Source organism: Ruegeria sp. YKSD163, from assembly GCF_059612905.1.
This window is the reverse complement of record NZ_JBXWRM010000009.1, coordinates 55,433-111,817: the sequence shown is the minus strand read 5'-3', so window position 1 is coordinate 111,817 and position 56,385 is coordinate 55,433. Positions and strand designations below refer to the sequence as shown.

The 56,385-nt window shown below is 62.6% G+C and carries 56 protein-coding genes and 1 riboswitch (2 of these 57 only partly in view); of the genes, 24 read left to right on the top strand and 32 right to left on the bottom strand.

The window, feature by feature from the left end:
* Positions 1–90 carry the 5' portion of a ferrochelatase gene (gene hemH / locus AC2FNA_RS13515; protein WP_496827333.1) on the bottom strand. 960 nt of this gene lie to the left of the window's left edge, so 90 of the gene's 1,050 nt are visible here — the first part of the coding sequence; its start codon is at positions 88–90; its stop codon lies off the left edge, out of view.
* A 58-nt stretch (positions 91–148) separates the two neighbouring features.
* Entirely contained in the window at positions 149–982 is an 834-nt protein-coding gene (locus AC2FNA_RS13510) for a class I SAM-dependent methyltransferase (RefSeq protein WP_496827331.1), read from the bottom strand.
* 16 nt (positions 983–998) lie between these two features.
* Between AC2FNA_RS13510 and AC2FNA_RS13505 the strand changes: the two genes are divergently transcribed.
* From AC2FNA_RS13505 to AC2FNA_RS13490, 4 genes are all read left to right on the top strand, one after another.
* Positions 999–1,727, top strand: a complete 729-nt coding sequence (locus AC2FNA_RS13505; protein ID WP_496827329.1) for a double zinc ribbon domain-containing protein — start codon at positions 999–1,001, stop codon at positions 1,725–1,727.
* Between the two features lie 91 nt (positions 1,728–1,818).
* Positions 1,819–2,079, top strand: a complete 261-nt coding sequence (gene grxC / locus AC2FNA_RS13500) for a glutaredoxin 3 (RefSeq protein ID WP_496827327.1) — start codon at positions 1,819–1,821, stop codon at positions 2,077–2,079.
* The gene (locus tag AC2FNA_RS13495; protein ID WP_496827325.1) at positions 2,076–2,906 is read left to right on the top strand and encodes a carbon-nitrogen hydrolase family protein; all 831 of its coding nucleotides are present in this window, start codon (positions 2,076–2,078) and stop codon (positions 2,904–2,906) included. The genes grxC and AC2FNA_RS13495 overlap by 4 nt, the downstream gene beginning before the upstream one ends.
* Before the next feature lie 12 nt (positions 2,907–2,918).
* Positions 2,919–3,359, top strand: a complete 441-nt coding sequence (locus AC2FNA_RS13490; protein ID WP_234145293.1) for a MarR family winged helix-turn-helix transcriptional regulator — start codon at positions 2,919–2,921, stop codon at positions 3,357–3,359.
* Positions 3,360–3,434: 75 nt separating this feature from the next.
* On the opposite strand, the gene ubiG is transcribed toward AC2FNA_RS13490, so the two are convergent.
* Positions 3,435–4,181, bottom strand: a complete 747-nt coding sequence (ubiG, locus tag AC2FNA_RS13485; RefSeq protein ID WP_496827323.1) for a bifunctional 2-polyprenyl-6-hydroxyphenol methylase/3-demethylubiquinol 3-O-methyltransferase UbiG — start codon at positions 4,179–4,181, stop codon at positions 3,435–3,437.
* Between the two features lie 49 nt (positions 4,182–4,230).
* Between ubiG and pip the strand changes: the two genes are divergently transcribed.
* The 6 genes from pip (at position 4,231) to infB (ending at position 11,598) form a co-directional block, all read left to right on the top strand.
* On the top strand, positions 4,231–5,211 hold the full coding sequence (gene pip / locus AC2FNA_RS13480; RefSeq protein ID WP_496827321.1) for a prolyl aminopeptidase: 981 nt from the start codon (positions 4,231–4,233) through the stop codon (positions 5,209–5,211).
* Positions 5,208–6,029, top strand: a complete 822-nt coding sequence (locus AC2FNA_RS13475) for an ABC transporter substrate-binding protein (protein ID WP_496827319.1) — start codon at positions 5,208–5,210, stop codon at positions 6,027–6,029. Before pip ends, AC2FNA_RS13475 begins: the two co-directional genes overlap by 4 nt.
* Positions 6,030–6,186: 157 nt before the next feature.
* Positions 6,187–6,813 (top strand): ribosome maturation factor RimP, encoded by a 627-nt coding sequence (rimP, locus tag AC2FNA_RS13470; RefSeq protein ID WP_496827317.1) that lies wholly within the window; start codon positions 6,187–6,189, stop codon positions 6,811–6,813.
* Complete coding sequence (nusA, locus tag AC2FNA_RS13465) at positions 6,813–8,438, top strand: transcription termination factor NusA (protein ID WP_496827315.1); 1,626 nt, start codon at positions 6,813–6,815, stop codon at positions 8,436–8,438. The genes rimP and nusA overlap by 1 nt, the downstream gene beginning before the upstream one ends.
* A gap of 23 nt (positions 8,439–8,461) precedes the next feature.
* Positions 8,462–9,085: an RNA-binding protein gene (locus AC2FNA_RS13460; protein WP_496827313.1), complete on the top strand. Its 624-nt coding sequence runs from the start codon at positions 8,462–8,464 to the stop codon at positions 9,083–9,085.
* Positions 9,086–9,093: 8 nt separating this feature from the next.
* A complete protein-coding gene (gene infB / locus AC2FNA_RS13455) occupies positions 9,094–11,598 on the top strand; it encodes a translation initiation factor IF-2 (protein ID WP_496827311.1) in 2,505 nt (834 codons plus the stop codon).
* Between the two features lie 478 nt (positions 11,599–12,076).
* On the opposite strand, the gene AC2FNA_RS13450 is transcribed toward infB, so the two are convergent.
* Genes AC2FNA_RS13450 through AC2FNA_RS13440 form a run of 3 tightly spaced genes read right to left on the bottom strand, consistent with a single transcriptional unit; the run spans position 12,077 to position 14,557 of the window.
* A complete protein-coding gene (locus AC2FNA_RS13450) occupies positions 12,077–12,475 on the bottom strand; it encodes a (deoxy)nucleoside triphosphate pyrophosphohydrolase (protein WP_234139209.1) in 399 nt (132 codons plus the stop codon).
* Positions 12,472–13,698, bottom strand: a complete 1,227-nt coding sequence (gene argJ, locus AC2FNA_RS13445; protein WP_496827309.1) for a bifunctional glutamate N-acetyltransferase/amino-acid acetyltransferase ArgJ — start codon at positions 13,696–13,698, stop codon at positions 12,472–12,474. The genes AC2FNA_RS13450 and argJ overlap by 4 nt, the downstream gene beginning before the upstream one ends.
* 7 nt (positions 13,699–13,705) lie before the next feature.
* The gene (locus tag AC2FNA_RS13440) at positions 13,706–14,557 is read right to left on the bottom strand and encodes a peptidylprolyl isomerase (protein ID WP_496827307.1); all 852 of its coding nucleotides are present in this window, start codon (positions 14,555–14,557) and stop codon (positions 13,706–13,708) included.
* Between the two features lie 173 nt (positions 14,558–14,730).
* On the opposite strand from AC2FNA_RS13440, the gene secA reads away from it, so the two are divergent.
* From secA to AC2FNA_RS13425, 3 genes are all read left to right on the top strand, one after another.
* Positions 14,731–17,436 carry a preprotein translocase subunit SecA gene (gene secA, locus AC2FNA_RS13435; protein ID WP_496827305.1) on the top strand — a complete coding sequence of 902 codons (2,706 nt, stop codon included), beginning with the start codon at positions 14,731–14,733 and terminating at the stop codon, positions 17,434–17,436.
* Positions 17,437–17,529: 93 nt separating this feature from the next.
* Positions 17,530–18,522 (top strand): hypothetical protein, encoded by a 993-nt coding sequence (locus AC2FNA_RS13430; RefSeq protein WP_496827303.1) that lies wholly within the window; start codon positions 17,530–17,532, stop codon positions 18,520–18,522.
* Between the two features lie 25 nt (positions 18,523–18,547).
* Positions 18,548–20,104, top strand: a complete 1,557-nt coding sequence (locus AC2FNA_RS13425) for a phosphate ABC transporter substrate-binding/OmpA family protein (protein WP_496827301.1) — start codon at positions 18,548–18,550, stop codon at positions 20,102–20,104.
* 65 nt (positions 20,105–20,169) lie between these two features.
* On the opposite strand, the gene radC is transcribed toward AC2FNA_RS13425, so the two are convergent.
* The 13 genes from radC to dnaK form a co-directional block, all read right to left on the bottom strand.
* Entirely contained in the window at positions 20,170–20,925 is a 756-nt protein-coding gene (gene radC / locus AC2FNA_RS13420; protein ID WP_496827299.1) for a RadC family protein, read from the bottom strand.
* 36 nt (positions 20,926–20,961) lie between these two features.
* Positions 20,962–21,696: an ABC transporter permease gene (locus AC2FNA_RS13415; RefSeq protein ID WP_496827297.1), complete on the bottom strand. Its 735-nt coding sequence runs from the start codon at positions 21,694–21,696 to the stop codon at positions 20,962–20,964.
* On the bottom strand, positions 21,693–22,421 hold the full coding sequence (locus AC2FNA_RS13410; RefSeq protein WP_496827295.1) for an ABC transporter ATP-binding protein: 729 nt from the start codon (positions 22,419–22,421) through the stop codon (positions 21,693–21,695). The genes AC2FNA_RS13415 and AC2FNA_RS13410 overlap by 4 nt, the downstream gene beginning before the upstream one ends.
* Positions 22,418–23,098, bottom strand: a complete 681-nt coding sequence (gene tenA, locus AC2FNA_RS13405; protein ID WP_496827293.1) for a thiaminase II — start codon at positions 23,096–23,098, stop codon at positions 22,418–22,420. The genes AC2FNA_RS13410 and tenA overlap by 4 nt, the downstream gene beginning before the upstream one ends.
* The gene (locus AC2FNA_RS13400) at positions 23,095–24,030 is read right to left on the bottom strand and encodes an ABC transporter substrate-binding protein (protein ID WP_496827291.1); all 936 of its coding nucleotides are present in this window, start codon (positions 24,028–24,030) and stop codon (positions 23,095–23,097) included. The genes tenA and AC2FNA_RS13400 overlap by 4 nt, the downstream gene beginning before the upstream one ends.
* 13 nt (positions 24,031–24,043) lie before the next feature.
* Entirely contained in the window at positions 24,044–25,009 is a 966-nt protein-coding gene (locus AC2FNA_RS13395) for a ThiF family adenylyltransferase (protein ID WP_496827289.1), read from the bottom strand.
* On the bottom strand, positions 25,006–25,602 hold the full coding sequence (locus tag AC2FNA_RS13390; RefSeq protein ID WP_496827287.1) for a thiamine phosphate synthase: 597 nt from the start codon (positions 25,600–25,602) through the stop codon (positions 25,006–25,008). The genes AC2FNA_RS13395 and AC2FNA_RS13390 overlap by 4 nt, the downstream gene beginning before the upstream one ends.
* Positions 25,599–26,363, bottom strand: a complete 765-nt coding sequence (locus AC2FNA_RS13385; RefSeq protein WP_496827285.1) for a thiazole synthase — start codon at positions 26,361–26,363, stop codon at positions 25,599–25,601. The genes AC2FNA_RS13390 and AC2FNA_RS13385 overlap by 4 nt, the downstream gene beginning before the upstream one ends.
* Positions 26,364–26,366: 3 nt before the next feature.
* Positions 26,367–26,561 carry a sulfur carrier protein ThiS gene (thiS, locus tag AC2FNA_RS13380; RefSeq protein WP_496827283.1) on the bottom strand — a complete coding sequence of 65 codons (195 nt, stop codon included), beginning with the start codon at positions 26,559–26,561 and terminating at the stop codon, positions 26,367–26,369.
* Positions 26,545–27,522, bottom strand: coding sequence for an FAD-dependent oxidoreductase (locus AC2FNA_RS13375; RefSeq protein ID WP_496827281.1), 978 nt, complete (start codon positions 27,520–27,522; stop codon positions 26,545–26,547). Before AC2FNA_RS13375 ends, thiS begins: the two co-directional genes overlap by 17 nt.
* A complete protein-coding gene (gene thiD, locus AC2FNA_RS13370; protein WP_496827279.1) occupies positions 27,519–28,322 on the bottom strand; it encodes a bifunctional hydroxymethylpyrimidine kinase/phosphomethylpyrimidine kinase in 804 nt (267 codons plus the stop codon). Before thiD ends, AC2FNA_RS13375 begins: the two co-directional genes overlap by 4 nt.
* 44 nt (positions 28,323–28,366) lie before the next feature.
* A riboswitch (TPP riboswitch) is annotated at positions 28,367–28,471 on the bottom strand.
* A 142-nt stretch (positions 28,472–28,613) separates the two neighbouring features.
* Positions 28,614–29,759, bottom strand: a complete 1,146-nt coding sequence (dnaJ, locus tag AC2FNA_RS13365) for a molecular chaperone DnaJ (protein ID WP_496827277.1) — start codon at positions 29,757–29,759, stop codon at positions 28,614–28,616.
* Between the two features lie 75 nt (positions 29,760–29,834).
* Positions 29,835–31,748, bottom strand: a complete 1,914-nt coding sequence (gene dnaK, locus AC2FNA_RS13360) for a molecular chaperone DnaK (RefSeq protein ID WP_496827275.1) — start codon at positions 31,746–31,748, stop codon at positions 29,835–29,837.
* 213 nt (positions 31,749–31,961) lie between these two features.
* On the opposite strand from dnaK, the gene AC2FNA_RS13355 reads away from it, so the two are divergent.
* Positions 31,962–32,564, top strand: coding sequence for an alpha-ketoglutarate-dependent dioxygenase AlkB family protein (locus AC2FNA_RS13355; RefSeq protein WP_496827273.1), 603 nt, complete (start codon positions 31,962–31,964; stop codon positions 32,562–32,564).
* Here AC2FNA_RS13355 and AC2FNA_RS13350 read toward each other — a convergent pair.
* Together AC2FNA_RS13350 and AC2FNA_RS13345 are read right to left on the bottom strand one after the other, a co-directional pair.
* On the bottom strand, positions 32,561–33,145 hold the full coding sequence (locus tag AC2FNA_RS13350; protein WP_496827271.1) for a COG3650 family protein: 585 nt from the start codon (positions 33,143–33,145) through the stop codon (positions 32,561–32,563). The genes AC2FNA_RS13355 and AC2FNA_RS13350 overlap by 4 nt on opposite strands.
* The gene (locus tag AC2FNA_RS13345) at positions 33,142–33,915 is read right to left on the bottom strand and encodes an ABC transporter permease (RefSeq protein ID WP_496827269.1); all 774 of its coding nucleotides are present in this window, start codon (positions 33,913–33,915) and stop codon (positions 33,142–33,144) included. Before AC2FNA_RS13345 ends, AC2FNA_RS13350 begins: the two co-directional genes overlap by 4 nt.
* A gap of 166 nt (positions 33,916–34,081) precedes the next feature.
* Between AC2FNA_RS13345 and cysQ the strand changes: the two genes are divergently transcribed.
* The 6 genes from cysQ (at position 34,082) to AC2FNA_RS13315 (ending at position 41,068) form a co-directional block, all read left to right on the top strand.
* Entirely contained in the window at positions 34,082–34,879 is a 798-nt protein-coding gene (gene cysQ / locus AC2FNA_RS13340) for a 3'(2'),5'-bisphosphate nucleotidase CysQ (RefSeq protein WP_496827267.1), read from the top strand.
* Positions 34,880–35,680, top strand: coding sequence for a 3-deoxy-manno-octulosonate cytidylyltransferase family protein (locus tag AC2FNA_RS13335; RefSeq protein WP_496827265.1), 801 nt, complete (start codon positions 34,880–34,882; stop codon positions 35,678–35,680).
* 13 nt (positions 35,681–35,693) lie between these two features.
* On the top strand, positions 35,694–36,737 hold the full coding sequence (locus AC2FNA_RS13330) for a glycosyltransferase family 2 protein (protein WP_496827264.1): 1,044 nt from the start codon (positions 35,694–35,696) through the stop codon (positions 36,735–36,737).
* Between the two features lie 201 nt (positions 36,738–36,938).
* On the top strand, positions 36,939–37,925 hold the full coding sequence (locus AC2FNA_RS13325; protein ID WP_496827485.1) for a glycosyltransferase family 2 protein: 987 nt from the start codon (positions 36,939–36,941) through the stop codon (positions 37,923–37,925).
* On the top strand, positions 37,922–39,622 hold the full coding sequence (locus AC2FNA_RS13320; RefSeq protein ID WP_496827262.1) for a DUF5927 domain-containing protein: 1,701 nt from the start codon (positions 37,922–37,924) through the stop codon (positions 39,620–39,622). Before AC2FNA_RS13325 ends, AC2FNA_RS13320 begins: the two co-directional genes overlap by 4 nt.
* A gap of 6 nt (positions 39,623–39,628) precedes the next feature.
* Complete coding sequence (locus tag AC2FNA_RS13315; RefSeq protein ID WP_496827260.1) at positions 39,629–41,068, top strand: nodulation protein NodH; 1,440 nt, start codon at positions 39,629–39,631, stop codon at positions 41,066–41,068.
* Between the two features lie 10 nt (positions 41,069–41,078).
* Here AC2FNA_RS13315 and AC2FNA_RS13310 read toward each other — a convergent pair whose 3' ends face one another.
* Positions 41,079–41,987, bottom strand: coding sequence for a LysR substrate-binding domain-containing protein (locus tag AC2FNA_RS13310; RefSeq protein WP_496827258.1), 909 nt, complete (start codon positions 41,985–41,987; stop codon positions 41,079–41,081).
* A 114-nt stretch (positions 41,988–42,101) separates the two neighbouring features.
* On the opposite strand from AC2FNA_RS13310, the gene AC2FNA_RS13305 reads away from it, so the two are divergent.
* Positions 42,102–42,389, top strand: coding sequence for a hypothetical protein (locus AC2FNA_RS13305; RefSeq protein ID WP_496827256.1), 288 nt, complete (start codon positions 42,102–42,104; stop codon positions 42,387–42,389).
* Here the strand turns inward: AC2FNA_RS13305 and AC2FNA_RS13300 are convergent.
* The 8 genes from AC2FNA_RS13300 to hslO form a co-directional block, all read right to left on the bottom strand.
* Entirely contained in the window at positions 42,373–42,891 is a 519-nt protein-coding gene (locus tag AC2FNA_RS13300) for a L,D-transpeptidase family protein (protein WP_496827254.1), read from the bottom strand. The genes AC2FNA_RS13305 and AC2FNA_RS13300 overlap by 17 nt on opposite strands.
* A 64-nt stretch (positions 42,892–42,955) precedes the next feature.
* A complete protein-coding gene (locus tag AC2FNA_RS13295) occupies positions 42,956–43,732 on the bottom strand; it encodes an ion transporter (protein ID WP_496827252.1) in 777 nt (258 codons plus the stop codon).
* 17 nt (positions 43,733–43,749) lie between these two features.
* Entirely contained in the window at positions 43,750–44,982 is a 1,233-nt protein-coding gene (locus AC2FNA_RS13290) for a class I SAM-dependent RNA methyltransferase (RefSeq protein ID WP_496827483.1), read from the bottom strand.
* 39 nt (positions 44,983–45,021) lie between these two features.
* Positions 45,022–46,854 (bottom strand): ABC transporter ATP-binding protein, encoded by a 1,833-nt coding sequence (locus tag AC2FNA_RS13285; RefSeq protein ID WP_496827250.1) that lies wholly within the window; start codon positions 46,852–46,854, stop codon positions 45,022–45,024.
* Positions 46,851–48,689: an ABC transporter ATP-binding protein gene (locus tag AC2FNA_RS13280; protein ID WP_496827248.1), complete on the bottom strand. Its 1,839-nt coding sequence runs from the start codon at positions 48,687–48,689 to the stop codon at positions 46,851–46,853. The genes AC2FNA_RS13285 and AC2FNA_RS13280 overlap by 4 nt, the downstream gene beginning before the upstream one ends.
* 191 nt (positions 48,690–48,880) lie before the next feature.
* On the bottom strand, positions 48,881–50,035 hold the full coding sequence (locus tag AC2FNA_RS13275) for a CCA tRNA nucleotidyltransferase (RefSeq protein WP_496827246.1): 1,155 nt from the start codon (positions 50,033–50,035) through the stop codon (positions 48,881–48,883).
* Positions 50,032–50,628 carry a CoA pyrophosphatase gene (locus AC2FNA_RS13270; protein WP_496827244.1) on the bottom strand — a complete coding sequence of 199 codons (597 nt, stop codon included), beginning with the start codon at positions 50,626–50,628 and terminating at the stop codon, positions 50,032–50,034. Before AC2FNA_RS13270 ends, AC2FNA_RS13275 begins: the two co-directional genes overlap by 4 nt.
* Positions 50,621–51,601, bottom strand: coding sequence for an Hsp33 family molecular chaperone HslO (hslO, locus tag AC2FNA_RS13265; protein ID WP_496827242.1), 981 nt, complete (start codon positions 51,599–51,601; stop codon positions 50,621–50,623). The genes AC2FNA_RS13270 and hslO overlap by 8 nt, the downstream gene beginning before the upstream one ends.
* 76 nt (positions 51,602–51,677) lie before the next feature.
* On the opposite strand from hslO, the gene AC2FNA_RS13260 reads away from it, so the two are divergent.
* Positions 51,678–52,130 carry an NUDIX hydrolase gene (locus AC2FNA_RS13260; RefSeq protein WP_496827240.1) on the top strand — a complete coding sequence of 151 codons (453 nt, stop codon included), beginning with the start codon at positions 51,678–51,680 and terminating at the stop codon, positions 52,128–52,130.
* Here the strand turns inward: AC2FNA_RS13260 and AC2FNA_RS13255 are convergent.
* The gene (locus tag AC2FNA_RS13255; RefSeq protein ID WP_496827238.1) at positions 52,117–53,370 is read right to left on the bottom strand and encodes a PP2C family protein-serine/threonine phosphatase; all 1,254 of its coding nucleotides are present in this window, start codon (positions 53,368–53,370) and stop codon (positions 52,117–52,119) included. The genes AC2FNA_RS13260 and AC2FNA_RS13255 overlap by 14 nt on opposite strands.
* A 190-nt stretch (positions 53,371–53,560) precedes the next feature.
* On the opposite strand from AC2FNA_RS13255, the gene AC2FNA_RS13250 reads away from it, so the two are divergent.
* Entirely contained in the window at positions 53,561–53,887 is a 327-nt protein-coding gene (locus AC2FNA_RS13250; protein WP_496827236.1) for an Hpt domain-containing protein, read from the top strand.
* Positions 53,888–53,893: 6 nt separating this feature from the next.
* On the opposite strand, the gene ilvA is transcribed toward AC2FNA_RS13250, so the two are convergent.
* Positions 53,894–55,120: a threonine ammonia-lyase IlvA gene (ilvA, locus tag AC2FNA_RS13245; protein WP_496827234.1), complete on the bottom strand. Its 1,227-nt coding sequence runs from the start codon at positions 55,118–55,120 to the stop codon at positions 53,894–53,896.
* Between the two features lie 154 nt (positions 55,121–55,274).
* Here ilvA and AC2FNA_RS13240 point away from each other — a divergent pair, with 154 nt between their 5' ends.
* On the top strand, positions 55,275–56,385 hold the 5' portion of the coding sequence (locus AC2FNA_RS13240; RefSeq protein WP_496827232.1) for an argininosuccinate synthase. 119 nt of this gene lie beyond the right edge of the window; only the first 1,111 of its 1,230 coding nucleotides appear in the window; it begins with the start codon at positions 55,275–55,277; its stop codon lies off the right edge, out of view.

The following is a 56,385-nucleotide window of genomic DNA, read 5'->3' as shown; positions in this document are numbered from 1 at the left end:
ACCAAGATTGGCCAGCAACACACCGATGCGACCCATTTTCACCTTGGGGTGGTCAGCGGGCGCGTGGGCGGGGCGGGTGGCGTCGAACATATCTGGCTTCCTGAATTTCTGCGGGCTTCGGTCTGAGATAACGGTAAATCTCCTGCCGTCAATCGGACAAAGGCGTTTCCGATGTACCCAGCGCCGCCGCCAACCGGGCGCTGGCCGACCCCGGACGCAGCGGTTTGGGCTGGCTTTCATCCGGCGCCCAACCAGTCAGGCAGATCAGTTCAAACGTGGCGGGCAGGCGGTTTTCGGTCGTGGCGAAATGGGCGGAATATATGTCCTCTGCCCGCGTGAACACCGCACGCCGCGTCGGGCGACGCAGACGCGCGGACAGGGCATTGGCCTCTCCCATATGGCGCAGGTCCCGCATCAGGTGCGGCAGGTCGCGGTATTCGGCGGTGAGCGTCAGGCTGTCGGCCACCGGCAGCGCCAGCCCGGCCCGCTGGAGCAGCGCGCCCAGATCGCGAATCTCGGCCATCGGCGCCACCCGCGGACTGATACCACCGGTGACCAGGGATTCAGCCTCGGCAAGCGATGCGCGCAGTTGATGTAGGGTCTGGCCGCCAAAGCAGATCGCCAGAAACAGCCCGTCGGGCCGCAGCGCGCGCCGACACTGGATCAATTGCCCCACCGGGTCGTTCGCCCAGTGCAAGGCCATGGCATGCACCAACAGATCGCAGCTTTGCGGGGTCAGATCGAGCGTCTCGTCCTCGGCCACAAGCCGGGCCGTCGGAAAGTGCCCGGCCCAGAGCGACGGTGCCGGGGTCACCACCGCCATATCCGTAAAGGTTCTGTTAACCAAAGACAGGCGATCCTGAACCTCGTCCAGCGCGGCGTGGTGCAGGAAAAGCGCCGTGTCCCGCATTCTGGCACGGCGCGCGGCCAATGCGGCGCTATCGACCAGCGCGGGGGGCAGAGAGGAACCGGGTGTCGTCATGAGGCGCAGTTAACCCATGTGGCAACAGATTCAAACCGCGATCGAAACGGTCTATCCCCCGCGCTGCCTGGGCTGCGGCGATCTGGTAACATCCGATTTCGGGCTGTGTGGCAAATGCTGGCGCGACACGCCCTTTATCGACGGCACCGTCTGCGACAGTTGCGGCGCCCCCCTGCCCGGCGCCCGCGACGGGCACCGGATTGAATGCGACGACTGCATGACCCACCCGCGCCCATGGTCCGACGGGCGCGCCGCGCTTCTCTATACCGGGCGGGCCCGGCGCATGGTGCTGGCCCTGAAACACGGCGACCGGCCCGAACTGGCCCGACCCGGCGGGCTGTGGATGGCCCGCGCGGCAGCACCCCTGTTGCGGCCAAACATGCTGATCGCGCCCGTACCGCTACATTGGTCACGCCTGCTGCGCCGTCGCTATAACCAGTCCGCCCTCTTGGCTCAGAGCATCAGGCGCCAGACCGGTCTGCAGGTCTGCCCCGACCTTTTGGTTCGCGATCGCGCCACGCCGATGCTTGAAGGGCTGAGCTCCACCCAGAGGGCCGAAACCCTTGCAAACGCGATCTCGGTCCATCCTCGACGGCGCCGCAGGCTGGCGGCGCGCAAGCTGTTGCTGATCGACGATGTGATGACCTCGGGCGCGACCCTGGCGGCATCTACGCAGGCCTGTCTGAACGCGGGCGCTGATCAAGTTTTCGTTTTGGTACTGGCGCGGGTTACGCGCGAGGCATAGCTGCGCAAGCACCAAACCCGCGCCTGTCGAAAAACCGGTCTCCACTTTCGCCGGAAATGATCTAGATTGGCGCGAAACGAAGGATACCCGGATGAAACCCGTCGAAATCTATACCTCGCCGCTTTGCGGTTTCTGCCATGCGGCCAAACGGCTGCTGGATCAGAAAGGCATCGCCTTTACCGAAATCAACGTGCTGACCAACCCCAAGCGCAAGCCCGAGATGATCCAGCGCGCGGGCGGGCGCCGTACGGTGCCGCAAATCTTTATCGGCGGTCAGCACGTGGGTGGCTGCGACGATCTCTATGCGCTGGAACAGGACGGCAAGCTCGATCCGCTGCTGGCCTCCGGATGAAAACCGCGCTGCTGCAACTCACCTCGTCGGACGACCCGGCGGCCAATCTGGACATGGTTCGGGGCATGGTCGCCGAGGCCGCGGCGGGGGGCGCCCGCTGGGTGCTGACACCCGAGGTGACCAATTGCGTCTCGAACAGCACCACACGCCAGCGCGAGGTGTTGCAGCACGAAGGGGACGACATCACCCTGGCCGGGCTCAGGGAACAGGCGGCCGAGCTGGGAATCTGGCTGCTGATCGGCTCGCTCGGGCTCAAGACACACGATGCCGACGGGCGATTTGCCAACCGGTCATTCATGATCGGGCCGGATGGGGGGATCGTGGCCCGCTATGACAAGATCCACATGTTCGACGTGCAGGTGACCGAAACCGAAACCTTTCGCGAATCGGCCAATTACCGGCCGGGTGGCCGGGCCGTGCTGGCCCCGACCGAATTCGGCACCGTGGGGATGACAATCTGTTATGACCTGCGTTTTCCGCATCTGCATGCGGCGCTCGCACAGGCAGGAGCGACCATCCTGACCGTTCCGGCAGCCTTTTCGCCAGTGACCGGCGCCGCGCATTGGGAATCGCTGCTCAGGGCACGGGCGATCGAAACCGGTTGCTGGGTTCTTGCCCCGGCCCAGACCGGCACCCATCCGCACAACCGCGGCAAACCACGCCACACCCATGGTCACAGCCTTGTCGTTGCCCCCTGGGGCGAGGTGCGGATCGACGCAGGCACCGAACCGGGCATTCACATCTTCGATCTGGATGATACATCTGTTACAGAGGCGCGACGCAGAGTCCCAAGTTTGACTCACATACGCGCTTTCGAAGGACCCTGACCCAGTGACGAGATGGCTGACGATATCCACACCCTGGCGGTCTCGCTGTTCAGCGAGATCCTGACTGCAGACCAACTGTTGCGCAACCGGCTCAGCCGGGTGCTTCCCAAAGGTATGGAAATCTCGCATTTTTCGGTCCTGAACCATCTGGTCTTTGTCGGAGATGAGCGCACCCCGGCACAGCTGGCCAGCACGTTTCACGTGACCAGGGGGGCGATGACCAATACGCTCGCCAAGCTGGAATGGGCTGGATATATCCATATCCGCCCGGACTGGGACGATGCCCGGCGCAAGATGGTGGCGATCAGCCCGGCGGGACGTCAGGCACGCGATCAGGCAATCTCGATGATTGCGCCGCTGATCGATCATGTGGTGGGCGAACTGGGTACCGAGCGCGTTCGGCTGGCCCTGCCGGTACTGCGGGATCTGCGGATCAAACTGGAAAACAACTGAACCGGAAATCAAAGATTTCCGGCCAGGAAAATTGCGAATTTTCCTGGCCGTTTTCCGTATCGGAAAACGGCGCGCCTAGCGCGGCCGCAGGCTGGCGGTTACGTAGTTGACGCTCAGATCGCGATCCGAGATAGACCACTGCCACGAAATCGGGTTGAACACGAATCCCTTGCGATCCACCGGATCCAGCCCTGCCTGCCGCAGCAGGTCGAACAATTCATCCGGGGTGATGAACTTCGACCACTCATGCGTTCCGCGCGGCAGCCAACGCATCACCACCTCGGCCCCAAGGATCGCCATCGCATAGGATTTGGGATTGCGGTTGATGGTCGAGCAGATCTGCAACCCACCCGGTTTCAACAGATCATGGGTCGCCCGCAGATAGGACAGCGGATCAGCCACATGCTCGACCACCTCCATATTCAGCACCACGTCGAACAGCTCACCCGCCTCGGCCAGCGCCTCGGCGGTAGTGTGGCGATAGTCGATTTCCAGGTCCGACTGTTCCGCATGAATGCGCGCCACCGGCAGATTTCCCTCGGCGGCATCTGCTCCAACCACCTCGGCCCCCAGCCTTGCCATCGGCTCGCTCAGCAATCCGCCGCCACAGCCGATATCGAGCAGCCGCAATCCGGCAAAGGGCCGATGCACGGTCAGGTCCCGGTCGAATTCGCCCGCGATCTGCCGGGTGATATAGTCCAGGCGGCAGGGGTTGAGCATATGCAGCGGTTTGAACTTGCCATGGGGATCCCACCATTCGGCGGCCATCGCCTCGAATTTCGCGATCTCTGACGGGTCGACCGTGTTCGGATGCGCTTGCATTCCTGTCTCCGTGTGCTCTTTTACCCATTGCGGACTATATAGGCCTGTAATGGACAAAAACCCGGACCAAAAGCGCGCAATGCAATATCTCTATCCGCCGATCGACCCGTTCGACCAGCGGATGCTGGATGTTGGTCAGGGTCACCACGTCTATGTAGAGCAAAGCGGCAATCCCAACGGCATCCCTGTCGTGGTTCTGCATGGCGGTCCGGGCGGTGGATGCAGCCCGGCGATGCGGCGCTATTTCGATCCTGCGGTGTACCGGGTGATTCTCTTCGATCAGCGCGGTTGTGGCCGGTCGCGACCTCATGCCTCGGTCACCGACAACACCACCTGGCATCTGGTTTCCGATATCGAACGTATCCGCAAAGCGCTGGAGATCGACAGCTGGATCGCCTTTGGCGGCAGTTGGGGCGCCACCCTGGCACTGGTTTATGCCCAGACCTATCCCGACCGCGTTACCCGGCTGGTGCTGCGCGGCGTATTCCTGATGACCCGGGCCGAGTTGGACTGGTTCTATGGCGGCGGCGCCGGGCGGTTCTGGCCAGAACCCTGGTCGCGCTTTGCTGCATTGATCCCCGAGAATGAACGCGGCGACATGATCACCGCCTATCACAAACGCCTGTTCTCGGGCGATATGGCGCAAGAGATCCGCTATGCCCGCGCCTGGTCGGCCTGGGAGAACGCGCTCGCCTCGATCCATTCAAACGGCACAACGGGCGAAAGCCCCGGCGATTATGCCCGTGCGTTTGCCCGGCTCGAGAATCACTATTTCATCAACGACGGCTTCCTGGAATTCGACGGCCAGATCCTCGCCAATATGGGACGTATCTCGCATATTCCCGGCCATATCGTGCAGGGGCGCTATGACATGATCTGCCCACCCAGCTCAGCCTGGAAGCTCAGCGAGCTATGGCCCAGTTGCGAACTACGGATGATCCGCAATGCCGGCCACGCCCTGTCCGAACCGGGCATCAGCGCCGAACTGGTGCGCATCATGGACGGCATCGCACAGGAGGTCGCGACATGACCCGGATCGACCGCCGCGCGCTGTTCGCCTCGGGTGCTGCCGCAGCCCTTTTGGCCTCGACGGGCATGTCGCTGGCCGACCGGCCCCGGGCGGGGGGCACCCTGCGTCTGGCGGTTCCGCGAGACGACAGCCTGGAACGGATCGCGCGCGGTGCCGTTTTCGACACCCTGACCGAGATCGCGCCCGACGGCACCCTCAGGGGTGAACTGGCCACCGGCTGGCAACCCGATGACAGCGCCCGGGTCTGGAGCTTTGATCTGCGCGAGGATGTTACCTTTCACGATGGCACGCGGTTCTCTGCCAGCGATGCCGCCGCGTCGCTGGCCGAAATCGGCCTGACCGAGACGCTTGGCCCCGCGCGGCTGCGGCTGGAACTGGCCGAAGCCGATCCCGGCCTGCCCTTCCGGCTGGCCGATATCCGCTTTGCCATCACCCGCGCGGGCGCGGCGGTCACGCCGCTGGAACAGGCCAACGGCACTGGTTGTTACCGGGTCGAACGGGCGCAGGACGGGCGGCATTTCCTGGGCCGCAAGGTTGACGATCACTACAATCAGGGTCAGGCCGGATGGGCCGACACGGTCGAGGTGATCGTGATCCCCGACCCCGCCGTCCGGGCCGAGGCACTGCGCGACGGATATGTCGATGTCGCCGCCCTGCCCCTTCCCGACGGGCTGCGCGACCGCGCCCGGTTCCGCTATCACCCCTCCGAGGACGACATGGCGCTCGCCGCCGCCGTCTCGGTCGGCCTGCCGCGCCAGATCGGCAGCCGTAGTCCGCTGGACGATGGCCGCATCGCGGAACGCTGGTGGGTTGGGTAAACCAGCTTTCGAATCCCACCCCCTTGCAGACTCACCCCATCCCGCGTATATGCCTTGACAACAGCGGCGCGTCGGGCACTGGCCTGGGGTTCCACCGGAATAGATCGACGGGCCGCGCGCCCGTTTTTTTGTGCCCGGAGCTTGGGTAAGACACGAGATGACCAACAACCTGATAGCAAAGGCCGCCATCGACCGGCGCCTGGCCGAGATCGTCAGCCCCGTGATCGCGGATCTGGGATACGAGCTGGTGCGCATTCGCCTGATGAGCGGCAAGAGCACCACGCTTCAGATCATGGCCGACAAGCCCGATGGCGGTATCGAGGTGGACGATTGCGCCGCGATCTCGAACGCGGTCAGCGCCACGCTGGATGTCGAGGATCCGATCCTGGATGCCTATACGCTCGAAGTGTCAAGCCCGGGCATTGACCGGCCGCTGACCCGGCTCAAGGATTTCGAGATGTTCGAAGGCTACGAGGCCAAGATCGAAACCACCGAGATGATCGACGGCCGCCGCCGGTTCAAGGGTGAACTGGCTGGTGTCGAGGGCAACGAGGTGCTGATCAACATCGACCAGAATGGCGAAACGGTGACCATCGGCCTAGAATTCGACTGGCTGAGCGATGCCAAGCTGGTTCTGACCGACGACCTGATCAAAGAAATGCTGCGCCAGCGCAAGGCCGCCGGCGTTCTGAACGAAGACCAATTCGACGAAATCGTAGAGGAAGCGCCCGAAACGGGCGCCACGACCATGGCCCGCGACGGGTCCGAAGAGGAGACGAAGTAATGGCAATCACCTCTGCAAACCAGCTTGAGCTGCTGCAAACCGCCGAGGCCGTGGCCCGTGAAAAGATGATCGACCCCGGTCTGGTGGTCGAGGCGATGGAGGAATCCCTCGCCCGCGCGGCCAAGAGCCGCTACGGCGCCGAGATGGACATCCGCGTCCACATCGACCGCAAGACCGGCAAGGCGACCTTTACCCGTGTCCGCACCGTTGTCGCCGATGACGAGCTTGAGAATTATCAGGCCGAGTTCACTGTCGAACAGGCCAAGCAGTACATGGAAAATCCGCAGATCGGCGATACTTTCGTCGAAGAGGTGCCGCCGGTCGAGATGGGCCGTATCGCCGCGCAATCCGCCAAGCAGGTGATCCTGCAAAAGGTGCGCGAAGCCGAGCGGGATCGTCAGTACGAAGAATTCAAGGACCGCGCCGGCACCATCATCAACGGCCTCGTCAAGCGCGAGGAATACGGCAACGTCATCGTCGATGTGGGTGCGGGCGAGGCGATCCTGCGTCGCAACGAAAAGATCGGCCGCGAAAGCTATCGCCCGAACGACCGTATCCGCTGCTACATCAAGGACGTGCGCCGCGAGCCGCGCGGGCCGCAAATCTTCCTGTCGCGCACCGCGCCGGAATTCATGGCCGAACTGTTCAAGATGGAAGTGCCGGAAATCTATGACGGCATCATCGAGATCAAGGCCGTGGCCCGAGACCCAGGCAGCCGCGCCAAGATCGCCGTGATCTCCTATGACAACTCGATCGACCCGGTCGGCGCCTGTGTGGGTATGCGCGGCAGCCGCGTGCAGGCCGTTGTCAACGAGCTGCAGGGCGAAAAGATCGACATCATCCCGTGGAACGAGGATCAGCCGACCTTCCTGGTGAACGCGCTGCAACCGGCCGAGGTGTCGAAGGTGGTGTTGGACGAAGAAGCCGGCAAGATCGAGGTCGTGGTCCCCGAGGAGCAGCTGAGCCTGGCCATCGGTCGTCGGGGCCAGAACGTGCGCCTTGCGTCGCAGCTGACCGGTCTCGACATCGACATCATGACAGAGGCCGAGGAATCGGCGCGCCGTCAGAAGGAATTCGAGAGCCGCACCGCGCTGTTCATGGAAACCCTCGATCTGGACGAGTTCTTTGCCCAGCTGCTGGTCTCCGAAGGCTTCACCAATCTCGAAGAGGTCGCCTATGTCGAGCTTGACGAGCTTCTGGTGATCGACGGAGTCGACGAAGGCACCGCCGAAGAGCTTCAGGCCCGTGCCCGAGACTATCTCGAGGCACAGGCCAAGGCGGCGCTGGACAATGCCCGCGCCCTGGGAGCCGAGGATAGCCTTATTGAATTCGAGGGCCTGACACCCCAAATGGTCGAGGCATTGGCCAAGGACGACGTCAAGACGCTGGAAGATTTCGCAACCTGTGCCGACTGGGAGCTGGCCGGTGGCTGGACCACGGTCGACGGTCAGCGGGTCAAGGATGACGGTATTCTGGAACCCTTCGACGTTTCGCTGGAAGATGCGCAGGATATGGTGATGACCGCCCGCGTCATGTTGGGCTGGGTGGATCCGACAGAACTGCTCGAAGAGGCGGAAGAGACCGACGAGGGCGAAACCGCAACCGACGAGGAGGCCGAGGCCTGATTCCGGGCCGACGGAGATAACGCATGACACGTGGCGGTGCACATAAAGACCGGACCGAAGGTCCCGAGCGCAAGTGCATTGCCACGGGCGAGGCACGGCCTAGATACGGGCTTATCCGTTTCGTGGCCGGCCCCGACGGGCAACTGGTGCCCGATATCGCGGGCAAACTGCCCGGACGCGGCACCTATGTGGCCGCAGACCGGGACACGCTGCAAAAAGCCGTGGACAAGAAACTCTTTGCTCGCGGCCTGAAACAGCAGGTGCAGGTGCCCGACGGGCTGGTGGACGAGGTCGAGCGACAACTGATCCGCCGCGTTGTCGACCTGCTCAGCCTGGCACGCAAGTCCGGCGACGCAGTCGCGGGATACGAAAAGGTCAAGACCTGGCTCGACAAGGAAGAGGCGCAGGTCCTGATCCAGGCCTCGGACGGATCGGGCCGAGGCAAGACCAAACTGAGCACGCCGCATTTCGGCAAATACATTGGTTGGCTCACGGCGGATGAATTGGGCATGGCTTTTGGCCGCCAAACAGTGATACATGCGGCGCTGGCCTCTGGTGGACTCGCCAAACGTGTTGTAGAGGAAGCGCAACGCCTTCGTGGAATGCGCAAAACGGATGACGGCGGCAAGGGCCGCGCGGAAGGGTAAGAAGCTTTATGAGCGATACTGACGGCAAAAAGACATTGGGTCTGCGTGGTTCCCGCCCCGGGAACGTGAAACAGAGTTTCAGCCACGGACGGACCAAGAATGTCGTGGTGGAAACCAAGCGCAAGCGCGTGGTGGTCCCCAAGCCCGGCGCCGGAAAGCCGAGCGCCGGTGGTTCTTCGCCGGCCGGAGACCCTTCGCGCCGTCCCGCCGGGATTTCCGACGCCGAGATGGAGCGCCGGCTGAACGCGCTCAAGGCCGCCAAGGCCCGCGAATCCGAAGAAGCCGCGCAGCGCGAGGCCGAGGAGAAGGCGCGCGCCGAAGAGCGTGAACGCCGCCGGGCCGAGCAAGAGGCCAAGGAGCGCGAACAGCGCGAAGCCGAGCAGCGTGCCCGCGAAAAGGCCGAGGAAGAGGAGCGTCAGCGCCTCGAAGCGGAAGAAGAGGCCAAGCGCGCCGCCGCGCGTGCCGCCGCCGAGCAGGAAGCACCCAAGCCCGAACGCAGCGCCGAGCGTGCGCCGGCGTCGGCCCGCCCCGACAGTGGTGACAATGCCCGCCGGGTCGACCGCGACCGCGAACGAGAGCAGCGCCAGACCCGTGGCAAAGGCCGTCAGGACGGACGCCGCTCGGGCAAGTTGACGCTCAGCCAAGTCACCGACGGTGAGGGCGGGCGCCAGAAATCACTGGCCGCGATGAAGCGCAAGCAGGAGCGCGCCCGGCAAAAAGCCATGGGCAGCGCCGCCGAGCGCGAAAAGGTGATCCGCGAGGTTCAGTTGCCCGAGGCGATCGTGGTTTCCGAACTTGCCAACCGCATGGCCGAGCGTGTGGCCGATGTGGTCAAGGAACTGATGAAGATGGGCATGATGGTCACTCAGAACCAGACCATCGACGCCGACACCGCCGAACTGATCATCGAGGAATTCGGCCACAAGGTTGTCCGGGTTTCGGATTCCGACGTCGAAGACGTCATCTCGGATATCGAGGACGCCGAAGAAGACCTCAAGCCGCGCCCGCCGGTCATCACGATCATGGGCCATGTCGACCACGGGAAAACCTCGCTTCTGGATGCGATCCGCGACGCCAAGGTTGTTGCGGGCGAGGCCGGTGGCATCACCCAGCATATCGGCGCCTATCAGGTCAAAACCGATGGCGGCACAACGCTCAGCTTCCTCGATACGCCGGGCCACGCGGCCTTTACCTCGATGCGCTCGCGCGGTGCTCAGGTGACCGATATCGTGGTTCTGGTTGTTGCCGCTGATGACGCGGTGATGCCGCAGACCGTCGAGGCGATCAACCACGCCAAGGCCGCCGGCGTGCCGATGATCGTGGCGATCAACAAGATCGACAAACCCGAGGCGAACCCGACCAAGGTGCGCACCGACCTGCTGCAGCACGAAGTTGTGGTTGAGGCGATGTCGGGCGAAGTGCAGGATGTCGAGGTTTCGGCCAAGACTGGCGAAGGTCTGGACGAGCTGCTGGAAGCGATCGCACTGCAGGCCGAGATCCTGGAACTCAAGGCCAACCCCGACCGCCCCGCACAGGGTGCGGTGATCGAGGCGCAGCTGGATGTGGGCCGTGGCCCGGTTGCCACCGTGCTGATCCAGAAGGGAACGCTGCGCCAGGGCGACATCTTTGTCGTGGGTGAGCAATACGGCAAGGTCCGCGCCCTGATCAACGACAAGGGTGAGCGCGTCACCGAAGCCGGTCCTTCGGTGCCGGTCGAGGTGCTGGGCCTGAACGGCACGCCCGAGGCAGGCGACGTTCTGAACGTGACCTCGACCGAGGCACAGGCCCGCGAGATCGCGGAATACCGCGCCCAGGTCGCCAAGGACAAACGCGCCGCCGCCGGTGCCGCCACCACGCTGGAACAGCTGATGGCCAAGGCCAAGGCGGACGAGAATGTCGCCGAACTGCCGATCCTGGTGAAAGCCGACGTGCAGGGCTCTGCCGAGGCGATCGTTCAGGCGATGGAAAAGATCGGCAACGACGAGGTGCGCGTGCGCGTGCTGCATTCGGGCGTTGGTGCCATCACCGAGACCGATGTGGGCCTCGCCGAGGCATCCGGCGCGCCGATCATGGGCTTCAACGTCCGGGCGAACGCAAGCGCGCGTAACACCGCCAACCAGAAGGGCGTCGAGATCCGGTATTATTCGGTGATCTATGACCTGGTCGACGACGTCAAAGCGGCCGCGAGCGGCCTGCTGAGCGCGGAAATTCGCGAGAACTTCATCGGCTACGCGAATATCAAAGAGGTGTTCAAGGTCTCCAACGTCGGCAAGGTCGCCGGTTGTCTGGTCACCGAAGGTGTCGCCCGCCGCTCTGCCGGTGTGCGCCTGCTCCGCGACAACGTGGTGATCCACGAAGGCACGCTGAAAACCCTCAAGCGCTTCAAGGACGAAGTGTCCGAAGTGCAGTCGGGCCAGGAATGCGGCATGGCCTTTGAAAACTACGACGATATCCGCCCCGGCGACGTGATCGAGATCTTCGAGCGCGAGGAAGTCACCCGGTCGCTGACCTGATCGGAGGCAGAAAACAGATTGATGGGGCGGCTCTTGCGAGCCGCCCTTTTTCGTCTCGCGTTCATGGGGTTAACCAAAAAAGAGGCAAGAAAAGGCCCCATGCCTCTTCTTGCCCTCAAGACCCGTGTGAGTGGTGGTCTTTAAACTCTCGAACTTTCCACGTTACGCCTTGGGCTGCCAGCCTTGCGGCACATCCGCTTCGGATTTCTTGCTGCGAACCATGGCTTCTCCATGCAAAAGCACGCCGCATCAAACATCCATGTCCTCCGGAAAGAAAAGGGTCGACACAACGTTCTGACCCAATGCTTCCGGCATACACGGTATACACCATCGCGCACGAGAAATCACATGAGAATTCGCCCGAAAACAGTATTCAAAGCGCCGCAAGAAATCAGCATCTAGCTTAAATGTTTGCTCGGAATACCAAATTTGCACAGATTACCAAACGTCAAGACATGATGAATATGACAAGAACCCATTACAACCAGTCGCGCAGGATCGGGATCAGCGGGATATCCGCTGCTGGCATCGGGTAGTTGCGAAGTTCGTTTGCACGTACCCATGTCAGCGCCTGCCCCTCGCGCGACTGGGGGATACCCTCCCATTTTCGGCAGGCAAACAGCGGCATCAGCAAATGGAAATCATCATAGCTGTGGCTGGCAAAGGTCAGTGGCGCCAGGCACGAGGCCCAGGTATTGATCCCCAGTTCCTCGTGCAGCTCGCGGATCAGCGCCAGTTCGGGCGTCTCGCCGGGTTCGACCTTGCCGCCGGGAAACTCCCACAAACCGGCCATCGACTTGCCTTCCGGGCGCTGCGCCAGCAGCACCCGGCCATCTACGTCGATCAGCGCGACGGCGGAAACGAGAACGGTTTTCACGAGCGGTAATCCGCGTTGATCTCGATATATCCGTGGGTCAGATCGCAGGTCCAGACGGTGGACTTGCCTTCGCCAAGGCCCAGATCGACACCAATGACCAACTCCTGCCCCTTCATATAGGCGGCAGCGTCCTCTTCACGGTAACCCGGGCTGACCCAGCCCTTTTCGGCCACCAGGATATCGCCGAACGAGATGCTCAGCAGGTCGCGGTCAGCGGCGGCGCCGGATTTGCCGATCGCCATCACCACCCGGCCCCAGTTCGGGTCTTCGCCCGCAATCGCGGTCTTGACCAATGGCGAGTTGGCAATCGCCAGACCGTGCACCTTGGCATCGGTATCGCTGACCGCGCCTGTCACCCGGATCTCGACAAACTTGGTGGCGCCTTCACCGTCACGCACCACTTGCTGTGCGAGGTCCAGCATCACCTCTTCCAGCGCGGCGGCGAATTCGGCATTGCCCGTCGCATCCACACCCGAAGCACCCGTCGCACACAGAAGAAGCGTGTCCGAGGTCGAGGTGTCGCTGTCCACGGTAATGCAGTTGAAGGTGCGGTCGGTCATCGCCGACAGCATCGCCTGCAACGCACCTTGTTCGACTCGGGCATCGGTAAAAATATAGACCAGCATTGTCGCCATATCCGGGGCGATCATGCCCGAGCCCTTGGCGATCCCGGCGATCTTGACCATCTTGCCATCGATCCCGACGGTCCGGCTGGCGCCCTTGGCAAAGGTATCAGTGGTCATGATGGCGCGGGCGGCATCCTCCAGCGCGTCGGGGTTCAGCGCCGCGTTCAGATCGCCCAGCTTGGCCACGATACGCTCGTGTTTCATCGGCTCGCCGATCACCCCGGTGGACGAGGTAAAGACCCGTTCAACCGGCACACCTGTCACATCTGCCACCGCCTGCGTCACCTCGGCCACCGAGGTCTGGCCGTAATGGCCTGTAAACGCGTTGGAGTTGCCTGAATTGACGAGGATCGCGGCCGGTCCGTTGCTGGCGCCGCCGATCTTGGCCTGACAGTCCAACACCGGCGCCGAGCGGGTGGCCGACCGGGTGAACACCCCGGCAACCGAGGTACCCGGAGCCAACACCGCCAGCATCACATCGGTGCGACCCTGATAGCGCACCCCGGCCGCGATACTGGCCAGCTGCACACCGTCGATGACGGGCAGCATCGGAAACGTGGCCGGGGCCAAAGGGGAAACCTTGGTGATCTTCGCCATTTCGGCCTTACTCCTGCACCAATTCCAGCTGCCGCAGCACGCCGGGTTCGATCCCGTTCAGATCGGGCTTTTCAATCTCGCTGTCCTTGGTCAGCTCGGCCAATCGCGCGTCGATGGCATCCTGCTGGATGCGTCCGGCCAGTTCGTCGCGCACCTCGTCCAGCGGCGGGGCCTCGGACTTGCGCTTGTCATTGAGGATGATCACGTGCCAGCCGAACTGGGTCTGCACCGGGTCCGAGATCTGGCCCGCGTTCAGCGCCACGACCGCCTGTTCGAATTCCGGCACCATCGCGCCCGCTCCGAACCAGCCCAGCGCACCGCCATTGGGCCCGGACGGACCGGTGGATTTCTCCTTGGCGGTGGCGGCGAAATCGGCGCCGTTGTCGAGCAGCTCCTTGACGGCCTTGGCGTCGTCCTCGGACGGGACCAGGATATGCGAGGCATTGTATTCCTCGCCACCGAACCCGTCGGCATATTGCGCGTCATAGGCCGACTGGATCGCCTCGTCGGTGGTGGCGGCGGCCATGATCTCTTCGATGGTCTCACCCGCCAGCAACGAGCGCTCCTCGTTCTCCAGCGACAACACGACCTGTTTCGGGGTCTCACCCGTCTGTTGCTGTTTCAACAGTGTCTGCTGCACCAGCTGGTCCAGGATACCTTCGAACAACACATCGTCGGGCAGTTGCTGATACTGCTGCGGCAGCAAGGCACGCGCGACGATCATGTGACCCAACGTGATCTCTTCGCCATTGACGCGGGCCACAACCGTGTCCGCCTCGGCCTTTGTCTCGGCCGCGACCGGCAGGGCCAGCACCAGCGCAAGCGCCAGCGATGGCAAGATTGTGAGACCTTTGGGCATTGATTCATCCTATTTCCAGGCCGCAACGGGGCGCGGCGTTGACACTCTGGACCCTGCCGCTTACATCGCTTGAAGCCTTTGACAGGACCGCCTTCACCCCCCGTATCTATGGGTTGCGCGCAAGGCGGACAAGCCTGTCGTAACCATGACAGAACAAATCCGCTGGAGTGCACATGCTGGGACTTGGAACGCTTGCCAAAAAGGTGTTCGGAACGCCGAATGACCGCAAGATCAAGGCAACCCGCCCGGTGGTCGCCCAGATCAACGCGCTGGAAGAGGAATTTGCCAAGCTTACCGACGAGGGGCTGAAGCAAAAGACCGACGAACTGCGCAAACGCGCGCTGGACGGCGAAAGCCTGGATGCGCTCTTGCCCGAGGCCTTTGCCAACTGCCGTGAAGCCGCCAAGCGGGCCCTGGGCCTGCGCGCCTTTGACACCCAGCTGATGGGCGGCATGTTCCTGCATCAGGGCAATATCAGCGAGATGAAGACGGGCGAGGGCAAGACGCTGGTCGCCACCTTTCCCGCCTATCTGAACGCGCTGACCGGCAAGGGCGTGCATGTGGTCACGGTGAACGAATACCTGGCCAAACGCGACTCGGAATGGATGGGCAAGGTGTTTGGCGCGCTGGGCATGACGACCGGCGTGATCTGGTCCGGCCAGCCCGATGACCAGAAGATGGCCGCCTATCAAAGCGACATCACCTATGCCACCAACAACGAGCTTGGCTTCGACTATCTGCGCGACAACATGAAGGGCGAGTTGAGCGAGGTCTATCAGAAGCAGCACAATTTCGCGATCGTGGACGAGGTCGACTCGATCCTGATCGACGAGGCGCGCACGCCGCTGATCATCTCGGGCCCTGCGCAGGATCGCTCTGATCTCTATGTCGCCATCGACGCACTCCTGCCCTCGCTTTCAGACGATCATTTCGAACTGGACGAAAAGACCCGCAACGTCACCTTTACCGACGAAGGCAACGAGTTCCTCGAAGCGCAACTGGTCGCGCGTGGCCTGCTGCCCGAGGGTCAGTCGCTCTATGATCCCGAAAGCACGACCATCGTGCACCACGTCAACCAGGGTCTGCGCGCGCACAAGCTGTTCCAGCGCGACAAGGATTACATCGTGCGCGATGGTGAGGTTGTGCTGATCGACGAATTCACCGGCCGCATGATGCCGGGCCGCCGTCTGTCCGATGGCCTGCACCAAGCGATCGAGGCCAAAGAGAACGCACAGATCCAGCCCGAGAACGTGACGCTGGCCAGTGTGACTTTCCAGAACTACTTCCGCCTTTACGACAAGCTTTCGGGCATGACCGGTACAGCCCTGACCGAGGCCGAGGAATTTGCCGAGATCTATGGTCTGGGTGTCGTCGAGGTTCCGACCAACAAACCGATCGCGCGCAAGGACGAGGACGACCAAGTCTATCGCACCGCGGCCGAGAAATACGCCGCCATGATTGCCGAGACCAAGAAGGCGCATGAAAAGGGCCAGCCTGTTCTGCTCGGCACCACCTCGATCGAAAAGTCCGAGATGCTGAGCCAGATGCTGACCAAGGAAGGCATCGAACACAACGTCCTGAACGCCCGTCAGCACGAGCGCGAGGCGCAGATCGTGGCCGAGGCCGGCCGCTATGGCGCGGTGACCATCGCCACCAACATGGCCGGTCGCGGCACCGACATCCAGCTGGGCGGCAATGTCGAGATGAAGGTTCTGGCCGCCTTGGCCGAAAACCCCGAGGCCGACCCAGCAGAGCTTCGCGCCGCCGAGGAAGCCCGCCACGCCGAGGAAAAGCAAAAGGTACTGGATGCCGGCGGCCTTTATGTGATGGCCTCGGAGCGGCATGAAAGCCGTCGCATCGACAACCAGCTGCGCGGTCGCTCGGGCCGTCAGGGCGACCCGGGCCGTACGGTGTTCTACCTCAGCCTGGAAGACGACCTGATGCGTATCTTCGGCTCGGAACGGCTGGACAAGGTGTTGACCACGCTGGGCATGAAGGAAGGGGAGGCGATCGTCCACCCCTGGGTGAACAAGTCGCTCGAACGCGCCCAGGCCAAGGTCGAGGGCCGCAACTTCGACATGCGTAAAAACGTGTTGAAATTCGACGACGTGATGAACGATCAGCGCAAGGTGATCTTCAACCAGCGGCGCGAGATCATGGCGACCGAGGATCTGTCGGATGTGGTCGCCGACATGCGCGAGCAGGTGATCGACGACCTGATCGACCAATACATGCCGCCCAAGACCTATGCCGACCAGTGGGATACCCAAGGCCTTTATGCCGCCGTTATCGAAAAGCTGGGTATCGACGTTCCTGTCATCGAATGGGCCGCCGAAGAAGGCGTGGATGACGATGAAATCCGCGAACGCCTGATCAAGGCCTCGGGCGAATACATGACGCAAAAGGCCGCCGATTTCGGACCCGAGAACATGCGCAACATCGAGAAGCAGGTGCTGTTGCAGACCATCGACAGCAAATGGCGCGAGCACCTGCTCAAGCTGGAACATCTGCGCTCGGTCGTCGGATTCCGGGGCTATGCGCAGCGCGATCCGCTGAACGAATACAAGACCGAAAGCTTTCAGCTGTTCGAAGGATTGCTGGATAGCCTTCGCGAGACCGTCACACAGCAATTGTCCCGCATTCGCATGCTGAGCGAAGAGGAACAACGCCAGATGATGGCGCAGATGTTGGCCCAGCAGAATCAGGCCGAACAGGCGGCAGAGCAGGCCGAAGCAGTTGCCGAGGCCAAGGCTTCGGGCGATGCACGCCCCGGCTTTGTCGAGGACGACCCCAGCACATGGGGCAACCCCTCGCGCAACGATCTGTGCCCCTGCGGGTCTGGCAAGAAATTCAAGCATTGCCACGGGCGGCTGGCCTGAGGCCCCCGCCACAATGACTCCCCCCGGCGGCCATAAACTGGCCGCCTTCTATAACGACACTCCTCGCGGACCAATGGGCGATGGAGTGTGGTTATGGCACAAAGACGCAAGATTCTGACAGCTGGCGGGACCGTTCTCTGCGCGGCGCTGATCGGATTCCTGATGCAGCAGAACGCCGCGCGCGAAACGCAGCAGGTTGCGGCACGCAAATCGCTTATCCAGCAATCGGTTCTGAAACCGTCGGGCGCGTCAGATGTGGATGACTACGCCTTGTTCGAGTTGGATGCGATCAAGCTTACATCTGCGCAACCCGCCCTGGAACAGCCCCGCCGCCTGCCGGAACCGTCGTTGGAAGGCGCAATACCCCTCCCAGCCCGGGACATTCTGCTGCCCGACGCGCCAAGCGACCCGGACGAGCCGCAACTGGGCTGCGCGATCACGGCGACCGCCGCTCCCGCACCCATGGCCAGCGTCGCGCTCAGCGTCAACGCCGCCTGCTACAGTAACCAACGCGTTACGGTACATCACAGCGGCTTGATCTTCACAGATACGACTGACGATGTCGGCAATCTGTCGGTGACTGTCCCGGCTTTGTCCGAAACCGCTGTGTTTGTCGTGGCCTTCCAGAACGGCCGCGGCGCTGTCGCCATGAGCTCCGTCGAGGGTCTCGACCAGATCGACCGGGTCGTGGTGCAATGGTCTGGCGCTGCGGGCTTTCAGCTGCATGCCCGCGAGTTCGGCGCCGGTTATGGCGAGACCGGCCATGTCTGGTCCGAAGCATCAGCCGGCGGGGTCGGCCAGGTGATCCGGCTGGGTGAACCCGACACGCTGGAGCCGCAACTGGCCGAAATCTACAGCTATCCCTCTGGCGAGAGCGACACCGCAGGCACCATCACCCTATCGATCGAGGCCGAGGTGACGGCCAGCAATTGTGGGCGCGAGATTTCGGCCCAATCGCTGGAACTGCGCGGGACCGGGTCGCTCACAACTCATGATCTGAACATGTCCATGCCAGATTGTTCTGCTGCCGGTGATTTTCTGGTGTTGAATAATCTGGTCGAAGACCTGAAGATCGCCGCCAGGTAATCCGCAGGCAATTTTCAGGTTTCACATGAATTGGCTTCGTGCGGCGACTTTCGCCGCACTTTCCGTTTTCCCGGCCCTTCCGGCCACCGCTCAGGACATCACCCTCACCTCGCATGATGGCAAGGTCGAGATCAGCGGCAATCTGCTTGGCTTCGACGGAGAATTCTATCGCGTCGAAACCCGGTTCGGCGAACTGACGGTGGACGGATCGGGGGTGATCTGTGATGGCCCGGCTTGCCCCAACCTCACCGATTTCGTGGCGGAACTGGCGCTCAGCGGCTCTTCGACAATGGCCGAGGTGCTGCTGCCCGCACTGATCGAAGGCTTTGCCTTGCGCAACCGCATGCAGACCCGACGCGAGACCGAATCCGAGAGCCGGTTTAGCTATCTTCTGTTCAAGGCCGGCAGCGAACGGCCTCAGGCCCGATTCACCTTTCGCGTCAGCACCACCGACGAAGGTTTCGCAGACCTGCTGGCCGACGAGGCCGATCTGGTCATGGCCCTGCGCGAGATCCGGCCAGATGAGCGCAGGCGGGCGCTGGAACTGGGCCTGGGCGACATGACCGACAGCAACCGCTCGCGGGTTCTGGCTCTGGATGCGATGGTGCCCGTGGTGGCGCCGGTCAATCCGGTGCGACAGATCTCTGCCCCGCAACTGGCACAGGTCTTTGCCGGCGAGATCGAGAACTGGGCCGAGCTCGGCGGCCCCGATGCCCCCATCGCGCTACACTTGCCGGTCGCAGGCTCGGGACTGGCGCAGGCCGTCGAGGACCGCTTGCTGTTACCAGTCGGCAAAACGCTGCCCGAGACGGTCGCACGCCATGACCGTTCCAGCCTGCTTGCCCGTGCGGTCGCCGTCGACCCGTTTGCCATCGGCATCGCCAGCTATTCCGAAACCGGAACCGCCAGGGCGTTGACCCTGACAGGGGATTGCGGCTTTTCCGTCGCCGCAACCCGGCGCAACATCAAGACCGAGGATTATCCGCTCAATTCGCCCATGTTCCTTTACATGCCCGCGCGCCGCCTGCCCAAACTGGCACGGGAGTTCATGGCCTACATGCGCAGCCCGGCTGCCCAGATCGTGATTCGCCGTGCCGGATTCGTAGATCAGGCGCCAGAGTTGATCCCGGTCGCGGTCCAGGGAAACCGGCTGGCCAATGCCATCGCAGCCGCTGGTGCCGAGGTCCCCCTCACTGAGTTGCAACGACTCGTATCCACGCTGTTTGGGATGCAACGGCTCAGCCTCTCTTTCCGATTCGAGACCGGATCCTCGCGCCCTGATGCGCAGTCGCGGACCAATATCGCACAACTGGCTCAGGAATTGGAAAGCGGTGCCTATGACGCGCGCCAAATGCTCTTTGTCGGGTTCAGCGACGGTGATGGTGCCGCCGAGGGCAACGCCCGCATTGCCCTGAAACGGGCCGAGGCGGTGCGTGACGCGGTGTTACAGGCGGCCGAAACACTGGACCCGGCGCGGGTCGAAATCTCGGTCGATGCCTTTGGCGAGGCGCTGCCGATGGCCTGCGATGACAGCGACTGGGGCCGTCAGGTCAATCGCCGGGTCGAGGTCTGGGTCAAGTAACCCCTTCATTTCGCCTGAAATACTCCGGGGGAGTCGCGGCCCTGCCGCGACGGGGGCAGCGCCCCCTATAGAAACCCTTCGGAGCGGAAGCTCAACTCGACCGATTTTCCGATGATCAGGTGATCGTGCAGCGTTATCCCCAGCGCCTCACACGCGGCCCGGATCCGCGACGTCATGTCGATATCCGATTGCGACGGTGTCGGGTCTCCTGATGGGTGGTTGTGCACCAGGATCAGCGCCGAGGCGTTCAGCTCCAACGCCCGTTTGGCCACCTCCCGCGGATAAACCGGCACGTGATCGACCGTGCCACGCGCCTGTTCCTCATCCGCGATCAACACGTTCTTGCGGTCCAGGTAGAAGACCCTGAACTGTTCGGTCTCGCGATGCGCCATGGTGGTGTGGCAATAATCCAGCAGCGCATCCCAACTGGAAATCACCTGCCGCTGCATCACCCGTGCGCGGGCCATGCGGTGGGCGCTGGCCTCCAGTATCTTGAGGTCGGTGATCACCGCCTCGCCCACCCCCTTGACCTCGGCCAGCCGCTCCACAGGGGCGGTCAGCACCCTGTTGAAATCGCCAAACGCATCGAGCAGCAGCCGCGCCAGCGGCTTCACATCCTGGCGGGGGATCGAGCGGAACAGCACCAGCTCCAGCAACTCGTAATCCGGCAGCGCCGCCGCACCGCCCGTCATGAACCGCTCGCGTAACCGCTTGCGATGATCCCGGATGTAGGACGGCAACCGCCCCGAGGGCAGCGGCATCTCCGGCGCTTCGTCCATGTCGAACAGCATCGGGGCCTCGGATAAACCAGTCTGGCGCATGGCACGAAGCCTCGCCCCGAATCGGTTTCCGAGTGGTTAACGCTCGCCTGCCATTCTTTGGGTTGCCCGCCGCATCGCGAGATGCAGCAGCACCGACAGCACGCCCAAGGTCAGCATGGCGGCGAACATCAGGTCGGTCTTGGCGCGGCCATTGGCCAAGAGCATCAGGTACCCCAACCCCTTTGACGCACCCACCCATTCACCGATCACCGCGCCGATCGGCGCATAGACCGCCGCCAGCCGCAGTCCCGAGGCCAGTTGCGGCAGCGCCGCCGGCACCCGGATATGCCAAAGCACCGCACGCGGGCTGGCCTGCATGGTACGGGCAAGGTCAAGGTATCCCACCGGCGTCCGCATCAGTCCGTCGAAAAACGCCGCCGTGATCGGAAAATAGATGATCAGCACCGCCATCGCCACCTTGGACCACAGCCCATAGCCCAGCCACAGCGTCAGGATCGGAGCCAGCGCAAAGACCGGCAGCGCCTGGGTAAAGACCAGCATCGGCTGCACCAGAACCCGTGCGATCCGCGAACTGGCCAGCTGCAACGCCGTGACCACGCCAAGCACCGCGCCACAGGCGAGACCGATCAGAACCTCCAGCGCCGTCACCGCCGTATGCTCGGCGATCAGCCAGCGGCTCTGCCACCAGGTTTCGGCCACCAGAGCAGGGCCGGGCAAGATGAATCGCGGCAGGTCGGTCAGGCTCACCACCACCTGCCAGATCGCTAGCGCAAAAAGGGTTGCCGCAACAGCGGGGAGCCAGCGTGTCATTGCCCACCCTCCCGCAGCATCCTGAGCAGCGCAGCCTGGCATTCCAGCGTCGCAGCGTCATCCACCGCGCGCGGCATCTCTGCCGTTGGCGGTGCGACCGGTGTCAACCTAGCGGCAGTCATCACCTGGATCGAATGACCCAGCCGCGCCGCCTCGGCCGGGTCGTGCGTCACCAACAGCACGGTCCGGCAGGCCAGCAGTTCGGCGGCCAGCTCCTGCATATCGGCGCGGGTGCGCGCATCGAGCGCCGAGAAGGGCTCGTCCAGCAGCACAACGGGCTTGTCCTCCATCAGGGTGCGCGCCAGCGCCACGCGCTGGCGTTGTCCTCCTGACAGCTCCGCCGGGCGCTTGCCTGCATGATCGGTCAGACGCACCCGACGCAGCAAATCGTCCAGCCGCGCACGGTCCACCTGTTCACCCCGCAGCCGCGCGCCCAGCGCCACGTTCTGCGCGACGCTGGCCCAGGGCAGCAGCAAGTCGTCCTGCGCCATATAGGCCACTCGCGCCGCCACCGGCACACCGTCAGACGCGGTGATCGTGCCGCTGAACACCGCCCCGGTCTCCAACCCTGCAATCAGCCGCAGCACCGTTGATTTGCCGACGCCGGACCCGCCCAAGAGACAGGTCCATTGCGCCGCCTCCAACCGCAAGGTCAGCGGCGCGAACAGGGGCGCGCCGTCGATGCTGGCGCTGCCGGCAACGGTGATCGCGGGGGCCGGGGTCACGGGGTCAACCCCATCTGCCAAAAACCGACTTCCAGTTCCGTCGCGGTGCGAAAGGTCCGGCACAACCGCTCCCAACGCGGCGAGGCTTCAAAATCGGCGCCAATACGCCTTGTTAGAGCCTGATCCATCAGTTCACCCACCGCCTTGCAGGCAGATTGATAGTCGGGACCGGCATAGGTGTCGATCCAGCTCTTGTAGCGCTCGCTCGTCGCCTCTGTCGCCAGCCGCGCGCCGATCTCGCCATAGCCCATGACACAGGGCGCCAGCGCCGCCAGCAGATCGGCCAGATCGCCGCTATACCCGGCCTCGAGCACAAAACGGGTATAGGCGAGGTTTTCGGGCCGCTCGGGCGTGGCAAAAAGCGCGTCCTTCGAGATCCCCGCCGCCTCGCACACCCCGATATGGAGCTGCATCTCCTCGGCCACAAGCGCGTTGACGGTGCCAACCGCGGCCAGCATCTCGGCATGGGTCTGGCCCTTGACCACAGCCAGCGCCCAGGCGCGCGCGAAATGGATCAGGAAAACGTAATCCTGCCTCAGATAATGCAGGAAAGCCTCGTGTGGCAGGCTGCCGTCCTTCATCCCTTCGACAAAGGCGTGGCGGGTATGATCCCGCCACGGCTGGCCTGCCACCGCGCGCATCAGACCAAAGGCGTGGCCATAATCCGGCGCGCTCATTCGGCGGTCACGTCGATGGTGATGGCCGAGACCGGGTTGACGCTGTCAATCAGGCCGGTGTCCTTCAGAAACGCCTCGAACCGGGCATAGCGACCCGCGTCGAACCCGGCGGGACGCAGGGCAAAGCGCGGCAGCGTATCGGCCCAGGCGCGCTTGTTCAGCTCGTCCTGCAACTCGGTCGAGGTGGCGGCGAAGATCTCCCAGCTGGCTTGCGGGTTGTTGACGATGAACTGCGTCGCCTTCTCGGTCGCCTCAAGGAAGCGGGCGATCTTGCCGGCATCCATCCGCTCGGGATTGGCGACATAGATCAGCTCGTCATAAGACGGCACACCCTCTTCCTCGATATAGAAGCAGCGGCCCGGTTCGCCTTCGATATCCATCTGATTCAACTCAAAATTTCGATAAGCGCCAATCACCGCGTCGACCTGCCCACTCATCAGCGCGGGCGAGAGAGAGAAGTTCACGTTGATCATCTCGACATCGCTCAGGGCAACACCGTATTTCCCCAGAACCGTGGTCAGGATCGCCTCTTCGACACCGGCGACGGAGAAACCGATCTTCTTGCCCTTGAGATCGGCGGGCGATTTGATCGGGCCGTCTTCAAGCACCAGCAGGCAGTTGAGCGGCGTGGCGACCAGCGTGCCGACACGTTTCAGGGGCAGCCCCTCGTGGATTTGCAGGTGCAGTTGCGGCTGATAGCTGACCGCCAGATCGGCCTGACCGGCCGCCACCAGGCGCGGCGGGGCCGAGGGGTCGGCAGGGGCCACGATTTCCACAGTTAGACCCTGTTCCGCGAAATATCCCTTTTCCTGCGCCACGATGATCGGGCCGTGGTCGGGGTTGATGAACCAATCGAGCAGCAGGGTCATCTTGTCCTGCGCCAGAGCGGGCGTTGCAACGAGCAGCGCCAATGCGGTTACCAGGTGTTTCATATCGCGTTTCCTTTCATGATGTGGCGGCCGCAACGAGAACGATCTCGCCCGGCCAATCCGGTTGCAACTGTTCCGCCGCACGCCAGGCCCTGAGGCCGGTCGCACAACAGAGAGCCAGCCGTTTTTCTTTGTTAGTGTCTGATATTTCGATCTCGGATGCCGTCATTCGGCGGGCGGATGGGTGCGCGGGTTGGGGCGCCTCACCTTCGGTCCGCAGTTCGACGATCAGGTCATCGGCGCTCAACTCCGAGGGCGCGACAAAGCGGAAGGCGGTTGTTGGTTCCGGCGCACCGTCAAAGCGGAACGTGCTGTTGCGCCAGGATTGCGCGTCGATCTGCACCATCTGCCCAAGCGGTGAAGGCACTAATCCAAGCAACACCGAAAGTGCCATTTGCGCCTGAATAGAGCCTAATATGGAGACAACCGGGCCCAGCACCCCGGCGGTCTCACAGCTTGCTGCGCTGTCCGGCGCCTCGGGGAACACAGCGCGCAGGCTGGGTGCGCCGCCACAAAAGCCGCCGACATATCCGCCCAGCCCCAGAACCGAAGCGCTGATCAGCGGTTTGCCCAGGGCCAGACAGGTATCGCTGAGTAAATAGCTCGCGGCATAGCTGTCGGCACAATCCAGCACCAGATCGGTGTCCCGGCAGGCCAAGATCACGTTTTCCGGGGTGATTGACCGTTTTGTACCGGTCAGGACAATCCCGGAATTGAGCGCGCCACAGCGTTCGGCGGCAACCTCGGCCTTGGCCCGGCCGACATCAGCCTCGGTGAACAGCGTCTGGCGATGCAGGTTCGACAGCTCGATCACGTCGCCATCAAAGATGTCGATCCAGCCCACCCCTGCCCCGGCAAGGATCGGCAGCGCGGGCGCTGCCAGCCCCCCGGCCCCGACCACCAGCACGCGGGCATCGGCCAGCCGAGCCTGCCCCTCAACCCCAACCTGCGGCAGCATCATCTGGCGGGCGTAGCGGCTCATCTGGTGGCCTCGATCCATTGACGCACCCGTGCCTCGGGGTCGGCATTCAAGGTGATGTCGGTGACGACCGAGACGATATCGGCCCCGGCACCCAGCACGCCCGGCGCACGCTCGACGCTCATGCCGCCGATACCCACCAACGGGATGGCGCCGACACGCGCCTTCCATTCGGTGACGCGGGGCAGGCCCTGCTGGTGCCATTTCATCTGTTTCAGGATGGTCGGATAGACCGGGCCAAGGGCCACATAGTCGGGATCCATACCCAGCACCCGCTCCAACTCGTCATCGTCATGGGTGGAGACGCCGAGCCGTAGACCTGCCTTGCGGATCGCGGGCAGATCGGCCTCGTCCAGATCCTCTTGCCCCAGATGCAGCCAGTCGCAACCCGCGTCGATGGCGACCTGCCAATAGTCGTTGATGACCAGCACCGCGCCTTGGGCGCGGCAGAGGTCGCGCGCGGTGGCAATCTCGGCGCGGATCACCGCGTCCGGCTGCTCCTTGATCCTCAGTTGCACCAGCTTGACCCCCAGCGGCAGCATCCGGCGCAGCCAGTCGGTATTATCGAAGATGGGATAGAACCGGTCGAGCATCATGACAGAAAGGCCTTTCCTATGACAGGGGTCGAGGCGCTGGCCATATCGCGCGCCTCGATCGGGTCGGCGCGATGCGCCAGTTGCCCGGCCTGAATGGCCAGCGCCATGGCGCGCGCCATATCCGCCGGATCGCCCGCGCGGGCCACGGCGGTGTTGAGCAGAACCGCGTCATAGCCAAGCTCCATCGCGCGGGCGGCATGGCTGGGCAGGCCGATGCCCGCATCGACCACCAGCGGCACATCGGGAAACTCGGCCCGCATGGCGCGAAGCGCGTATTCGTTGTTCAGCCCCCGGCCCGAGCCGATCGGCGCGCCCCAGGGCATCAGCACTTCACAGCCTGCTGCCAGCAGGCGCTCGCCGACGATCAGGTCGTCGGTGGTATAGGGGAACACCTGAAACCCGTCCTCGGTCAGGATGCGCGCGGCCTCGACCAGACCGAAGACATCCGGTTGCAGGCTGTCGGTATGGCCGATCAGTTCCAGCTTGATCCAGGGCGTGCCGAACACCTCGCGCGCCATATGGGCGGTGGTCACCGCCTCTTTCACCGTGTGACAGCCGGCGGTGTTGGGCAGGATCAGCACACCCAGATCGCGGATCATCGACCAGAATGTCTGTCCGGCACCGGATTCGCGCCGCAGCGACACGGTCGCCACCCCCGCCCCGCTGGCGCGGAACGCCCGTTCCAGGATCGCGGGGCTGGGATATTGCGCGGTGCCCAGCATCAGCGGGTTCGGCAATTCGGTTCCGTAAAAGGCCCGCATGCTTCAGCCCCCCTGCATCGGGGCAAGCACCTCGACCCGGTCACCATCGTTCAGCTGATGCCCCCCGCGCAGGGACGAGGGAACAAAGCTTTCGTTCACCGCAGTAGCAACGCGGCCTGACAGGCCGCATTCCGCCAGCAGTGCGGCCAGGGTTTCGGCCTGCACCTCGCGCGGTTCGCCATTAAGCACGATCTTCATCGACCAACTCCGTATGTGTGTTACTTAGCGCCAGATCGGCCACCCCCTGTGCCAAGGCAGGCGCCAGAAGATAGCCGTGGCGATAAAGGCCATTGGCATAAATGGTCCGCCCCAGCCGCCGGATGCGCGGCAGGTTGTCGGGAAAGGCCGGGCGCAGATCGACGCCGATTTCCAGCACCTCGGCCTCGCCAAAGGCGGGGTTCAGGGCATAGGCGGCGCTAAGCAGTTCCAGCATCGAGCGCGCTGTGATACGTCCGCTATCCTCGCTCTCGATCATCGTAGCACCCAGCATGTAGACATGGTCGCTGCGCGGCACGACATAAAGCGGCATGCGCGGGTGCAACAGGCGAATGGGCCGTGTTAGAGCCACATCTGGCGCACGGATGACCAGCATCTCGCCCTTGACGCCACGCAGGTCATGCAGGACCTCGCGCGCGTGCAGGCCACGACAGTCGATGGCATTCTTCAGCCCGGCAGGGGCGGGTTTGCGGTGAAACTGGACCCCCTTGTCAGTGAGACCGCGATAGAGGTCCGAGAGCGCGCGACGCGGGTCAAGATGCGCCTCGTCCAGAAAATGGAGACCCTTGGAGAAGGCGGTCAGATCAGGCTCTAATTCGGCGATCTCAGCTTGGATGACTTCGGTAAACCCTTCCGTCCGGCGGGCAAAGCGGCGCAGGTCCGGCAGGTCGCGCGGATTGGCCACCACCAGGGTGCCGCGCCGGGTGACGGTGGTGTGCTGCGCCCACCATGTGATGGCCTGCTGGCCCAGGCGCAACACCGGTTCCTCGGCGTTTTCATACTCGCACCAAGGCGCCAGCATACCGCCTGCCCACCAGCTGCACCCATGTGGGCCGGGCGGACCGGAGGGGTCGAACACCTGCACCTGTGCGCCGCGCGCGACCAGTTCGGTCGCCACCGCGAGGCCGGCAACGCCCGCGCCTATGACCGACCAGAGCCTCATGCGGACCAGACCCGATGGAAGTGATGCACCGGACCGTGACCTTGGCCCACTTGCAGATCGTCGGCGGCAATGATCGCGCCTTGCAGATAGGTATGCGCCTCTTGCACCGCGCTTTTCAGGGTCAGCCCCTTCGCAAGACCGGCGGCAATCGCTGAACTCAGCGTACAGCCTGTGCCGTGTGTGTTCTTGGTTGCCCGGCGTGGTGCGGTAAGCTCGGCCAACACGCCTTCAGGGCCCACCATAAGATCATGACAGATCGCTCCGCTGGCATGCCCACCCTTCATCAGAACCGCATCCGCGCCCAGCGCGACCAGGGCGCGGCCTTGAGCGGTTACCTCGTTCAAGGACCCGGCGTCATTGGTCTCCAACAAGCGCGCTGCTTCGGGCAGATTTGGGGTCAGCACCGATGCGCGCGGCACAAGCAGACGCCGGAGCGCCCCGATTGCTTCTGCCGCCAGCAACACGTCACCCGATTTCGCAACCATGACCGGATCCAGCACGATTGGCCCGTCAAACCCGGCGATGGCATCGGCCACGACCCCGATGATCTCGGGTGTCGCCAGCATGCCGATCTTGATCGCCTTCACATCAAGATCGCCCAGAACCGCGTCGATCTGCGCCCGGATAATCTGCGTTGGGATACCATGCACCGCCGTCACCGCACAGGTGTTCTGCGCGGTCACCGCCGTGATCACCGAGGCGCCATAGACAGACATCGCCGACATTGCCTTCAGATCGGCCTGGATGCCTGCGCCGCCACCGCTGTCGGATCCCGCTATTGTCAAGGCAATCGCTGCCATGTCCGCTACTCCAGTTTAGGGGCAACGGGGGCATGGAAAACGTCCGATAGCGATAGACCGTTCCCTACGCCGGTATTGCCCGGATCAGGTTCGATGGGTTGACGCAGCCGCGCCTCTCAGCCCCAAACGGGGCACCCCAACGGTTGCGCGCACCTTCTCAGGTGACGCCACGGTAATCAAGAGAAAATTGACTAACGGAAAAGGGCGGGCACCAAATGGCACCCGCCCCTGTCTTCATTCCGCCGAAAATACTCCGGGGGAGTCGCCGTCAGGCGGCGGGGGCAGCGCCCCCTAGCCTTTCATCCCGTCCCAAAAGGACTTGACCGAGGAAAAGAAGCTCTTGGTCTCGGGATTGTTGTCTTCGCTCAGCTCGTCGAATTCGCGCAACAACTCTTTCTGCTTGCTGGTCAGGTTGACCGGGGTTTCCACCGCCAGTTCGATGAACATGTCACCGATGCCGCCGCCACGCAGGGCTGGCATGCCCTTGCTGCGCAGGCGCATCTGCCGACCCGACTGGCTGCCGGCAGGTACCTGAACCCGACCGCGGCCGCCGTCGATGGTCGGTACCTCGATGGCACCGCCCAGCGCCGCCTTGGCCATGCTGACCGGCACCCGGCAATAGAGATTCACCCCGTCGCGTTCGAACAGCTCGTGCTTGGCGACCTCGACAAAAATATAGAGGTCTCCCGGCGGGCCACCACGCATCCCGGCCTCGCCTTCGCCGGCCAGGCGAATGCGGGTGCCGGTTTCGACCCCGGCGGGGATGTTGACGCTCAGCGCGCGGTCCTTTTCGACCCGACCCTGCCCCCGGCAGGATTTGCATGGATTCTTGATGATCTGACCCAGACCCGAACAGGTGGGGCATGTCCGCTCGACGGTAAAGAAGCCCTGTTGCGCGCGCACCTTGCCCATGCCCGAACAGGTCGGGCAGGTGGTCGGTTCAACCCCGCCTTCGGCGCCGGTTCCCTCGCAGGCCGAACAGGCCACTGCAGTGGGTACGTTGATGGTCTTTTGCAGGCCCGAGAACGCCTCTTCCAGCGTGACCCGTAGGTTATAACGCAGGTCCGAGCCACGCGCCGCACGACGGCCGCCGCCGCCCCGCTGGCCACCCATGAAATCGCCGAACAAGTCCTCGAACACATCCGAGAACGCGCTGGAGAAATCGCCTGATCCAAAACCGCCGCCGGGACGCTGGCCGCCGCCCATCCCGCCTTCGAAAGCGGCATGACCAAACCGGTCATAGGCCGCCTTCTTCTCGGCGTCTTTCAGAACCTCGTAGGCCTCGTTCACTTCCTTGAACTGAGTTTCGGCATCCGGGTTGTCCTTGTTGCGGTCCGGGTGCAGTTCCTTGGCCTTACCGCGATAGGCCTTCTTGATCTCGTCGGCCGAAGCGCCCTTGGACACACCGAGCAGATCGTAATAGTCGCGTTTTGACATCCGAATTCCCTTCTGCCTCAACGAATGCGGGCCGGCCCGGTTACCGGACCGGCCCGTTCTGGCCCGGATGACCCGTTACTTGCGCTTGTCTTCGCCGAGATCTTCGAACTCAGCGTCGACGATGTCGTCGTCCGACGGACCGGCATCCGCCCCTGCGGGCTCGCCATCGCCGCCTTCGCTCTGCGCCTTATAGATCGCCTCGCCCAGCTTCATGGCCGCTTCGGTCACGTTTTGCAGGCCCGACTTGATCTTCTCGGCGCTCACGCCGTCCTTGTCCAGATCGTCCTTCAGCGCGGCAATGGCCAGTTCGATCGCCTCGACAGTGGTCGGGTCGACCTTGTCGCCATGCTCTTCGATCGACTTCTCGGTCGAATGGATCAGGCTTTCGGCCTGGTTGCGTGCCTCGACCAGCTCTTTGCGGGCCTTGTCGGCTTCGGCGTTCTCCTCGGCATCCTTGACCATCTTTTCGATGTCCTCGTCCGAAAGACCGCCCGAGGCCTGGATGGTGATCTTGTGCTCTTTACCGGTACCCTTGTCCTTGGCCGAAACCGACACGATGCCGTTGGCGTCGATGTCAAAGGTCACCTCAATCTGCGGCATGCCGCGCGGTGCCGGCGGGATGTCTTCGAGGTTGAACTGACCCAGGATCTTGTTGTCGGCGGCCATTTCACGCTCGCCCTGGAACACGCGGATGGTCACCGCGTTCTGATTGTCCTCGGCGGTCGAGAAAACCTGAGACTTCTTGGTCGGGATCGTGGTGTTGCGGTCGATCAGACGGGTGAAGACACCGCCCAAGGTTTCGATACCCAGCGACAGCGGGGTCACGTCGAGCAGGACCACATCCTTGACGTCGCCTTGCAGAACACCGGCCTGAATGGCGGCACCCATTGCGACAACCTCGTCGGGGTTCACACCCTTGTGGGGTTCCTTGCCGAAGAACTTGGTCACTTCCTCGATGACCTTGGGCATGCGGGTCATACCGCCGACCAGAACCACCTCGTCAACGTCAGAGGCCGAAATGCCGGCATCCTTGAGCGCGGCCTTGCAGGGGTCCATCGACTTCTTGATCAGGTCGCCCACCAGGCTCTCCAGTTTGGCGCGGGTCAGTTTCATCACCAGGTGCAGAGGCTGACCATTGGCGCCCATCGAGATGAACGGCTGGTTGATCTCGGTCTGGGTGGTCGAGCTCAGCTCGATCTTGGCCTTTTCCGCAGCTTCCTTCAGACGCTGAAGCGCCATCTTGTCGCCGGACAGGTCGACACCGTGCTCTTTCTTGAACTCGTCCGCCAGATAGTTGACGATCCGCATGTCGAAATCTTCGCCACCCAGGAAGGTGTCGCCATTGGTCGACTTGACCTCGAACAGGCCGTCGTCGATCTCCAGGATGGTCACGTCGAAGGTACCGCCGCCAAGGTCGTAGACGGCGATGGTCTGGCTGTTCTTCTTGTCCAGGCCATAGGCCAACGCAGCTGCGGTCGGCTCGTTGATGATGCGCAGCACTTCCAGACCGGCGATCTTGCCGGCATCCTTGGTGGCCTGACGCTGGGCGTCGTTGAAATAGGCGGGCACCGTGATCACTGCCTGGGTCACTTCCTCACCCAGATAGGATTCTGCGGTTTCCTTCATCTTGCCGAGGATGAAGGCCGAAATCTGCGACGGCGAATACTTCTCGCTCTTGGCTTCGACCCATGCGTCGCCATTGCCACCGTTGACGATGGAAAACGGCACCATCTTCTTGTCCTTGGTGACCTCGGCATCGTCGACCCGACGGCCGATCAGGCGCTTGACGCCAAAAATGGTGTTCGAGGGGTTGGTGACCGCCTGGCGTTTCGCCGGCTGACCGACCAGTCGCTCATCATCGGTGAAGGCGACGATCGAGGGCGTGGTCCGCGCCCCTTCCGAGTTTTCGATGACTTTCGGCTGGGCGCCGTCCATGATGGCTACACACGAGTTGGTGGTGCCCAGGTCGATACCGATAACTTTACCCATTTGTTCGATCCCTTTCTCTTCAAGGCGATGGCTCGAGACCTGAACCCGTTTTGGCATTCCGGCCCCGATCTGTTTGCGCAATGGCCTACACCACGGCGCGTCCCGGCGTATATAGGGGGCGGAAACAGGTGCTGCAAGCATGCAGAATTGCAGGTTTTCGCGAATCTGCATGCTTTTTGACAAGGCTTCGTCAAGGAAAGGGTCTGGCAGGGAATGACCATGTTGAACCTGCGCGGTGTCGAAATTCGCAAGGGCGCGCTCGACGGGCCGGCCCAGGCACGGCTAATCGAGGCGCTGCGCCCGGTTCTGAAGGCCGCGCCGCTGTTTACGCCCACCATGCCGAACGGCAAACCGCTCTCGGTACGCATGACCTCGGCCGGGCCGTTGGGCTGGGTGACGGACAAGGGCGGCTATCGCTATCAACCGACCCATCCCAAGGGCATGGCCTGGCCCGCGATCCCGCCCGAAGTGCTGGATCTGTGGCATGGGGTCACCGGGCAGGACCGCGTTCCGGATTGCTGCCTGATCAACTACTATGGCGAGGGCGCCCGGATGGGCCTTCACCAGGATCGCGACGAGGCCGATCTGACTTGGCCCGTCGTGTCGCTGTCTCTTGGCGACGATGCGCTGTTTCGGATCGGGAACACCACTCGCGGCGGAAAGACCGATTCTGTCTGGCTCAATTCCGGCGATGTGGTGGTGATGGGTGGGCCGGCGCGGCTGATCTATCACGGCATCGACCGTATCCGGTTCGGCTCGTCCCGGCTGTTGCCCAAGGGTGGGCGGCTTAACCTGACGCTGCGGGTGGCGGCCTAGTCCGCCAACAGCGTGCAGCAGCCAGCATAAAGCGATCCATTCAGCATCAGCCCCACATCCAGCCCATAGGCCCGGTCGGACATGCCGTCATGGCACTGCATCTGTCGCAGGATGGCAACGTTGTGGCCCAGTGGCAAAGCGAACCGGTCGATCACTCCCACTCCGGGTTGAAGCAGACCGGCAGGCAGGTGCTGTTCGGCCTCGCCCATGACCTGAAATTGCGCCGCCACCCCTTGTTCAACGGTCAGCGACCAGAACGGCTCGGTCCCCGAACAGACAAAGCGCGGAGTCATCCAGACCTCGGCCGCATCGGGCTGCCGCCGCATGTATCGCACGGAAACCCAGCCACTCATCTCGTTCACATTCACCCGGCCCCAATCGGCGCCAAAGGTCAGTTCGACAACCTCGACCCCGACCGCATCGGGCGCCAGCGAGCCGATCACCCCGGAACTGGCCGAGGGCTCTGCCCGCACGTTGAGCACATCGTCGGCGGCAACACCGGTTACGTCATAAAGCGCCGGCACCGGATTGGCGGCAAGCGGCCCGGCCAGAACCAGCAGGAGGGCAAAAAGCCACCTCATCGCCGCGCGTACCAGCTGGCCGAGACGTGCCGGCGCGTATAGAATTCGCCCATCAGCCCGATCATGATCAGGATGATCCCCAGCCACAGCGCATAGTGCCAGTTGCTGTTATGCGGGAAATAGTTGCGGAACACGAAGCCGCGACACTGGTCGATAGCGTGAAAAAGCGGGTTCCAATCGAACATGGCCAGCATGTAACCCGGCAAGGTATTGGCCACGAACATCTTGCCCGAGGCAATCATGTTGGCGCGCTGATAAAGCGTGGTCATCACCCCCACCAGCATCGGCGCCCAAGGTTTGATCGACAGAAAGACCAGCCCGACCGCAAATCCAGTGAACCAGGACAGCATCAACATGCCAAACGCACCGGCAGGATCGGCGATCTCGATCGGCTTGAATATCACGTGATAGCCAAACAGGATCAGCAGCAGCGTCAACAACTGCATATAGAGCGACCCCAATGCCGCCGAGAGGATGGCAACGATCGTATTCATGGGAGCGTGTTTCATCATGGCGCTGTTGGGCCCTTCGGCGCCGGCCACCGCGCCAACCGTCTTGATATGCGTCATGAACAGGAAGATGCCAGACATGATGTAGAGCAGGAAATCGCCCCGGATCGCCGATCCGCGCAGCCCCAATATCTGGAACATCAGGTAGAACACCATGACAAATACCAGAATCTGCATCATGTTCTTGGCCATCGCCAAATAGGCGTTGGAATGGCCCTGGCGCACACTGCGAACCGCGTTGTGAAAAATGAGCTCGGCCATGGTGATGGCGCCGCTCAACATTGATTTGTGTCGCCGATATCGAAACACGTTGCTGCTTTCTGTCGAATTGCCCAAGCCTTGCACGGAATTCTTGCCGTTCCGTTGCCATCACAGCATAAGGGCACCTGCATCTTGGATCAACAAATCCCACGATCGGAGCATTTTTGTGACCTACGAGGAACTAATTCCTGTCATCCGGCGCCTCGCGCTCGAAGCGGGCGACAAGATCATGTCGATCTATGACGCCGACGATTTCGCGGTAAAGGTGAAATCCGATTCCAGCCCGGTGACCGAGGCGGACGAGGCCGCCGACGCGCTGATCTCGGCCGGGCTGCGCGCGGCGTTTCCTGATATCCTGCTCGTGACCGAGGAACAGGCGGCCTCGCACAGCCAGACAGGCGACACCTTCCTGATCGTCGATCCACTGGACGGGACCAAGGAATTCATCAACCGGCGCGGCGATTTTACGGTGAATATCGCGCTGGTCGAGAACGGCGCGCCCACGCGGGGCGTGGTCTATGCCCCGGCCAAGCGACGGATGTTCTACACGCTGGCCGATGGTTCGTCGGTCGAAGAGACTGGAGCGCTGGACAAGCATTTGCCCGGCGTTCTTAACACGATCCGGGTAGCCGAGGCCGATAATGCCGCGCTGATGGTGGTGGCGTCCAAGTCGCACCGCGACCAGGCGACCGAGGATTACATCGGAAAATACGCCGTCAAGGACAGCAAGAGCGCCGGTTCGTCGCTGAAATTCTGTCTGGTGGCCACGGGTGAGGCCGATCTTTACCCGCGTGTTGGCCGCACCATGGAATGGGACACCGCCGCCGGTCACGCCGTTCTGGCCGGAGCCGGGGGCAAGGTGGTACGTTTCGACAATCACCAGCCGCTGACCTATGGCAAGGAAGGCTATGCCAACCCGTTCTTTATCGCCTACGCGCCCAGCGTCACCCTCAAGGAAGCCTGAATGTCCGTCCTCATCGCCATTCCCGCCCGCTATGCCTCGACCCGCTATCCCGGCAAGCCTTTGGTCAGCCTGACCGGCGCCGGTGGCAAGGAAATGACGCTGATCGAACGCTCGTGGCGGGCGGCGATGGCGGTACGTGGCGCCGACCGGGTGGTGGTCGCCACCGATGACGACCGCATCCGCGAGGTGGCCGAAGGGTTCGGGGCCGAGGTTGTCATGACCTCGTCCAACTGCGTCAACGGCACCGAGCGCTGCGCCGAGGCGCATGCTGCGCTGGGCGGTGGGCACGACATCGTGGTCAACCTGCAAGGCGATGCGCCGCTGACGCCGCACTGGTTTGTCGAAGACCTGATTTCGGGGCTGCGCGCCGCGCCCGAGGCCGACATCGCCACGCCGGTGCTACGCTGCGACGGGATGGCGCTGAACAGCTTTCTGAACGACCGCAAACATGGCCGCGTCGGCGGTACCACGGCGGTGTTCGCCACCGACCGCAGCGCGCTTTATTTCTCGAAAGAGGTGATCCCCTATACATCGGAGGTCTATGCCGACGACGCCCCCACCCCGGTGTTTCACCATGTGGGCGTCTATGCCTATCGGCCCGGCGCGCTGGCGGATTATCCGACCTGGCCGATGGGGCCACTGGAAACCCTCGAAGGGCTGGAACAGCTGCGCTTCATGGAAAACGGGCGCAAGGTTCTGTGCGTCGAGGTCGAGGCGCGCGGGCGCCAGTTCTGGGAGCTGAACAACCCCGAGGACGTGGCCCGGATCGAAGAGATGATGGCCGCGATGGGGCTGGACTGACACGAGGGACCGGATGACCAGCAGCCCCGCACCGCCGCTATCGCCGATCGGATGGGCCGATGCCTATCGGTTGCGGTGGAAACGGCGGCGGTTGCTCTGGCGCGCTTTCCGCAGCCGCCACGCGCTGACCGCGCTGTCCGACCGAACCGCAGCGATCCGACCGGGTCAGGTTCTGGCCGTTACCACGCTCAGGAACGAGGCGCTGCGCCTGCCCTGGTTCCTGGACTACTACCGCAACCTCGGTGTCGATCATTTTCTGATGGTCGACAACGGCAGCGACGATGGCAGCGACGAGCTGCTGATGGCGCAGCCCGATGTCTCGCTCTGGCGGACCGGGGCCAATTACCGCGACTCCCGCTTCGGGCTCGACTGGATGACATGGCTTCAGATGCGCCACGCGCACGGGCATTGGTGCCTGATGGTCGATGTGGACGAGCTGCTGGTCTATGCCCATCATGACCGCCGCGACCTGCATGCATTGACTGGCTGGCTGAATGGGCAAGGGCGGGACAACTTTGGCGCCCATATGCTGGACCTTTACCCCAAGGGGCCGGTCGCGGCGCAGATCCATGCGCCGGGCGACGATCCGCTGGATGTGCTTCACTGGTTCGATGCCGGCCCCTATCGCGCCCAGCGCCAACAGCCACTGGGGAACCTGTGGGTTCAGGGCGGCGCGCGCGAGCGGATGTTCTTTGCCGATGAGCCGCGCCGGTCACCGACACTGAACAAGATACCGCTGATCCGCTGGGACAGACGTTATGCCTATGTGAACTCGTGTCATTCCGCCCTGCCCCGCCGACTGAACGCGGCCTATGGCGGGCCGGGGGACAGCGCGCCCTCGGGCGTGCTGCTGCACACCAAGTTTCTGCCCGACATTGTTTCCAGATCGGCCGAGGAAAAGACGAGACAGCAGCATTTTCACACGCCTGCCGATTTCGACCATTACTATGACGAGCTGACCGCCTCACCCGATTTCTGGACATCATCCTCGACCCGGTTCGCGGGATGGACGCAATTGAGTGCGCTCAGGCTCCTTTCGCCCGGAGGTTGGGATTAGAGACAGAATACAACCGAGACCGGGGGAAAGTCACGGTTGCGGCATCAGGATTGATGTAACGCTTTCTAAACCCGTTGCTTCCATAGATGTTTCAGTGACATAAACGGTCAATACCAATTGGGTTTGTTGGTTATAAGTACCGGGCATGCTCGCGTCATAAGAAGAGTGGATAGCAGCGTGAGCCTTTGGGAGTCCTATCGGATGAGAGTGCGGCGCAAGCGCCGTCTTTTGCGTTGCATCCGCAAGTCCCGTGAATTGCGCGCCGTTCAGAACAATACCGCCGCAATTCGACCCGGCGACGTGCTGCTTGTCAGCACCGTGCGGAACGAAAAGATCCGCCTGCCCTATTTCTTGCGTTACTATCGGGAACTTGGGATCGACCATTTCCTGTTCGTGGACAATGACAGCACGGACGGCACGCTCGATTATCTCAACGGACATCCCGATGTGTCGGTCTGGCACACCACGCACAGCTACAAATCCGCCACATTCGGCGTTGACTGGATGAACTGGCTCAAGCGGAGCTACGCCCACGATCATTGGGTTCTGGTTGTCGATCCCGACGAATTCTTTATCTATCCGTTTTGCGATACCCGCCCGATACAGGCGTTGACAGACTGGCTCGACAATTCCTCGATCCGGTCATTCAGCGCGATGCTGATCGATGTCTATCCAAAGGGTCGGATCGACAGTGTCCCCTATTCCGAGGGGCAGAACCCGCTGGAGATAGCCAACTGGTTCGACAGTGGAAATTACTCGATCAAGAAGAACCCCGAATACGGAAACCTGTGGATCCAGGGCGGGCCGCGCAGCCGAGTGTTCTTTTCCGACAACCCCAAGAAGGCACCTGCCCTTAACAAGACCCCGCTGGTGAAGTGGAACCGGCGCTATGCCTATGTCAGTTCGACCCATACCCTATTGCCGCGCGGCCTGAACCAGGTTTACGAGGAATGGGGTGGTGAAAAGGCGAGCGGCGCGCTGTTGCACACCAAATTCCTCGACACGCTCACCGCCAAGGCGGTCGAAGAGCTGACACGCCGCCAGCATTATTCCAACTCGGTGGAATACAAGGCCTATGCCGAAAAGGTCGAGAGCCAGCCCGACCTGTGGTGCAAATGGTCCGAGAAATACATCAACTGGCGCCAGTTGGAGATTCTCGGCCTCATGTCCAAGGGGAACTGGGCATGAGCACGGTCGGCATCGTCATGCTGGTGCATACCGCGCTTGATAGGGCGCAGCAGGTGGCCCAGCACTGGACTGCTTCGGGCTGCCCGGTGGTGATCCATGTGGACCGCAACGTGTCGCGCAAGACGTTCAAGGCGTTTCACGATGCCTGTATCAAGGACCCGCTGATCCGCTTCAGCACCCGGCACCGATGTGAATGGGGCACCTGGGGGATCGTCGCCGCGTCACAGGCGGCCTCTGAGCAGCTGCTGGCCGAGTTTGCCGATGTCCGGCATGTCTATCTGGCCTCCGGCTCGTGCCTGCCGCTGCGCCCGGTGCAAGAACTGATCGACTATCTTGCGGCCCGACCGCGCACCGATTTCATCGAAAGCGCGACCACCGCAGATGTGCCATGGACGGTGGGCGGTCTCGACCATGAGCGTTTCACGCTGCGCTTTCCCTTTTCGTGGAAGAAGCACCGCTATCTGTTCGACAGATACGTTAACCTGCAACGGCGACTGGGGTTCAAGCGCCGGATACCCGCCGGACTGGTCCCACACATGGGCAGCCAATGGTGGTGCTTGACGCGGCATACGCTTTCAGCGATCCTTCAGGACCCCGAGCGCGACACCTATGACCGCTATTTCCGCAAGGTCTGGATACCTGACGAGAGCTATTTCCAGACCCTCGCCCGCCAGTTCTCGGCCAATATCGAAAGCCGCTCACTGACGTTGAGCAAGTTCGATTTCCAGGGCAAACCGCATATCTTCTATGACGACCACCTGCAATTGCTGCGCCGGTCCGATTGTTTCGTTGCTCGCAAGATCTGGCCGCGCGCCGAGCGGCTGTACCAGGCCTTTCTGACGGATCAGGCCGGAGCGATGAAACGGACCGAGCCGAACCCGGGCAAGATCGACCGCATCTTTGCCAAGGCGGTCGAACGCCGGACCCGCGGGCGCGACGGTTTGTATATGCAGAGCCGCTTTCCCCGCCACGGTAACGAGAACGGCCTGACCTCGAACCCGTATTCGGTGTTCCAGGGCTTTACCGAGCTTTTCGAGGACTTCGAACCCTGGTTGGCCAAGGCCACCGGCACCCGCGTGCATGGGCATCTCTTTGGTCCCGACCGCGCGGATTTCGCCGGGGGCGAGCGGTTGATCAACGGTGCGCTCAGCGACAGCGCGATGTTGCGCGACTATAATCCCACCAGTTTCCTGACCTCGCTGATCTGGAACACGCGCGGGGAACGCCAGTGTTTCCAGTTCGGCCCTGCCGACAATCAGGAGATCAACTGGCTTCTGGCGCGTGATCCCAACGCCCAGATCTCGGTCATTACCGGCGCCTGGGCGGTGCCGCTGTTCAAATCGAACCGGAATTTTGCCGACCTCCGCAAGGAGGCCGCGCGCCTGCAACGGATCGAAAGTAAGCAACTGGAGATCCTGCGCTCGGTCTGGACCAAGGCACGGGTGCGGATCTGGACCATGGCCGAGTTTGTCGAGGCCCCGATGGAACCGATCCAGACCATCGTCGACGAAATCGGGCAATCCAGCCCGCGCCGCCTGACCGAGGCGCCGACAATGGTCGATCTGACCGGCTTTGGACAGTTCCTTCAGAACCTCAAGAATCAGGGCATGCACCCCTATCTGATGGGTGACTTCCCGGTCGAACCGGCCCTGGTCAATAACCCCAAACCGACACGCAAACCCTATCTGGTGCGATAAGGACGTATGAGCAGCCCTTTCGATTACTTCGTAGTCTTCGCCGAGATGCGGACAGGCTCCAACTTTCTCGAGGCGAACCTGAACGCGCTGGACGGGGTGGCCTGTGTCGGCGAGGCGTTCAACCCGCATTTCATTGGCTATCCCAACAAGACAGAGATTCTTGATATCAGCCAAGACATGCGAGACGCCAACCCCCAATGCCTGATCGACGCGGTGCGGGACGCGCGCGGGGTGCTGGCCGGGTTCCGGTTCTTTCACGACCACGATCCGCGCGTTCTGGACCTCGTCCTGTCTGATCCGCGCTGCGCCAAGATCATCCTGACCCGAAATCCGCTCGACAGCTATGTCTCGTGGAAGATCGCCAAGGAAACCGGACAGTGGAAGCTGACCAACATCAAGCGTCGGAAAGAAGCGCAAGCCCGCTTTGATGCAGAGGAATTTGCGCGTCATGTCGAGGCGTTGCAGGATTTCCAGGTCTTTCTGCTCAACAGCCTGCAGCGCAGCGGCCAGACCCCGTTCTATGTCGCCTACGAGGATCTTCAGGATCTGGCGGTGATGAACGGGCTGGCGCAATGGCTGGGCGTACCCGCGCGGCTGGACCAACTGGATGACAACCTGAAGCGCCAGAACCCCAGCCCCGTCACCTCCAAGGTGGTGAATGCGGGCGAGATGGTCGAGGCCCTGAGTGGGCTGGACCGTTTCAACCTGACACGGACTCCCAATTTCGAACCGCGTCGCGGCCCCGCGGTACCGACCTATGTTACCGGCGCGGTGACACCTTTGATCTATCTGCCGGTGCGTGGCGGCCCCGAGGACGAGGTTCGCCGTTGGATGGCAGATCTGGACGGTGTGGTCGATGCGGCGCTGGGCACCGGTCTGAACCAGAAACAGGTACGCGGCTGGCTCAAGGGTAACGAGGGACACCGCTCGTTCACGGTGCTGCGTCACCCTTTGGCACGTGCGCATTCGGCCTTTTGCCATCGCATCCTGAACAAGGGGCCGGGCTGTTTCACCAAGATCCGCAACACCCTGCGCCGACAGTTCAACCTGCCGATACCCGAGGACAGCCCCGGCCCGGATTACGGGCGCGCCGATCACCGCGCCGCGTTCGAAGCGTTTCTGGAATTTGTCCGCATGAACCTCGCCGGACAGACAGCGATCCGAATCGACGGATCCTGGTGCAGTCAGGCACAGGCGCTAAACAGCTTTTCCGACTTCGTCAGTCCAGACCTGATCCTGCGCGAAGATGAAATCGCCAACGATTTGCCCGTGCTGGCCCGTCGCTTCGGCCATGCCGAACCACCCGAGCCGCCCCGCGCCGCCCCCGATACGCCGATCCCGCTGGGCGATATTTATGATGACGCGCTCGAGGCACTGGCCGCCGACATCTATCAGCGCGACTATATCCTGTTCGGGTTCGGAAAATGGGCCGGCGGCCAGGCATGACGCAGATTGGCTAGGACCCGAAATCTGGCATGAAATCAGCGCAGTCTTGCGCCGCCCATTCACGAAATGCCCGCAGATGGGGTTCGTCCCAACGGTCACGCATACCGATCAGGACATACCCCCCTTGTGGTGTGACACAGGTCATTTCGGGAAAGGGAAGCACAAGCGCTCCATTCCGCAGTTCTTCGTGACACAGAGCCAAGTCTGCCATCACAACGCCTGACCCCAACGCCGCTGCCCTTGCGGCCATATCCAGATTCGGAAACGTCGGTCCGCTTGCCGCATCAATCCCGCGTATCCCAAAGCTGGCCAGCCAATGCGCCCAGTCCCGGCGCTGCGGAGATTCATGCAACAAGACCATCCGCGCAAGATCTGAAGGTGTCCTGAGAGACTGTTGATGTAGCAAAGCCGGGGAACAGGCCGGGGACAGCACCATTGGGAACAGGGGCATGCTGGCGACACCGGCTGGCCGTCCATGGACATGTTCGACCGACACACCGAGATCATATTCGGTACCGTCAAATCCCTTGGCGCCGTAAAACTCTGTGGTCATCCGGACACGGATGCCGGGATGCGCTGCCTGGAAGTTCTCCAGTCGTGGAAACAGCCAGCGAATTGACAACGCCGGCGGACAGATGATCCGGATGTCCTGAGTCACGGAAGAGATCTGTTCGGCTTCTCGTCCGATCCGGGCAAACGCCTCGGTCAACACAGGCAGCAACTGCCGCCCCGCCGCGGTCAGATCGACCCCGCGGTGGTTTCGGTGGAACAGGGCAACGCCCAGATGCTCCTCCAACAACTTGATGTGACGGCTCACAGCTCCTCGGGTTACGCAAAGCTCCTCGGCGGCCGCAATGTACCCATTGTGACGCGCGGCAGCTTCAAATGCGCGCAGAGCATTCAGCGGCGGCAATCGCATGTGCAAACCCTTTGGATTAGATTTCTTAATCCAAGTTACGAGAAAGCTTGCGTTGAAGGCAAGAGATCGAAGGTCCAGCTTTGGTTATGACCAGATAACCAAGGGGAAAATATCATGAATTCTTGCGGCGTTTACGAAAGCCCTGTGAATGCCACCAAACCGGGATTGCGCGCCTGGCTCTTTCGCTGGATCAACATTCTTGATCGAAAGAGAGAGTGGGACCATGCGATGCTCGAAGCGGAACTCATCCGCCTCGCGGAAACCGCGCCGCATCTTCTGGCGGATATCGGATTTGCAGTGGATCCGCAGCGCAGCAACGCAACCACAACAGTGTGGGTCTCGCCCGACAGCGATCTGGCCTTTGAACAATCGGGGCCAGCTGCGATCAGGCGCGCAGGGTGATTACCGTTCCGTCGCGCACCATGGCATAGATCTCTTCAATCTCTTCGTTCCTGACGGCGATGCAGCCTGCGGTCCAATCCGGTTGTTTCTTCGCCTTTTTGCGGTCGCGCAACAGGTTTGGTTGCCCATGAATGAAGATCTCGCCGCCCGGCTTCTTGCCCATAGCCTGGGCATAGGCCACGTCGCGGGCATTGGGATAGGATATGCCCAGCGACAGGTGGAACGCACTGTTTGGATTTCGGCGGTCGATCAGATAGGTGCCTTCGGGCGTCTTGCCATCGCCTTCGAACTGTTTGTGCCCGGCCGGGGCAAAGCCCAGATCGACCTTGTATTCCTTCAGCACCTTTTCATTGTTCAACAGGTACATCTTGCGCGCAGCCTTGTTGATCACGATCGAGGTGACCGCAGGTCCGTAATAGCGGCGGAACTTGCTGTCCTGACTGCCGCAGGCCGACAGGCCAAGCGCGGCGACCGCGCCAAGACCGAAATGTCGACGATCCATATTCACTGCCTCGTTCTTTTTCTCAATGGTCCCCGGAATACCCCGGAATCGGGGTCGGGCAAAATCACTTTTTGGTTTCACCAAGCGCTTTCAACCGATGGTCGATCTGTTCCAGACGGGCCAGAACCTCGTCCCGATAGGCATCGGTCCGCTCGCCATCTTCGGCATGGTGCGCGTCCTGCATCGAGTTCACGATCAGACCGACCAGCAGGTTAACCACCGCAAATGTGGTGATCATGATGAAGGGGACAAAGAACAGCCAGGCATAGGGATAGACCTGCATCACCGGGCGAACGATGCCCATCGACCAGCTTTCCAGCGTCATGATCTGGAACAGCGTATAGGCCGACAGGCCCAGATCGCCGAACCAATCGGGAAACGAGGCGGCAAACAGCTTGGTCGCGATCACCGCGCCGATGTAAAAGATGATGGTCATCAACAGGAACACGCTGGCCATACCGGGCAGCGCGGTGATGAAGCCTTCGACCACGCGGCGCAGGCGCGGCGCGACCGAGATCACCCGAAGCACCCGCAAGATGCGCAGCGCCCGCAGCACCGACAGGCCCCCGGCGGCGGGGATCAGGGCGATGCCCACGATCACGAAATCGAACAGGTTCCAGCCATTGAGGAAAAAGCGCTGCCGCTGCGCCATCAGCTTCAGCGCGATCTCGACGATGAAGATGCCCAGACAGATACGGTCGGCGGCCAGGATCAGCCCGCCCCACCGCTCCATCAGATAGGGCGAGGTTTCCATCCCCAGCACAACGGCGTTCAGCATGATCACGGCGGTGATGAACCGGCCAAATCCGGGCCGGTCGATGAATGCCTGCAATCTCTGCATCGCGCGCTCCTTGTTGCTCAGCCGCCGATATGGACCCGCGAGAAGGACGCCGCAAGCTCCACATGCGCCGACCAGCGGAACTGATCGACCACCTGCACCCAATTCAGGCAATAGCCAGCCTGAACCAGCGGTTTGGCATCGCGGGCAAAGGTCACCGGGTTACAGCTGACATAGGCGATGACGGGTGGTTTGGCGCGGGCCAGCTCGGCCACCTGCGCCTCGGCCCCGGCGCGGGGCGGGTCCAACACCACCGCGTCAAAAACGGCGAGTTCGTCGGGCAGCAGAGGGCGGCGGAACAGATCACGCGCCTCGGTGGTCACGCGTTTCAGGCCCTGCGCACGACGCCAGCCCCGATCCAGCGCGGCGGTCATCGTGGCCTCACCCTCGACCGCATGCACCTCGGTGGTCTCGGCCAGCGGCAGCGCAAACGTGCCGCAACCGGCAAACAGATCGGCGACCCGCCTGGCATTGCCCGCAATCTCTCGTACCGCTGCCAACAGCGCCTGTTCACCATCGCGGGTGGCTTGCAGAAAGGCGCCCGGCGGCGGCACGACCGCCGCCTTGCCGAACCGTTGCGTGGGCGGCTGTCGCATGGCGATCACCTCACCCTCCCAGGCCAGCCGGGCCAGCCCCTGCGCCTCGGCCAATTGGCCCAGCGCCACCTCAAGCGGGCCATCAAGCGGTTTGCCACCGCGCACCGCCACGTCCAGCCCGGCGTCGGAGAGGGTCAGTGTCACCGCCATGACGCCCTTGCGACTGCCACCCAGCATGGCCAGCGCCTCGGCCACCGGAATAGCGGCAAGCAGCGCGGGGTCGAGCAATTGGCAATCCGGAATCTCGGTGATCACGTCCGAGGCGCGGCCATGAAACCCGGCAAGCGCACCCTTCTTGGTGCGGCGCACCGCAATGGTTGCCCGACGGCGTGACTGCGGCGGCGAGGTATGAACGGGGCGCATCACCGCCTCGATCCCTTGCGCCGCCAATGCGGCGCGCACCACCTCTTGCTTCCACTCGGCGACGAACCCGTCCGAGGCGTGCTGCAACTGGCAGCCGCCGCAGGCGCGGTAATGGCGGCAGGGCGGCGCCACTCGATGCGGCGACGGTGTCACCACCCGCATATCGGCCAGCCTGTCGCCCTCGGGCGTGCCGCTGACCACCTCGCCCGGCAGGCTGCGCGGTACATAGATCGGGCCGGGGGCGATCCCGTCGCCCTGATGGCCCAGCCGCGTAATGGTTATCTCTTGTGTCATGGCCGCCTGATACAGGGGCGCGCGCAAGGCGAAAAGCCCTTACTCGGCCGCTTGCGTGCGGATGAACCCGCCGGATTGCCGATGCCAGAACCGGGCATAGAGACCATTGCGGGCCAACAGCGCCTCGTGCGTGCCACTTTCAAAGATCCGGCCCCGGTCCAGCACAACGATCCGATCCATTTCAGACAGGGTCGACAGGCGGTGCGCGATGGCCAGTACGGTTTTACCCTCCATCACGCGATGCAGCGCGGTCTGGATCGAAGCCTCGACCTCGCTGTCGAGCGCGCTGGTAGCTTCGTCCAGCACCAGAATCGGGGCATCCTTGAGGATGGCGCGGGCCAGTGCGATCCGCTGCCGCTGACCACCGCTCAGCTTGACTCCGCGCTCGCCCAGATGCGCATCGTACCCCTTGCGCCCCCTGGCGTCGGCCAGATCCTGGATGAATTCATGTGCCTCGGCCTTTTGAGCGGCGGCAATCAACTCGGCCTCGGTCGCGTCGGGGCGGCCATAGAGGATGTTGTCACGGGCAGACCGGTTGAACATTGCGGTTTCCTGCGTGACCAACCCGATCCGTCGTCGCAGGCTGTCTTGCGTCACTGTTGTAATGTCTTGCCCGTCAATGCGGATTTCGCCATTTTCCGGCTCGTAGAGCCTGAGGAGAAGCGAAACCAGCGTCGATTTCCCTGCTCCCGAGGCGCCGACGATCCCCAGTTTCTCGCCCGGCTCGACAGTCAGCGTCAAGGCATCCACCCCACCGGTTTCCCGCCCATAGGCAAAGCCGACATCGGCGAATTCGATCTTACCACTGCCTGCAACCAGCGGTTGGGCATCGTGCATATCCTCGATCCGCTCGACCCGCGCGAGGCTGTTCATGCCGTTCTGAACCTCGCCGAGATTCGCATAAAGGCTCATCAGCGTGAAACTGACCCAGCCGGACATCTGTGCGATACGGATCGAAACCGATCCCGCAACCACCACATCGCCCGCGCTGGCGCCCCCCGCACGCCATAAAAGCAGTGCCGATCCGAGCAGGATCACCGGCAAAAGCCCGGCCAGCAGCATCAGGAAGAACCGGAAACTGGCAGAGAGCCATCCGAAATCCAGCGACCGCTCGCGCAAGTCGGCCATGGCATCACGCGCCGCCACATCTTCGGCATGGGCGTGGGCGAACAGCTTGACCGTCTTGATGTTGGTGATCGTATCAACGACATGACCCGATACCATCGCCCGGGCCCCGGCCCGAGCTGCCGACCGTTTGCGCACCCGTGGCAGATACCAGCGGATGAGCAGAAAATAGGCGCAAAGCCACAAAGCAAAGGGCAACATCACCAGCGGATGAATAGACCCTAACAAGGCCAAACTGCCGACAAGAGAAGCCAATGCAAACACAATCGCGCTGATTGTCTCGGACACGACGGAGGTGAGCGCGCTTGCGGTCTGCATCTGTTTCTGCGCGATCCGACCGGCAAAATCGTCGTCAAAGAACCCGACCGACTGGCCCAGCGTCCATCTATTCAGCTTGGCCAACACCAGCGGCGGGATATTGGGCATGACGACATAATTGTTCGACAGTGCCGACAGGCCAAAAGCAACCGGTCGGATCAGCACAAAGAACGCCCCTGCGGCCAGGATTGCCCCCAGATTGGTCCCGTCAAAAAACCCTTCGGGACCAAGTTCGACCGCCCGGTCGACCACCTGCCCCAGTATCCACGCGGTTATCGCCTCGAACATACCCGCCATTGCCGAAAACAGCGCGGCGGCAAACAAGACCGGCCAGGCACCGCTGAGCGCCCAGCGGATGAACGCCCCCAGCCGTCGGGGTGGGGGCGTATCCGTGTCACGGAACGGGTCGATGAGGTCAGCAAGCCTCATCCATCGACCTCGACATTCAGGAATCCGCCCGATTGCCGTGCCCAGAACTGGGCATAGAGCCCGCCCTGCGCCAGCAGATCGGCATGATCGCCCTCTTCAACGATCCGGCCCTGATCCAGCACCAGGATACGGTCCATCTGCGCGATAGTGCTCAGCCGGTGAGCGATGGCGATCACGGTCTTTCCTTCCATCATGCCGTAGAGCGTGTCCTGAATGGCGGCCTCGACCTCGGAATCTAGCGCGCTGGTCGCCTCGTCCAACAGCAAAATGGGCGCATCCTTGAGGATGACCCGCGCCAGGGTCACCCGCTGGCGTTGCCCGCCGCTCAGCTTGACGCCGCGCTCGCCCACATGGGCATCATAGCCGCGCCTGCCCTGCGGATCTTCGAGGTCCAGGATGAAGTCATGCGCCTCGGCCTGTTTGGCAGCGGCGATCATCTCTTCCTCACTCGCGTCGGGACGCCCGTATAGCAGATTGTCGCGGACCGAACGGTGCAACAGCGCGCTGTCCTGCTGCACCATGCCGATATGGCTGCGCAGACTGTTCTGGGTCACCCGGGCGATATCCTGCCCGTCGATTAGGATACGACCGCTGTCTGGGTCGTAGAACCTGAGCAGCAGCTTGACCAGTGTCGACTTGCCGGCGCCCGAACGCCCGATCAACCCGATCTTTTCACCCGGCGCAATGGTCAGGTCCAACCGGTCCAAACCACCGGCGCCGCGCCCGTAATGATGCGACAGCTGTTGCAGCTCGATCCGGCCCTCGGTCAGCTCCAGCGGCCGGGCATCCGGCGCATCCACCAGGTCGATGGGCTGCGCGATGGTCTCCATCCCCTCGGCCACCACACCCAGTTGGCGGAAAAAGCTGGTCAGCGCCCACATGATCCAACCGGTCATCGCGTTGAGCCGCAGGGTCAGGGCCGAGGCAGCGGCCACCAGACCGACACTGGCCTGCCCCTGCATCCAGAGCGCGATGGCCCAGCCGACGACACCGACGATCAGCAGCCCGTTCAGGGTGACCAGCACCACATCCATGATGGTAAAGATCCGCATTTCCACCTGAAAGGTGCGGCGCGTTTCCTCGATCGCCTCTCGTGCATAAGCCAGCTCGCGATCATCGTGGGCGAACATCTTGACCGAATGGATGTTGGTATAGCTGTCCACCACCCGGCCCGTCACGGTCGAACGCGCATCCGAAGCCGCCTGCGACGCCGGCCCCACCCGCTGGATCGTCCAGCGCACCAGCAAGGCATAAAGCGCGAACCAGATCAGCAATGGCAGCAACAGCCGGATGTCGGCGGCCATAAGCAAGATCGCCGCGCCCAGCAGATAGGCCAGCGAAAACGAGATCGCGTCGAAAACCTGAAAGATCACCTCGCCCGCCGCCGGGGGGGTCTGCATGATCCGGTTGGCGATGCGCCCGGCAAAATCGTTCTCGAACCAGCCGACCGACTGGCGCAACACGTGTTTATGCGCGCGCCAGCGGATCAGGGTGCCGAAATTGGGAAGGATCGCATTGTTCAACAGTAGAACATCGGCCACATGCAGCGCGGGCCGGATCAGCAGGACGAACAGCGCCAGCACGATGAACTCGGTGCCGTAGCGCGCCCAGACCTCGGCCGGTTCGCCGTTCAACACATCGACGACACGACCCATGTAGTAGATCAGCCCGATCTCGACCCCGGCGACGATGATCGACAGCAGCGCGGTCCAGACAAAGACGCGCAGAAACGGCTGGGAGTAATCCAGCATGAAGGGCCACAGCCGTGTGGGCGGCGTGTCCGTCTCATCATAGGCGACAAAGGGATCGACAAGATTTTCGAAAAAGCGAAACATAAAGGATGCTCCGTTGAGCAGTTAGGGTATATGCGAAAGAGGCGGCGTGCAGGACACCACCCGAACGGGTCGGTCGTCCCAGCCTCAGCTGAACCAGAGCCCGTAATACATTCGCATCCCTCCTATCGGTTTCGAGGCAAACCTAACCTCGCAAGGTTCAGCATGTCACGCAGGATTTGATTGACCTAACGTCAATCTTCTCGAGCCAGCAAATCTGTCCGGCTCAGTGTGAAATCGGATGCGATCCAGCGCGCTTTCAGCGTGGCAAGCCGCGCGCCCAGCGAGGGTCCGGAATAGGCTGGCATCAGATCGCGGGCAGTGACCGGAAACACGGCCGCAGCACCGCGCGCAATCGCGGCGGGCGCATGCGGATCAAGCGGTTGTTCCAGCAAAGCGGCACGCAATAGAAGCGCATCGCGGGCGGCCTCGGCGCCCAGATCATGCCCCAGCTCTCCGGCCCCGGCTGTGCCCAAAGCAGCGCGGCGCAGCGTGACCAGCGCCGCCATCTGCGCCTTGCTCAACCGGAGCGAGTCCAGTGTTTCGCCGTCGCCAAGTGCAGCCAGCCGCCGGATCGGGTCGGCGCTCAGCCCGTCTTCCAGATGCACCAGCGGCGCCAGCGCCCGATCGTCAGCGCCGGGCAAGAGCTGCGCCAGAACCCCGGCGGCACGCATGGCGGCGACCGAGGGCGCCGGATCGAGCGCGGCAAGCAACTTCAGCATCTCGGCCCCCACCCTCTCGCGCGAGAGGCGGGTCAGCCCGTCGAGATTGCCGGCAATCGCCGCAAGCGCTTCGGCATCGAAACCGGCATCGGCATCGCCATACCATGCGTGGAACCGGAAATATCGTAGCGAACGAAGATAATCCTCGCAAATGCGGTCGGTGGCATCGCCGATGAACCGCACGCGCCGCGCCTGCAGATCGGGCAGACCATCCAGCGGGTCCAGAACCGTGCCGTCGGGCCGGGCATAAAGCGCGTTCATGGTGAAATCGCGCCGCGCGGCATCCTCGTGAATCGAGTCGGAAAAGGCGACCACCGCGCGGCGGCCATCGGTTTCCACATCCCGGCGAAAGGTGGTCACCTCATGCGGAATACCCCCGGCAACCAGCGTCACGGTGCCATGGGCGATGCCGGTGGGCACCGCTTTGATCCCGGCCGTCGCGGCCAGCTCCATCACGCGCTCGGGACGGGCATCGGTGGTTATGTCGATATCGCTGACCGGTGCCCCCAGCAGCGCATTTCGGACACAGCCACCGACGAACAGCGCCTGCGCACCGCCATCTGTCAGGGTCCGGCAGACCCTTTGCGTTGCCGGGTGGGTCAACCAGGCCTCGTTGATACGGGTCACGGCTGCATCCTTTCGGCCAGCCCCCTCAACATCCGAGCGGTGGCGCCCCAGATATAGTAAGGCCCGAAGGGTACGGTGAAATAGTGCCGCCGCTGCCCGCGCCAGCGGCGCGACTGAACCGAATAGTTCTCGGGCCGCATCAGATGCGCAAGCGGCACGCTGAACACCTCTTCGACCTCACCCGGCTCTGGCCGGATGTCGAACGCGCGTTCGATCACTGCTACCACCGGTGTCACGGTAAAGGCGGTCACTGTCTCGTGTGACGGCAGGGTCCCCAGAACGCGCGGCAGGTCTCGTGGCAAACCGATCTCTTCTTGTGCCTCGCGCAGGGCCGCGGCGATGACATCGGCATCGCCTTCGTCCTGCTTGCCGCCCGGAAAGGCGATCTGGCCGGGATGATGTTTCAGCGCCGAGGAGCGTTTGGTCAGGATCACCCGGGGCGCGCCGTGTGCCAACGTCACCGGCACCAAGACCCCGGCGGGGCGCAACTTGCGCCCCTCGGGCAGGACCGTACCGGGATTGAGGTCAAAATCACTCGACCCCGGCCCGGGCCGGGCCAGCGCCGCAAGCAGAGGGTTGACCGGGTCAGTCACCCTGATCCGCCTCGAACCCGACCGAGGCCGGGTCCAGCACGTAATGCGCGCCGCAGAACTGGCAATCAGCGGTCACCGTTCCCTCATCCGTGGTCATGTGACCAATATCCTTGGCGGAATAGATCGACAGGCTCTGGCGTACCCGCTCCTCGGAGCAGGTACAGCCAAACCGCACCGACTGTGCATCGTAGACACGCGGTTGTTCCTCGTGAAACAGCCGTACCAGCAGGTCGGTCGGCGGCAGCGCCGGGCCGATCAACTCAAGATCCTCGACCGTGTCGAGCAGGATATTGACCCGGTTCCAGTTCTCGCCCTCGTCACCGTCCACCAGATCGGCGGCGGTCAGAATATCGCCAGAACCCGGCCCGCCGGCGGCAAAGGGCGAGGCCTTGGGCATGTGTTGCAACATCACGCCACCGGCGCGCCAATGCTCTGGCACACCCGGTTCGGTGGATCTTCCGAACCGCAGCTGAAACCGTGTCGGCAGCTGTTCGGATTGCGCGAAATAGGCCTCGGCACAGGCGCTCAGCGACCCGCCCGCCAGCGGGGTGATGCCCTGATAGGGCTGGGTCCCCTTGCCCTGGTCGATCAGGATCGCGAAATAGCCCTCTCCCACCTGATCGAAGGGGGCGCCATCGGTCAGCCGGTCGCGATCGAAACTGGCATAGGCACGGATGCGCGCCGGCTCGCCCTCGACCTGCGGGGCATAGTAATCGGTGGCGATCATCCGCACCGCGCCCTTGGACTGTACCTGCAACGACAGTTTCCAGCGCAGGCCGATGGTCTGGCCGATCAGCGCGGTCAGCAAGGCCATCTCGGCCACCAGGGCCTCGACCACGGTGGGATAATCATGCTGTTTCAGAATGCCGTCCAGCACACCGTCCAGCCGCGCCACGCGGCCACGCATGTCGGGCAAATCGAGCTGAAAGGGCAGGACCGTGTCGTCCCACGCGATTTTGGTTCCGAGTGTCATGGGTTTCCTTGCACGCCAAGTCTTGGCATATCGCGACCATATAGGGTCGGACAAGCCGCGTTGAAAGGGCCTCTACATGATCAGACGATTTGGGGAAAGCCCCGAGCCGGGGCGCCGCTATATCCGCCGGGTGGGGGCCTATGCCCTGCTGCCGCGCGGATCGGACCTGCTGCTGACCAGCCAATATGACCCCGATCCCGATCTGCAACTGCCTGGCGGTGGCATCGACCCAGGCGAATCGCCAGTCGCCGCGCTGCATCGCGAGGTTTACGAGGAAACCGGCTGGCTGATTGCCGCACCGCGCCGGGTGGGGGCGTTCCGGCGATTTGCCTATATGCCGGAATACGATCTCTGGGCCGAGAAGATCTGTCTGATCTATCGGGCCCGGCCCGTGCGTCGTATCGGCCCGCCGACGGAAACCGACCACGCTGCCCTGTGGATGCCGGCGCTGGACGCTGCGGGCTTGCTGGGGAATGCCGGTGATCGCCATTTCGCCGCGTGGCACCTGGCGCAGATCAGGGCCCGTTGAACTCGAAGAACGTGGCCGAGACATCATCCTCAAGCCCGTGTTCGGGCGACATCACCTGCGTCAAGCGCCAGAACAGGTCATCCAGAAACTCCTGCCCGCCCTGTTCCGGATTACACTCGTTGACCAGTGCAAGCAGCCCCTCGGGCTCCAACATCTCGCCATTGGCGAGACGGCACTCGGTAAACCCATCGGAATATAGAAGCAGCCGGTCGCCAACCTCCATCTGCGCCTCGACCTGCGTATAGGGAATGCCCGGCAACAGGCCGATGGGTACGCCGCCCTCGCCGATGAATTCCGCCGTGCCGTTCCGGCGCAAAAGCAGAGGATGCGGGTGGCCAGCCTGCACCATCCGCAACATGCCACTACGCAGGTCCATAATCGCATAGACCATGGTAAAATACTCTTCGATCCCGGTATCGGCGATCAGGCGCGAGTTCAGGGTTTCGGCCACATCCTGCGGCTGGCGCAGGGCGTAGAACTTGTTGAACCGTTTCTCCATCGCGACGTTCTGATCGAAGTACCGGCTGGACAGATAGCCGCCCAGCCGCGCGGTCATCATCGCCGAGGTGATACCGTGGCCCGAGACGTCGATGCTGTAGAATCCGACGCGATTCGGTCCGGGCGAGAACATGCCGACGAGATCACCACCGATATGACCGCAGGGTTTCAGCAACAGGCTGATGCGTGACGAACCAAAATCCTGGCTGAAATCGGGCACCAGCGATTCCTGGATCTTGCGCGCCTGAATCAGGTCCTTGTCGATGGCATCGTGGGCGCGTTTCAGGTCGTCCAGAGCCTGTTCGATCACCTCGTTCTTGGCCGAAAGCTCTCGCTGCATGCCGATCACGCGGTCCCCGGCCGAAATCCGCGCCCGCAGCTCGTCCGAACTGACCGGCTTGATCAGGAAATCGTCGGCCCCGGCGTCAAGTCCTTGCGCCACCTCGTTCTTTTCGCTCTTGGATGTCAGCAGGATGAAATAGCAGTATCGGTCAGAATTCAGTTGCCGGAACGCCTCGCAGAAGTCGACGCCGCTCATCCCCGGCATGACCCAATCGCTCAGCACCAGATCGGGCATGGCGCGAGCGCAGATTTCCATCGCCTCCTCGCCGCTATCGGCCTCGATCACCTCGAATCCCCATTTCTTCAGCGAGCTCGACAGGATGCGGCGTTGCAATCGGCTGTCATCGACAACCAGCACCCGGCGGATTGCGCCCAGTTCCATTTCGGTCTGGGCCTCCATTTCCCTACCATGCAACACTGTCGTCTGTCCCGAATTCACCAAGGCCAAGGATACTGGCACGCTAGACAGGCCTCCGTTAACATCTCATGAAAGTGCAAATTGCCGCTTTTGCACCTGCCTCTCTTTACCGGCTGTTTACCCTCGATCTCCTAATGATGGGTGAATGGGGCAGACAGAACGGAGGTGCGCCATGATTCACTGGCCCCGCGTGACCCAATTACGGGAAGAGGTCGGTGCGGAGGATTTCGACGAGGTTGTAGACCTGTTCCTGGAAGAGGTCGAAGAGGTGATCACGCGTCTTCGCCAGACACCGGACCGCAACTTGCTTGAAAAGGACCTGCATTTCCTCAAGGGCAGCGCGCTCAGCCTTGGGTTTCAGTCCTTTTCCGCCCTGTGCCAAGATGGCGAGCGGCAATCGGCCGCCGGCCATGCGGACGCGGTCGACCTGGATGCAATCATCAACAGTTTCGAGGCGTCGAAATCGGTGTTCCAGTCGGAACTGCCCGGTCATATCTGACCGCGTTCAGATCACGAACTGCGCCAACGTCTCGTTGCGCGTGATGTCGGTATAGGTGAACCCGGCCTCGTCCAGACGAGCGTAAAGGCGCTCGAAATTCTCGGGCTGGGCGGTTTCGATTCCGATCAGGACCGATCCGAAATTGCGCGCCGATTTCTTCATGTATTCGAACCGGGCGATATCATCATCGGGCCCCAGAATGTTCAGAAATTCCTTCAGCGCGCCCGGTCGCTGCGGCAGACGCAGCAGGAAGTATTTCTTGACCCCCGAATAGCGTTGCGCGCGTTCCTTGACCTCGGGCAGTCGTTCGAAATCGAAATTGCCGCCCGAGGTGACACAGACCACGGTCTTGCCCCTGATGAAGCTTTGCACATCCGCCACCGCCTCGACCGACAGCGCGCCCGCGGGTTCCAGCACGATCCCCTCGACATTCAGCATTTCGATGATGGTGGTGCAGATCCGATCCTCGGACATCACCAGCACATCCGACATGTGCCGCGATTTCAGCAGTTCGAATGTCTTTTCGCCGATCCGGCCCACCGCCGCGCCATCAACGAAATTGTCCACATGATCGAGCGTCACCGGATGCCCCGCCGCCAGCGCCGCGCGCAGACAGGCACCGCCCTCGGGCTCGACAAAGATGCAGTGGCTGCGATCCCCGAACCATGTGGCCACCCCCGCCGACATGCCGCCGCCGCCGACCGGCAGCACCACATGATCGGGCACGCCGCCCAGTTGTTCCTCGATCTCGACAGCCAGCGAGGCCTGCCCCTCGATCACATCGGCATCGTCGAAGGGTGACAGGAAATGCCCGCCCTCTTGCGCACACCAGGCCTGTGCAGCGGCCAGCGTCTGGTCGAAATAGTCACCGGTCAGATGAATCTCGACCTGATCGCCGCCGAACATCCGGGTTTTCTGGATCTTCTGCTGCGGAGTGGTCACCGGCATGAAGATCACACCCCGCACCCCCATGTGCCGACACATATAGGCCACGCCCTGGGCATGGTTACCCGCACTGGCACAGACGAACAGCGCCTGCCCCGGCTGCTTGCGCATCGCGTTGAACGCGCCGCGGATTTTGTACGACCTGACCGGGCTCAGATCCTCGCGCTTGAGCCAGATATCGGCGCCATAACGCGCCGACAGATGGTCATTGCGCTGCAACGGCGTGGCGGGGAAGACATCGCGCATCGCCTGTTCGGCGGCGCGGGCACGGGTCATGAAATCGCTCATTCCGCCTGACTGCCGCAACCCCGCGCCCGAGGCAAGGAATACATTGGTGTGCTGGACTACTCCCACCGATTTCGCCGCAGTTCGGATGCCGCAACTTGCCCCCAACCGCAAAAACCGCTACGGCCCTTGCGTCATACGTAAATGGGGAAGTCCAATGTCCGCGCCCAAGAAAGTTGTCCTGGCCTATTCCGGTGGCCTCGATACCTCGATCATCCTGAAATGGTTGCAGACCGAATATGGCTGCGAGGTTGTCACCTTTACCGCCGATCTCGGCCAGGGAGAGGAGCTGGAACCCGCCCGCAAGAAGGCCGAGCTGCTGGGCATCAAGCCCGAGAACATCCATATCGAGGATGTGCGCGAAGAGTTCGTGCGCGACTTTGTCTTCCCGATGTTCCGCGCCAATGCAGTGTACGAAGGGTTGTATCTGCTGGGCACCTCGATTGCGCGGCCGCTGATCTCGAAACGTCTGGTCGAGATCGCCGCCGAGCATGGCGCAGACGCGGTGGCCCATGGCGCCACCGGCAAGGGCAATGACCAGGTGCGGTTCGAACTTTCCGCTTATGCGCTGAACCCCGAGATCAAGGTGATCGCGCCCTGGCGCCTGTGGGACCTGACCAGCCGCACCCGCCTGTTGGAATTCGCCGAACAGAACCAGATCCCGATTGCCAAGGACAAGCGCGGCGAGGCGCCGTTCTCGGTCGATGCGAACCTGTTGCACACTTCGTCCGAGGGCAAGGTGCTGGAGGATCCGGGCGTCGAGGCGCCCGATTACGTCGCCCAGCGCATCGTCGCGGTCGAAGACGCCCCCGACACGCCCGAGTTCATCGAGATCACCTTTGAAAAGGGTGACGCGGTGGCGATCAACGGCGAGGCGATGTCGCCCGCGACCATCCTGACCCGTCTGAACGAGTTGGGTGGCAAGCACGGTATCGGCCTGCTGGACTTTGTAGAGAACCGCTTTGTCGGGATGAAATCGCGTGGCGTCTACGAGACCCCCGGCGGTACCATCCTGCTCGAGGCGCATCGCGGCATCGAACAGATCACGCTGGACAGCGGCGCGGGCCATCTGAAGGATTCGATCATGCCCCGCTATGCCGAGCTGATCTATAACGGCTTCTGGTTCAGCCCCGAGCGCGAGATGTTGCAAGCCCTGATCGACAAGAGCCAGGAACATGTCACCGGCACCGTCCGGCTGAAACTCTACAAGGGCTCGGCACGTACCGTCGCCCGCTGGTCCGATCACTCGCTTTATTCCGAGGCCCACG

Coding starts and splice junctions, on each gene's coding strand:
- grxC (WP_496827327.1), top strand. CDS start 1,819: ATGAAACCCGTCGAAATCTATACCTCGCCGCTTTGCGGTTTCTGCCAT.
- hslO (WP_496827242.1), bottom strand. CDS start 51,601: ATGACACTCGGAACCAAAATCGCGTGGGACGACACGGTCCTGCCCTTT.
- nusA (WP_496827315.1), top strand. CDS start 6,813: ATGGCAATCACCTCTGCAAACCAGCTTGAGCTGCTGCAAACCGCCGAG.
- pip (WP_496827321.1), top strand. CDS start 4,231: ATGGACAAAAACCCGGACCAAAAGCGCGCAATGCAATATCTCTATCCG.
- AC2FNA_RS13440 (WP_496827307.1), bottom strand. CDS start 14,557: ATGCCCAAAGGTCTCACAATCTTGCCATCGCTGGCGCTTGCGCTGGTG.
- radC (WP_496827299.1), bottom strand. CDS start 20,925: ATGCGCCAGACTGGTTTATCCGAGGCCCCGATGCTGTTCGACATGGAC.
- AC2FNA_RS13320 (WP_496827262.1), top strand. CDS start 37,922: ATGAGCACGGTCGGCATCGTCATGCTGGTGCATACCGCGCTTGATAGG.
- AC2FNA_RS13350 (WP_496827271.1), bottom strand. CDS start 33,145: ATGAGGTGGCTTTTTGCCCTCCTGCTGGTTCTGGCCGGGCCGCTTGCC.
- AC2FNA_RS13415 (WP_496827297.1), bottom strand. CDS start 21,696: ATGACACGCTGGCTCCCCGCTGTTGCGGCAACCCTTTTTGCGCTAGCG.
- thiS (WP_496827283.1), bottom strand. CDS start 26,561: ATGAAGATCGTGCTTAATGGCGAACCGCGCGAGGTGCAGGCCGAAACC.
- dnaK (WP_496827275.1), bottom strand. CDS start 31,748: ATGGGTAAAGTTATCGGTATCGACCTGGGCACCACCAACTCGTGTGTA.
- AC2FNA_RS13400 (WP_496827291.1), bottom strand. CDS start 24,030: ATGAAACACCTGGTAACCGCATTGGCGCTGCTCGTTGCAACGCCCGCT.
- AC2FNA_RS13300 (WP_496827254.1), bottom strand. CDS start 42,891: ATGGATCGTCGACATTTCGGTCTTGGCGCGGTCGCCGCGCTTGGCCTG.
- tenA (WP_496827293.1), bottom strand. CDS start 23,098: ATGAGCGCGCCGGATTATGGCCACGCCTTTGGTCTGATGCGCGCGGTG.
- AC2FNA_RS13355 (WP_496827273.1), top strand. CDS start 31,962: ATGACCATGTTGAACCTGCGCGGTGTCGAAATTCGCAAGGGCGCGCTC.
- AC2FNA_RS13310 (WP_496827258.1), bottom strand. CDS start 41,987: ATGCGATTGCCGCCGCTGAATGCTCTGCGCGCATTTGAAGCTGCCGCG.
- AC2FNA_RS13255 (WP_496827238.1), bottom strand. CDS start 53,370: ATGGAGGCCCAGACCGAAATGGAACTGGGCGCAATCCGCCGGGTGCTG.
- AC2FNA_RS13325 (WP_496827485.1), top strand. CDS start 36,939: ATGAGAGTGCGGCGCAAGCGCCGTCTTTTGCGTTGCATCCGCAAGTCC.
- AC2FNA_RS13395 (WP_496827289.1), bottom strand. CDS start 25,009: ATGAGCCGCTACGCCCGCCAGATGATGCTGCCGCAGGTTGGGGTTGAG.
- AC2FNA_RS13490 (WP_234145293.1), top strand. CDS start 2,919: ATGGCTGACGATATCCACACCCTGGCGGTCTCGCTGTTCAGCGAGATC.
- argJ (WP_496827309.1), bottom strand. CDS start 13,698: ATGGCGAAGATCACCAAGGTTTCCCCTTTGGCCCCGGCCACGTTTCCG.
- AC2FNA_RS13285 (WP_496827250.1), bottom strand. CDS start 46,854: ATGAGGCTTGCTGACCTCATCGACCCGTTCCGTGACACGGATACGCCC.
- AC2FNA_RS13385 (WP_496827285.1), bottom strand. CDS start 26,363: ATGCGGGCCTTTTACGGAACCGAATTGCCGAACCCGCTGATGCTGGGC.
- AC2FNA_RS13430 (WP_496827303.1), top strand. CDS start 17,530: ATGGCACAAAGACGCAAGATTCTGACAGCTGGCGGGACCGTTCTCTGC.
- AC2FNA_RS13375 (WP_496827281.1), bottom strand. CDS start 27,522: ATGAGGCTCTGGTCGGTCATAGGCGCGGGCGTTGCCGGCCTCGCGGTG.
- AC2FNA_RS13290 (WP_496827483.1), bottom strand. CDS start 44,982: ATGACACAAGAGATAACCATTACGCGGCTGGGCCATCAGGGCGACGGG.
- AC2FNA_RS13330 (WP_496827264.1), top strand. CDS start 35,694: ATGACCAGCAGCCCCGCACCGCCGCTATCGCCGATCGGATGGGCCGAT.
- AC2FNA_RS13510 (WP_496827331.1), bottom strand. CDS start 982: ATGACGACACCCGGTTCCTCTCTGCCCCCCGCGCTGGTCGATAGCGCC.
- AC2FNA_RS13260 (WP_496827240.1), top strand. CDS start 51,678: ATGATCAGACGATTTGGGGAAAGCCCCGAGCCGGGGCGCCGCTATATC.
- thiD (WP_496827279.1), bottom strand. CDS start 28,322: ATGGCAGCGATTGCCTTGACAATAGCGGGATCCGACAGCGGTGGCGGC.
- AC2FNA_RS13305 (WP_496827256.1), top strand. CDS start 42,102: ATGAATTCTTGCGGCGTTTACGAAAGCCCTGTGAATGCCACCAAACCG.
- AC2FNA_RS13475 (WP_496827319.1), top strand. CDS start 5,208: ATGACCCGGATCGACCGCCGCGCGCTGTTCGCCTCGGGTGCTGCCGCA.
- AC2FNA_RS13315 (WP_496827260.1), top strand. CDS start 39,629: ATGAGCAGCCCTTTCGATTACTTCGTAGTCTTCGCCGAGATGCGGACA.
- AC2FNA_RS13390 (WP_496827287.1), bottom strand. CDS start 25,602: ATGATGCTCGACCGGTTCTATCCCATCTTCGATAATACCGACTGGCTG.
- dnaJ (WP_496827277.1), bottom strand. CDS start 29,759: ATGTCAAAACGCGACTATTACGATCTGCTCGGTGTGTCCAAGGGCGCT.
- AC2FNA_RS13335 (WP_496827265.1), top strand. CDS start 34,880: ATGTCCGTCCTCATCGCCATTCCCGCCCGCTATGCCTCGACCCGCTAT.
- AC2FNA_RS13295 (WP_496827252.1), bottom strand. CDS start 43,732: ATGCAGAGATTGCAGGCATTCATCGACCGGCCCGGATTTGGCCGGTTC.
- AC2FNA_RS13425 (WP_496827301.1), top strand. CDS start 18,548: ATGAATTGGCTTCGTGCGGCGACTTTCGCCGCACTTTCCGTTTTCCCG.
- infB (WP_496827311.1), top strand. CDS start 9,094: ATGAGCGATACTGACGGCAAAAAGACATTGGGTCTGCGTGGTTCCCGC.
- secA (WP_496827305.1), top strand. CDS start 14,731: ATGCTGGGACTTGGAACGCTTGCCAAAAAGGTGTTCGGAACGCCGAAT.
- AC2FNA_RS13250 (WP_496827236.1), top strand. CDS start 53,561: ATGATTCACTGGCCCCGCGTGACCCAATTACGGGAAGAGGTCGGTGCG.
- AC2FNA_RS13505 (WP_496827329.1), top strand. CDS start 999: ATGTGGCAACAGATTCAAACCGCGATCGAAACGGTCTATCCCCCGCGC.
- rimP (WP_496827317.1), top strand. CDS start 6,187: ATGACCAACAACCTGATAGCAAAGGCCGCCATCGACCGGCGCCTGGCC.
- AC2FNA_RS13460 (WP_496827313.1), top strand. CDS start 8,462: ATGACACGTGGCGGTGCACATAAAGACCGGACCGAAGGTCCCGAGCGC.
- AC2FNA_RS13495 (WP_496827325.1), top strand. CDS start 2,076: ATGAAAACCGCGCTGCTGCAACTCACCTCGTCGGACGACCCGGCGGCC.
- AC2FNA_RS13280 (WP_496827248.1), bottom strand. CDS start 48,689: ATGTTTCGCTTTTTCGAAAATCTTGTCGATCCCTTTGTCGCCTATGAT.
- AC2FNA_RS13345 (WP_496827269.1), bottom strand. CDS start 33,915: ATGGCCGAGCTCATTTTTCACAACGCGGTTCGCAGTGTGCGCCAGGGC.
- ubiG (WP_496827323.1), bottom strand. CDS start 4,181: ATGCAAGCGCATCCGAACACGGTCGACCCGTCAGAGATCGCGAAATTC.
- ilvA (WP_496827234.1), bottom strand. CDS start 55,120: ATGAGCGATTTCATGACCCGTGCCCGCGCCGCCGAACAGGCGATGCGC.